We start from the raw sequence: 57,671 nt of genomic DNA on the forward strand, positions 1-57,671 counted from the left end.
GTCATTTGCCATTGAGGATATGGGAATGAAATCGATCATGTATAACTGTAACCCAGAGACCGTTTCAACTGACTATGATACGTCTGATGTTCTCTACTTTGAACCGATTGATTTTGAACATGTCAGAAGTGTTATCGAACTTGAAAAACCGGATGGCGTGATCGTACACTTTGGTGGACAGACACCGCTCAAACTGGCTAAGAACCTTACAGCAATCGGCGCGAACATTTCAGGAACGACTGCGAAAGTGATCGACCTTGCCGAAGATAGAGAACAGTTCTCTACTTTCATCAATGAACTTGGACTCAAACAGCCTGACAACGGTACTGCATTTGCCAAAGATGAAGCGATGGCTATCGCAAACCGTATTGGTTATCCTGTGCTTGTACGCCCTAGTTTCGTACTTGGTGGACGTGGTATGAAAACCGTATATAACGATGCAGAACTAAGACAATACATGGATGAAGCGGTAAGTGTCTCTAATGATGCGCCAGTCCTTATCGATAAATTCCTGGACAGTGCTGTCGAACTTGATGTAGATGCGATCTGCGACGGAGAAGAGGTGTATATCGGATCGATCATGCAACACATTGAAGAGGCAGGTATCCACTCTGGGGATTCTGCATGTTCACTTCCTCCGGTATCTATCTCAGATGAACTTCAAGAGAAAGTAAAAGAGCAGACTGCACAGATCGCACTTGGTCTTGGTGTCGTGGGTCTGATGAATATACAGTATGCCATCCATAAAGGTGAGATCTACTTGATCGAAGTCAATCCAAGAGCATCAAGAACCGTGCCGTTTGTATCAAAGGCTACAGGTGTACCTTTGGCAAAAGTGGCAACAAGGGTTATGCTACAGGGTGACCTCAGAGAAGCACTCAAGTTCTACGATACATTTAATGTCGTCAACTTCGATAAAAAGATCATGGAACCAAACCTTAAAGGACATGTAGCAGTTAAGGAAGCGGTTTTCTCTTTCAATAAACTCCCAGGATCGGACCTTATCCTCGGACCTGAGATGAAATCTACAGGAGAAGTTATGGGTATTTCTGACAACTTCGCTATGAGTTTTGCTAAGAGTCAGTTTGCCGGCAAAAACAATATCCCTCTCAAAGGAACAATCTTCATATCGTTGATGGATACAGATAAACAGTATGCAGGAGAGATTGGAAAAATATTTGAAAAGCTAGGATTTAGTATTGTCGCAACTTCTGGAACATATCGAGCACTTAAAGATGCAGGAGTCAACTCAACAAAAGTACTCAAGATCTCTGAAGGTCGACCAAATATTGATGACATGATAAATAATGGTGAGATTTCTTTAGCGATCAATACTGGTGATAACGTAGCAACTAAAGCTAATGTCAGAACAATTAGAGAAAAAGTTTTAAATCACCATGTACCTTATTTTACTAGCGTTGAAGCTGCACGATCAACCGCACTGAGAATCAAAAAGCTCAAAACAATGAATGGTAAATATGAAGATAATATACCACTTGAAGGTATACTCTTGCTTTCCTTAACAGAGGTAGATAAGAAGTATGCAGGTGAGATTGGCAAAATGTTTGAAGAACTAGGATTTAGTATTATTGCAACTTCTGGAACATATCGAGCACTTAAAGCTGCAGGTATCAATTCCTCCAAAGTACTGAAATCCTCTGCAGGCCATCCTAATATCAATGATATGATTGATAACGATGAGATTGCTATTGTAGTCATTACAATTGATAAAAAAGTTATCGAAGCAGATGCTAGAAAAATCCGGGAATCAATTATATGCAACAATGTTGCCTATTTGACAACGATTGCAGCTGCAAGAGCTACTGCAATTGCCACTAATGAGCTCATCAAATTGAGTGGTATTTCGGAACCAAAAGCACTGCAAGACTATTTAAGTTAGTGAGTAACTTGTAAGACCTACTAATTGTTTATGCATCTACCTGATATGTACAAAACAATATTTATCATACTAATACTGCTGTAAGATTTGTTCATTTCGCTTAGTGTTAAGTAATAAAGATATCATGTAAAAATGCATGTAGCTCCTTATCTTCAATAATTTTAAGAAATTTGTATTTATTCATTTCATAATAATACAATGCAGATGTTCAAAATTCACTATTTGCTATATTTACAACTTTTAAATAGTCTATGTTATTGATTTTAAAAAATATCTTTTTATTTTCTGAACGTTTTCCTGTAAGAAGAAAAACAAGAGATATTAGATCATCAACATACATTATATTCCTTTCTCAAAATATTACAATCTTATAATCTGAAAGATTTCCCCCGATACTTTCATCGTTTGGGGTCCATTAAATAGTAATTTATCGAGAGTTTTGTCTCGATGATGAATTTAAATCAAATTGTACTCCGTGCTTACAGGAGGTGTAATTATTACCAATTGATGATATCTATGATAATCAAACTAAAATCATCAAAGCTATTTTCGAGTTATACGAAAGCCCTCGATATAAAGTTCATCAATATTACAATCAAGGAAATCCAGGATGGCATCTTTTGCCGTATGTACAATGGTTCGGCCATGCAGATTGAATGAAGTATTTATAACAACTCCAAAACCTGTATATCTTTTTACCTCTTTAAGTAGTTCATAATAAGCTGGATTATCCTGACGTTCTATAAATTGAGGACGTGCAGTGCCATCGACATGAATGGCTGATGGGATTTGGTCGTAAAACTCTTCTTTTGCTCTGAAGGCAATAGCCATATGTTTATGAGGAAAACTGTTCTCAAATAGACGTTCTCTCTCCTCTTCAAGGATTGAAGGACAGAAAGGTTGATATTCCGGTCTCTTTTTTACTTTTAGATTGATAAGTGCTCTTATATCAGGGTTGACAGGATTGGCCAGAATGGAGCGGTTCCCCAAAGCTCTTGGACCAAACTCCATACGCCCGTGCACTACAGCAATTATCTTATCTTCCGATATCGTTTTAGCAGCGTCTTTGTACCATGCCTCACCGATATATTCGGAGGTAATACGATCATCGTAAAAAGTGATCGCCTCCTCTATCTCATCACCCGTTAAAACATTACCAAAATAAGGCATATAATGCTGATTGACCCAGCTGATGTCTTCTCCCATTTCCAAAGCTTTAAGTAGCGCTGATCCTACTGCAATACCTTCATCTCCCATTGGAGGCATGACGAAGATATGCTTAAATTTCGTGCGTTCATATATATTTAAACTCATGATGATATTAGCTGCAGTACCCCCTGAGAGGCAAAGATATTCAATATCTTGATGTTCAGCTAGCATATTGAGGTAATCTACAACCGTATCTTCAAGATAACTTTGAATGACTGCAGCAAAAGATTTTTCTCCTATCTTTTGGATCTGATTTTTAAGATACTCCATATTGTAAAATGGCTTAATTGCCTCAACATCATAACCGATTCCTTCTGCTGAAATTCTGGTAGCCGCCACCAGCTCATCATAAAGTACCTCATCTTTTTCTGCAAAAGCAGCCAATGCTTCAACTTTTCCCTCATCACTAGCGCGACGCAGTCCCAATGCTTCAGTAAAATTACCATAAAGAACGCCAATTGATGAAAGATTATGTGAAAATCCAAGATTAGAAGAGTCTACTTTAGCAATTTTTGATTGACCGATCTGATCAAATTGATTACCGTCAAAAACAAAAACTTTACTGAAAAAACCATCACCCCAACCATCGATAGTAAGACTCAGTGCCTTATGTTGGAAAGCAAAAGGAGAAAAATAATAGGCTCCTACCGCATGCGTTAAGTGATGATCAAAATAATCTATTTTTTTAGGTTTAATATTGGAAGATTCAAGTACACCTAAAATATAGTTATCCATTATTTCACGCTGTGTTAAATGTGCTGATTGTTTTATAAACTTATCAGTATATTTTTTATTTTTCATTTCCATATAATTTTTTACATCTTTTGGGCGAGTAAAGAGAGCAGATAAAAGAATAGAAAGTTTTTTGGTTCTAGAAGGTGATAAATCTTTTACATATGTTGGACGAAGAAGTTTGCGATGAGCTTTTCCTTGATATAGAGCTATAAGTCTTTCTATTCTCAAGTCACCTTTAATAGGTTCATCAAAATCACCATAACCATGACAAACATAGTCAATATCAGAAAATGCATATTTTTCTAATATAGGACTTATATCTAGCCAATCATGTTTTATCCGAGTGACACGTTCTGTACTAATAGCAAAGATTTCCTTCTTGATTGTATCAATATAGAAAATAGCACTGTCATGACCAAAAAAATTAGTGCCTATAATTTTCATTTTATACCCCTTTATAATTTCTAATATTAAGATATTAACTTAACTTTCATAACTTAAAGTTTATCCAAATAATAACAAAATCATCAATGCATCCGGAATACATCTCATAAAAGAGAAAAACATTCCTCAACTCTTTGTCGTAAGTAAGGTCCTTATGCAAGAGATAGTGGGACACAAGATACACCATAATGTTATGATGCATGGTATACATCCGGAACCAGTATCACTAAATGAGCTGAATGACCAGATCATTATGCTGGAGGAGATCAGTTCAACACAAAACATAGGCTCCATCGCACGCTCTGCTGCCATAGGAATGCACTCATACCTGCCTATACATGGATCACACCCTACTCTAGACGGGCACTTAGGGTCTCGATGGGACATATCAGTATGCTTAAAACACACCTCTATGATGATATACATCAGACCATCAGAACGCTTAAAGATAATGGCTACCGTATCTATGCTGCAGAAGTTACGGATGACTCCACCCCCTCTTGCATCTGTCAAAGTCGCAAACAAATGGGTACTGATTATGGGGCATGAAGGTTCAGGCTTATCCAATGAGATATTGGATCTCTGTGATGAAGTGGTCACCATATAGATGACAGAGGGTGTAAAAAGTTTTAATGTAGGTGTGGCAGCTTCCATTATGATGTATCAATTCAAACATAACATAATAATAACTAATAATAATAGTTTTCAATAAAATTAAAAAATGCTATTGCAAGTTCATTCTATTTGTGATATACTCAAAACATATTAAATTTTTAAAAGGGGTATATCATGAAACGTGTAGTATTGTTTATAGTAGCAGCTCTTGCAATGGCAGGGTGTTCGACGAAATCCGATTTAGTCTTATTTCATGACACAAATGTAAGTAGTGAAGAGGCACCGAAAAGTGTAACAGTAATAGGTAGTGAGGGTGTGTACGAATATAGGATCCGTCCACATGACAGGATCTCTATTACAATGTATAATCATCCAGAGCTTGGTACAACAAGTGTTAATAGCCAAAGGGAAGATACTACAGGAGTCTTAGTGGATTCTAAAGGGTATGTGAGACTGCCACTGGTCAAGTCTATCCATATTGCAGGGCTCACACAGCCAGCGGCACAAGCTAAAATAGAGAGAGCATATAAAGCGTATCTTGAAAATGCAGAGCTAAACTTGCAAGTGCTCAACAAAAGAGCCTATGTTCTTGGAGAAGTAAACAAGCCGGGAGAAGTAAATCTCTATAATGAAAGAGCCACTCTCTTACAAGTCCTAGCCGGAGCAGGAGATTTAACAAATTATGCCAATAGACATGCTATTGTGATTATGAAACCGAGAAAGAATACAGTGGAGACACAAACTGTAGACCTTACAGGTGCAAACTCTATTAAAATGGCCAACTTAATGATTTACCCTGGTGATACCATTTATGTGGCGCCGAATGGAGTAAGAGCATTTAACATTGGTGTAAATGAAGTAACGCCAGTCTTTGACTTAGCAGGAAAAATTACTCAGCCTATAGTGAATGTTGAATATTTAAGAGATCGTTAATAGTTCCTGAATACTATTTTGAAATAGAAGTAGTAGTTAATACGATATTACAAGACAGTAAATAACACTGTCTTGTGAGTCACTTTAACTCTTAATGTAGAACTCAAGGCAATTTTTTCTTGCTTTAATTAATACCTTGTACAAGGGAGATTAGCTAGATGGACAAAGAAAAATATATTCAGAAAACCTCTATGAATAAAGATATAGATTTTAAAGAAATTTTTTCCATCCTCAAACGTTACTATAAGTCGTTGATCTCTATAACTATCTTAGTAATGTTCTTGTCCTCTACATATGCCTATTTTGCTACGAATATCTATCAGTCTCAAACACTTGTGCAACTCGGAGGAAATGAGAATAAGACGATGAAGGCTGATTTTATGGCAACGGCTGAAGGAAACGTAAACAGCCGTTTCGAAGATGAGATGGCTTCCTTTAGTACACGGCGTCTGATCGGAAGAGCACTTGAAAACCTAAATCTTAGTATACGATATTTTACGAAAAAAAATCTAAAGAGCTATGAACTTTACAAAGACTCCCCCTTTATCGTTACGTTCGAGTATCTTTCAAAAAATGCTATGAATCTACCGTTCCGTCTTATTCCTACCAAAGATGGTCAGTCTTTTAGACTCGTTACAGAACCGACACTGAAAAAGAAGATCGTAAATACTATACGCTCTTTCATTAAGCCACTTCCAGCTGACGAACAACCTATCGTCTATGATAAAGTTCATAAATTTGGCGAAAAAATTGAGACGCAATGGTTTACGATTACTATTCAAAAGGTATTTGAATTCGAAAATGATGACTACTTCTTCACAATGCTACCAAAGAAATTGATCACTAAATTCATACAAGAAAATATATCGGTATCTCAACATTCAAAAGATAGTGCTATCATTGTCCTAACTTTTCAGGACAATGTCCCACTTCGCGCAAAAGAAGTCCTTGATATGCTCTCAAGCGTCTATATCCAGGAGACTATGGAAAACAGGTCAAAAAGCGCCAATAGAAAGTTGCATTTCATCGATATGCAGCTCGAAGCCATTGATAAGACACTTAAAAGCTCTGCCCAAAATCTTGAGCAATATAAAGCGACCAATATTGTCGTAGATTTAGGTTCAAAAGTACAAATAACGTCCGAAAAGATGAATCAGCTTGAAACTCAGCTTGATGATATCAACATGCGTATTGATGTAATGGAAAATATCCTCAACTACATTGAAACTCACAAGGATATTAAAGGCATCAACATCGACTCTGCTTTTAGAAATGCGACACTAGCAGGTTCTGCAATACAAAATATCATTCTCGAAATTCAAAAAGTAACAGCCCAACGGATTGATCTACTAACTGAGTTTACAACACGTCATCCAAACGTCATCAAAGTTGATCGCCAGCTTATATCTCTACGAAATTCGTTAAAGGAAGCCATACTAAATTCGCTAAATGGATTTAAAAAACATAAACAGTCATTAAGCTATATTATCCAAGAAAGCAAAGCCAAGATGCAGACACTTCCAGTGCAAGAACGAGAATTGACACGGCTTACCCGAAATTTTAGAGTCAATGAAAAGATCTACTCTTTTTTATTAGAAAAAAGAGCTCAAACAGCTATTATCGAATCTTCATCGGTCTCCGAAATAAATATCTTTGAATCTGCAGCTATTGCGGATAAACCGATTTACCCAAAACGTGTACTCATTCTTTTAGGAGGGATTTTACTGGGTTTTATTTTGGGAATTATGCAGGCGAAGTTGCGCAGCTACTTGGATAACACCATTAAGAGTGTAGAAGATATCAAAAACCTTACTACGATACCGATCTATGGTATCCTCCCTGCATTAAAACAAAAAGTACTTAAACTCGAGGTCCTCAAAGATCCAAAATCACCTTTTGCAGAGAGTTATCGAAGTTTACGTACGAATTTACAATTTTCACAAAAAGGTGACAAAGCCAATGTTGTTTTAGTAACTTCAATTGTTTCAGGAGAAGGAAAAAGTACCACTGCAGCTAATTTAGGTGCAATTTTTCAGATGGCAAATTATAAATCTATTGTAATTAACCTGGACTTGAGAAAGCCTACCATTCATCATTATTTTAATGTAAGTAATAAGAGTGGAATGAGTACATATTTAAGCGGGAAAAGCAATATGAATGAGATCATTCAGTCAACCCAATATAATAACTTAGACGTCATTACCTCAGGTCCTATCCCTCCTAATCCTTCAGAACTTATTCTTACAGATAAATTAGATATGCTACTAAATGATTTGAAAGAAATCTATGATTATATCTTTATAGACAGTGCACCACTGGGACTTGTGACGGATACCATGCATCTCATGCAATATGCCGATACAAGTCTTATTGTTTTCCGAGAGAACCATGCCAAGAAATCATTTGTTACGGATCTGAATAATATAGTGGAGAAACATGATCTTAAACACATGGGTATTGTGATTAATTCTGCAGATATATCTTCAGGTTCATATGGTTATGGTTATGGTTATGGTTATGGCTATGAGGGGAAGGACTAAAATGTTGACCACTATACGAATGAATAGTAATATGAGGAATACAGGTAACCCATTAATAAAATTAAAATCGCTAAACAACAATCTACGGGTGATAGCAATGAATACATGTGAAAAATTGTTAGTTTCATCAACAATATTCAAACTGAGTATATTCATTGTAATCAAGAAAGGTAAAAACAATGAGTGCTAATAAAATTTGTGTTATCGGTTTAGGCTATGTTGGACTTCCATTGGCCCATGCCTTTTCAGAACAATATAAAGTAGTTGGTTTTGACATTAATCAATCAAGAGTAGATGAATTAAACAATGGCTATGATCGAACATTGGAGCTCAATGAAAAACAATTGGCTAACATAAAAGACAAGATATTTTATACAACGAAACTCGAAGATATTAAAGATTGCAATATTTATATTGTAACAGTACCTACTCCCATTGATTCACGCAATCGTCCAGATCTAAATCCATTGATTAAATCCTCTGAGAGCGTTGGAAAAGTACTCAAAAAAGGTGACATTGTTATCTATGAATCAACAGTCTATCCCGGTGTTACAGAAGAAGTGTGCGTTCCAGAGCTTGAGAAAGCAAGTGAACTTATCTTTAATGAAGACTTCTTTTGTGGATACAGTCCTGAGAGAATCAATCCAGGCGACAAGGAACATACGGTAACGAAAATTCTAAAAGTCACTTCTGGTTCCACACCTGAGATCGCCAAAAAGGTGGATGATCTTTATAGAAGTATCATCACAGCCGGAACTCACTTAGCATCAAGCATTAAAGTGGCTGAAGCATCCAAAGTCATAGAAAATACCCAAAGAGATGTAAATATTGCCCTCATCAATGAACTTGCACTGATATTTGACACAATGGGAATTGATACGAATGAAGTCATCGAAGCTGCAGCAACGAAATGGAACTTCATAAAACTCGCTCCGGGCCTTGTAGGTGGACACTGTATCGGTGTAGATCCATACTATTTGACTTACAAGGCTGAAGAACTTGGTTATAAGCCAAATCTTATCCTTGGAGCTAGACAGATAAATAATGGTATGGGTAAATATATTGCCCAGCAGACAATAAAAACAATGATTGCCAATGATAAGAAAATCAAAGGTTCAAATGTTCTAGTCTTGGGAGCGACATTCAAAGAGGATTGTCCTGATATGAGAAATACGAAAGTCATAGATATCATTGAAGAACTTAAAACGTATGCATGTAATGTCGATGTATATGATCCTTGGGTTGATCCTGAAGAAGAGAAACAGCATTATAAACATGGGATTATTGATGATCCATTTTTAAATGATAAAAAATATGATGCTATTGTCGTAGCTGTAGCACATAAGCAGTTTAAAGAACTTACACGAGCTGATTATGAAAAGATTTCCAATGTTACACCTGTAATTATGGATATTAAAGGCATTGTCAAAAACCCTAGTTGGAGATTATAAGACAAGTTTGAAATTGATAAAATAGAGAAAAGGATTGGATATGAAAAATTTTGCGCTGATAGGAGCGGCTGGTTATATCGCTCCAAGACACATGAAAGCTATTAAAGAGACTGGAAACACTCTTGTCGCAGCATTGGATCCTTATGATGGTATAGGAATTATGGATAGTAATTTCCCGCAAGCTGACTTTTTTACAGAGTTTGAGAGGTTTGAGAGATTTGTAGATAAGTGGCATAGGGATACCCATAAAAGAATTGACTATGTATCTATCTGTTCTCCAAATTATCTACATGATGCACATATTAGATTTGCTCTTAAAAATGGAGCAGATGCAATCTGTGAAAAACCACTGGTGCTTAACCCTTGGAATATTGATCAGTTAAAGGTTATCGAAGAGGAAACTGGGAAAAAAGTTTACAACATCTTGCAGCTCAGACTTCACCCATCTATAATTGCTTTAAAAGAAAAAATAGAAAAAGATCTAACTGCTAATCCAGATAAGATATATGATATTGACTTAACATACCTGACTTCAAGAGGCAAATGGTATTTCATTTCATGGAAAGGTGATCAATCTAAATCAGGGGGAGTCTCTACGAACATAGGTGTGCACTTTTTCGATATGTTAACCTGGATATTTGGAGAAGCAGAAGAGAATATACTGCATCTAAAGACTCCTGATGCCAATGCAGGATTTTTAAAACTGAAAAATGCCAATGTTCGTTGGTTCTTGTCCGTTAATAGTGACTACATTCCTGAAGAGATTAAAGCACAAGGTCAAACTACATTTAGATCTATTACGGTTAATGATGAAGAGATGGAGTTTAGTGGAGGTTTTACGGATCTTCACACAAGAAGCTATGAAGAGATCTTAAAAGGAAACGGATTTGGCCTAGATGAAGTATACGCCCCTATTAATATTGTTTCAACCATTAGAAATTTAGACCCTATTGGCTTAACAGGAAAATATCATCCATTTTGTAAGAAAGTACTTGACTAATGACTGATTTTTTTGCTCATGAATCTGCATATATCGATGAGAATGTGCATATTGGTAAAAATACAAAAATATGGCATTTCTCTCATATTATGTCACATACTACCATTGGAGATAATTGTTCTTTTGGACAAAATTGTGTTGTTGGTCCAAAAGTTAAAATAGGTAATGGCGTTAAAGTACAAAACAATATCTCGATATACGAAGGTGTTGAAGTTGAAGATGATGTATTTTTGGGTCCATCCATGGTATTTACCAATGTTATCAACCCTAGAGCTTTTATTGTAAGACGAGAAGAGTTTAAAAAAACACTTCTTAAAAGAGGTTGTTCAATTGGTGCGAATGCTACTATAGTCTGTGGGGTTACTATAGGAGAATATGCTCTGATTGGTTCTTCGGCACTAATAAATAAAGATGTCAAACCTTATGCACTTATGGTAGGAGTTCCAGCCAGGCAAATTGGATGGGTAAGTAAAGCTGGAAATACTTTGAAGTTCAATGATAACAACATAGCCATAGATGAATTTGATAACAGTAAATATCAAATTATAGATGAACAGTTAAAGGTAATTAAGGAGTAAGACGTGAAAATCGATTTTGCAAACCTACAAAAACATTATCAATGCTACAAAGATGAGATAGATACAGCAATTCAAGCTGTACTTGACAAATCCAACTACATTATGGGCGAAGAAATATCTGAATTGGAAGAATCCCTTCAGGAATTTACTGGTGTTAAACATGCTATTACATGTAGCAATGGTACAGATGCTTTGCTTCTTGCTATGATGGCTATAAATATACAACCTGGAGATGAGATCATCACGACACCTTTTACATTTATAGCTACGGCTGAGACCATAGCTTTTTTAAAAGCCATACCAGTCTTTGTAGACATTGACGAAGAAACATACAATATCGACCCATCTAAAATAAAAGCTGCTATCACACCCAAAACGAAAGCCATTATCCCAGTTTCTCTATACGGTCAACCATCAGATATGGATGCCATCCAAACCATAGCCGACCGACAACTAAAAACTAACAACCAAAAACTACACATCATCATCGATGGTGCACAAAGCTTTGGATCCACCTATAAAGGAAAAACCGACAGCAACTTAGGGGATATCTCGACCACAAGCTTTTTCCCAGCAAAACCATTGGGATGTTTTGGTGATGGTGGAGCGGTGTTTACCAATGATGATGTACTTGCAGAAAAGATAAAAAGTCTGCGTCTTCATGGCCAGACAAAACGCTATCATCATAAATACATTGGCATGGGTGGCAGACTAGACACTATTCAAGCAGCCGTACTTAATATCAAACTAAAACATTATCCAAAAGATCTAAAGCTTAGACAAGAGGTGGCAGAAAAATATAATAAAATACTATCAACTAAAAACGATCATCTAACACTCCCTGTTGTTAAAAACGATAGGACTTCTACTTTTGCTCAGTATTCTATTAGAGTACAGAATAGAGATAAAATTCAAATGAAATTGAAAGAGGAAGGCATTCCGACAGCTGTTCACTATCCTAAACCTTTGCACCTACAGGAAGCGTTTGTATATCTTGGATACAAAAAAAGTGATTTTCCTATCTCCGAAAAGATTGCAAATGAAATTATGAGTTTGCCTATGAATCCTTTCTTAATGGAAGATGAAATTAAATACATTTGTAAGAACTTGTAAGTAATGATAAAAAAATTTATACCAAAGAGTGAGTTTAGTCGTAATATTGCGACACTTATCAGCGGCACGGCTATCGCACAGGCTATACCTATAGCAATAAGTCCTATTTTAACCAGATTATATTCGCCAGATGACTTCGGAGTATTTGCACTTTATATGAGTATTGCAGCAATTTTATCTATTGTTGCAACTGTAAAATATGAAGCAGCAGTAATGCTGCCAAAAAAAGATTCAGATGCAGCACATATTGTGATTTTATCTATTGGTATTGCCTTTGTATTTAGCCTATTTATTTCGATTGTTATTTTTCTATTCAATAGTCAGATTACTCAGTTGCTACAAAACGAAAAGATATCAATGTGGTTATATTTTGTACCGTTAACAACCTTTTTTTCAGGAGTTTACCAAAGTGTTAACTTTTGGAGTAATAGGAAAAAACAATATAAGAGGTTAGCTGTAAGTAGAGTCATTCAAAATAGTACAGCCGGTGGTAGTAAATTGGGTATGGGGTTCAGTGGACTGACAAAAGGTGGATTGATTATGGGTACAATTGCCGGGCAAGTTATTGCTGCAATTGTATTGTTCGGAATGGTTTGGAAAGAGGATAAAGCTCTTTTTAGTAGGGTTAAAAAATTAAAAGTTATTGCATTATCAAAAAAATATATCAACTTTCCCAAATATTCTACTCCCGGAGTTTTTTTACAAACAGTAGCCACAAGCAGTCTGCCATTACTTATAAATATATTTTTTAATACAACAGTAGTGGGATTATATTATTTTGCTAATACTATAGTCAGGGCTCCTATTAATTTACTTTTTTCTTCTTTGGCTCAAGTATACCATCAAAAGGCAGTTGTCCTTCATGCCAAAAATAATTTAGAATTGCTTGTTTTTACACAAACTATTCAAAAAAAGATGATACTGTTTTTATTGCCTTTTGTAATCTTTATGTTTATATTCTCACCAATTTTTTTTAAAGTTATTTTTGGCGAAGAGTGGGAAAAAGCCGGTGAATATCTAAGGTATTTTTTGCCACTGATCTTTTTCGGCAGTATCTTTATTCCGATAAGCTCACTTGTCCATGTCTTAGGGGAACAAAAATTTGAACTTTATTGGAAAGTTAGTTTTTTTATATCTCAAATAAGTTCTTTATATATCAGTAGCCTCTATTTTGATTTTGAAATTTCCATATTTATTATGTCTATTTTCGGAAGTTTGCATTATATTTATATTAATTATTATTTAAAAAAAATTATAAGATCAACTTTTATGGAGGATAAATATGATATTTAAACAAAAATACAAAGAATTTTGTAAAATAGAAGAAGATATACCAATTTTTAGCAAAGACTGGTGGCTTGACGCTGTATGCGGTGAAGAAAACTGGGATGTGGTGTTAATAGAAAAAAATAAAAATATTATTGCATCTATGCCGTATTATAAAATAAAAAAGGTTGGCTTTGATCTGATTTCTATGCCACAATTAACTCAGACGATGGGACCGTATATCAAATATCCAGAAGGACAAAAATATCATAACAAGCTTTCTTTGGAAAAAAAGATTACGAATGAGCTTATCGAAAAACTACCTAAGTTTGATAAGTTTTCTCAAACCTTTCATTATAATATAACTAATTGGTTGCCTTTTTATTGGAATAATTTTGAACAGACTACTAGGTATACTTATGTAATAGAAGATTTAAGTAATTTAGAGAATGTCTTTAATAATTTTGATCTATCTAAAAAACAAAATATAAAAAAAGCAGAAAAGATTGTTGATATTAAATTTGATTTGTCAGCTAGAGATTTTTATGAAAATCATAAAATGACACTTTTAAAACAGAATGATACTATCACCTACAGCTTTGAGTTGTTTGAATCTATCTACAATAGTGGCTATAAGCATAATTCCGCAAAAACAATATATGCCATTGACAAAGTTGGAAATATACATGCGGCACTTTTTGTTGTTTGGGATCAAAACAGTGCTTATCATTTATTAAATACCGTTGACCCAGATTTTCGAAATAGTGGCACTGCCAGTTTACTGACTAGAGAGATAATCAAATTTGTTTCAACAAAAACAAAAAAATATGATTTTGAAGGAAGTATGATCGAGAATGTAGAGAGTTCATTTAGAAAATTTGGCGCTATTCAAAAACCTTATTTCCAGATAACTAAAAAGAACTCTAAAATTTTAAAAATAAGACAATTAATTAAAGAGATTATTAAATGATACAAATCTTTATACCAAACAATAATATAAATGAAAGAAAATATATAATAGATATTATTTTCAATGAGTTTTTAGGGCTAGAATACAAGGTAAAAAGTAGAAGGAAGAAGGAGGAGGATGACAGTTGGATTATTGAGCTTGAAAATAAAAATAAATTGATCTTTGAAGATCATTTTTTTAATAAATTTCCAGAAGATTTAGAATATCTGAAACTGGAAAATATTCCTAATAAAATAGGATTTACAGAAAATGATTTTATAGTAGAAAATGATGCACCAATCATTTATGGAGGGCATAAACTAAAAACCATAAGCCATAAACAAAAAACCATTATATGTGGTCTAGATATCTTTGCCTCATCTTTTTTTATGCTTACAAGATGGGAAGAATATGTAAATAAAAATAGAGATTCCCATAACAGATTTCCGGCATATGAAAGTCTAGCTTTTAAAAACAACTTTTTAGATAGACCAATCGTCAATGAGTATGTAGAGATGCTTTGGAATATGCTTGCCCATTTAGGCATAAATCAAAAACGGAAAACTAAAGAATACCAACTATATTTAACGCATGATGTGGATGTTCCGTTAAGGTACACTGATTGGAAAAGTTGTTTACCTGAAATCTGTGGAGATATATTAAAAAGGAAAGATCCTATTTTGGCCATAAAAAAAATTATCGAGAAGTTATTGGTACATTTAGGATTGCAAAAAGACCCCTTTGATACTTTTGATTATTTGATGGATATAAGTGAAAAAGTGGGAGTCAAATCTTACTTTTTTTTTATGGGAGAAGGTGTTACTAGTTTTGACAATGCATATCAAAGTTCAAATATTTTTATAAAAAAATTAGTTAAAAATATAAAAAACAGAGGTCATGAGATAGGCATTCATCCTACATTTAATGCCTATAATGACAGTGACCAATTTAAAAAAGAAAAAGAGGAATTGGAGAAAGAGTTCAAAACCAGCATAGCATTTGGAAGGGAACATTTTCTAAGATTTGAAGTGCCTGTTACTTGGCAAATATGGGAGGATAACGATATGAAGTGGGACAGCACACTTGGTTATGCTGATAAAGAAGGCTTTAGATGTGGTGTATGTTTTGAATATAGTGTTTTTAATATTCTTACAAGAAAAAAACTAAGATTAAAGGAGCGACCACTAATTGTGATGGAAGCAAGCTTTTTGAATTATTCTCCAGAATATGAAGCAATTAAAATGGAAGAAAAAATAACTAAATTAATGAAAGTAGTTAAAAAATACAATGGTGAATTTGTTTTTATCTGGCATAATTCAAGTTTTAATGTAAATAGATGGAAAGAACATCAATATATCTATGAGAAGGTACTGACAAAATGAAAATCGCTTATGTTTTAGACGAGGATATCTCAACGAATACCGGTGTTGTACAAAAGATTATGGCAAAAATAAAAGTATGGGAATCTCTTGGACATAAGGTGCATATTTTTTCATTGATATCTAAAAATCAAAATAGTATTATCAAAAATGGAACAGTGATATCTGTTTCCAGGGGAAAAATTAATTTTTTTCAAAAAATAAAAAGAAACTATGCAAATACTTTATTACTAGATTTAGAATTACAAAAGTACTCGCCTGACATAATCTATAGCAGATATATGAGATATTCGCCCAATCTTGTAAGTGTATTGAAAAGTGCTGCACCCTATATCGTAGAGCTTAATTCCAATGATGTCAATGAGTATAAACAAAGGAGCATACTGTACAGTACTTTCAATACAATTGGAAGAACACTTTTTTATGGTAATGCATCCGCTTTTGTTTCCGTAAGCGTTGAATTAAGCAATGATGATAACTTTACAAAATTCAATAAAAAAACGCTGGTTTTGGGAAATAGTATTGATATCGATCAAATTAGATACCACAAAAACAACACTTCTTGTGTGGAAAATGTCGTATTTATAGGTACCCCCAAGCAAATATGGCATGGCATCGATAAGTGTATTTACATGGCGAACAAATTCCCAAACATAACTTTTCATATTATAGGTCCTGATCAGGCAGAATTAGATGCTTTTCCCGATTTCCAGGAATTAAGTAATATGGTCGTTTACGGGTATCTTGAGGCAGATAAAGCTCAGCACATTATTTCAAAATGTGATATTGGTATTTCAAGCTTGGCACTACATAGAAAAGGAATGAATGAGGCATCACCTCTAAAAAGCAGGATGTATTTGGCCCAAGGATTACCAATTATTACCGGTTATCAGGATACAGACTTCGAGATCGACACTTTGCCATTCGTATTGAATATTGGAAACAATGAGAATAATGTCCGAGATAATATTGTACATATAAAACAGTTTTTTGATTCGGCATCCAAATACACATCTGATGATATCATCAAGGAAGCACGTAGGATTTTTGATCTTGAGAAAAAGGAAAACAAACGATTAGATTTTTTCGAAGAGGTTTTATTAGAAAATGACAGATAGTAAAGAATTAAACATTATGGAATGTTTTGCTATAGCACTGTACTCCATAATGTTTCTATATCAGATTTTTGGTGTAATGATTCATAAGCAATATGGATTCGGATTTTTTTATTGGCCCGTTCAGCAAGCATTTCTTTTACTTATTTCATTAGTATTAATCATTTTTTCAAATAAAATAAAATATGTATTTTCTCAAGGATATTTGTATCATTTATTATTTATATCATTGATTTTATTTCAAATTACATATATTATAATTTATGATTATGCAAACTATTTGCCTTTCGATGAAAAGTTGAGTATATTTTTTGACACAATATCATGGTACATTATTTCACTGGCAATGATTATGACATACCCATATCTATTCAAATTTAAAAATATTTTATATTTATATATTATTTATTTTTCACTCATATTTCTTTTTTTTATATATCTAATACATATTTATCCAACTGATTATATTCAAGCACTTATTAGAGGTGCAGGCATTCCATATAGCAAAAGATCATTATATTATGGTTACGAGGTGGGTTTTCATCTTTTTTTCTCCTCTTATTTTGCCATTTTTTCTTTTTTGTTTTATCATATATAAAAAGAAACAGCATGTTCTTATTCGTCTCCCTTTTATCAATTTATATACTTTATTTAGCTTCCGGTAGAGGTACCTTATTGGCTTATTTGACTGTGTTCACTATTTTTTTTCTTAGTAAAAAAGCTAAGATCATTACTTTATTACTATTAGCTATTTTATTTGTTTTGGGAAATTCTCAAGAATTTCAAAATTTATTAATGGAAGCAAACCCAGGTATGTATTTTTTATTTTATGGTATTGAAGATGATCCATCTGGGCAGGGACGTTTGATTCAATTAGAGCAGAATTGGGAATATATAAAAAATAATTTTATAACTGGAGGGTTAAGATCTGACACGTTAGTGTTTGGAGAAAAAGGTTCTTATATACATAATATACTTTCTTTTCTTCAAAACTATGGGATAATAGTATTTTTATTATTAATAGTACTATTAGTACACGGATTGTATGTAATAGTTTCAACAAACAGCGGTGATAAGGCATATTTTATTGCGACTGTAGTTTTTTCATATTTTTTTATTGAAATTCTATTGTTTAAAACAGTTGGTGAAATCAGATCAATTTTGCCGCTAGTTATAACCTATAATTATTTATTGTTTTACAAGTATAAAACTACATCTTCTGGTCGTAAAGCAACTGATATGTTAGGTGAGAAGTAGGTGCAGTGAGATTGAATTGGCGCGGTAATTTTAAGCATAAAATAAAAGGATTAAGCTATTGTTTACATTAGTACTAGTGATTAATGAAAAAACAGTAACAAAAAGTTTTCCTGCTAACAATATTGTAGCTGGAAATTTTGAAAATTTTTTTGAGCAAGGAAAATAATTTATGAATATTCTTATTACAGCACCATCATTAGATACAAAGTATAATGTAAGTGGTATTTCATCAGTTGTAAATAATATTTTAACTGAAACAGATCAAAATTATATACATTTTTTAGTAGGTAAAAAAGATCAACAAAAGCGTAATATGATGTGGTTTTTGGATCAGTTTATATTACCGTTTAAATTTATGTACAGTCTTTCAAAAAATAAAATAGACATTTTCCATCTTAATGCTCCTTTAAATACCTTAGCTATTATGAGAGATTTTATATTCTTGAATATTGCCAAGTTAATGGGGATTAAAGTACTTTTACATTTACATGGCGGAACATATCTTAAAACAACTCCGAAAAACAAATGGCTCTATAAGTATTTGGAACACTATTTCAATAGTGCAGATCATATTGTTGTGTTGAGCCATCTAGAAAAAGATTTGCTATTGCAAAAATACAAACTTAAAGAAGAAGATATTACACCGATAGAAAATTGTGTTACTGTACCTGATATTAAATATAAAAAAAGTCATGAAACAGCACGAATTATTTTTTTAGGAAGGATTGTAGAAAGCAAGGGTGTTTTTAATATTGTTGAAGCTCTATCACAATTAAGCGTAAGAAGATCAGATTTTGAATTTAATTTATATGGCACAGGCCCTGATCAAGATGATGTAATTAAACAACTAACTGCTACAATTGGTGAGAATTTTCAATATAAAGGTATTGTTGCGGGTGAATCAAAATTCGGAGCATACTTAGAAGCAGATATCTTTTTATTGCCGTCTCTTTATGGTGAAGGATTGCCAATGGCGTTATTAGAATCTATGTCTTATGGTGTGATTCCTGTTGTGACTGATGATGGATCTATGGCAACTGTGGTTGAGAATGGAATAAATGGTTTTATAGTAGATAAGAATAATAGTTCACAATTATGTAATCTTATGGATGAATTAATAGAAAAGTTTAATAAAAGTTCTATAGATATCTTGCAAGAAAAAGCTAGAGCAACTATCAAAGAAAAATATAATTGTCAATATTACTCTATTAAATTAAACAAAATCTATGAAAAGATAATTAATGAAGGGGCGGATAGAGTATATTAAACCTGGAAAACCGCAGAAAAATGCCTATATCGAAAGATATCACCTGACTGTCCGATATGACTGGCTTAATCAATATCTCTTTGAATCAATTGAAGAGGTACAAAAATTTGCAACCAAATGGCTTTGGCTGTATAATAACGAACGCCTTAATAATATGGCAATAGGCGGGATCACTCCCGGGCAAAAGTTGGCTCTTGTAGCTTAACCTCTACTTTTGGAGGGGTTTGAAAATGGAAGGATTATCGACACTAAGCCAAACCCAAAGTTTGGACTCAGTCCTATCGGCGAAGAGTTTTAGTATTTGGGTCTAAAATAAAAATATTTTCTTTTGCGGGTTCTTCTGTTGGTGCCGGAGAATACCCATCACCATAAATGTTGTCACTCATATAAACATTGGTCATATCACAAGTAGAACATACCCACATCGCATCTGGGCCATCAACATAGCCGACATACCAGTTATAGTGATAATCAGATCGGTCACGAGGCTCGCCTCTTACGTTATTGGCGCCCCAACCTTCACGATCACGCACACCAACATAGTTGTTTTCAAAAATAACATTACCTGCCGTAGTACCATCACCATCTCCACCATGCATATCAAAGAGGATGTTAGTTCCTGCTCCATAAGTTATGTTGTTCCTGGCAGTATAGCTTGTTCCTGCATCTCCGCTTGAAGCTATATTATGACGATTGTTTCCAAACTTGTTGTAATTTATTTCAGCATGTCCTACGAAAACAGATACACCGTAGCCGTATCCAGGGCGTTTATTATCATAGATGTCGCAGTGGTGTACGTTTAGGTTATTGCCGCTCCTGTCTGACCTGATACCCGCATAAGTCCATCCGTGTATAAGACAGTTATCTACTTCGATATTGTTCTTCTCTGTGGATATCCCTGTTACCATGTTTACTGAGGCTTCGGTACCGGAAGGACCCTGTATGTCAAGTCCGGTGAATCTAACGCCGTCAATGTTTACCACTATTGTTTTATGATAATTGTTGGAAAGACTGTCGTTTTTGATTACACCTCCAGTGGAACCGCCAATTCCCCTGTTGCTTGCAAACGTAAGCTTTTTACTGATATAAAGCGAGGGTTGTCCTGTAAAGTCGATAGTCGCGCTTTCAGGGATATATATCACATCGTCTGTTGAGGCAGAAGAAATAGCGGATACCAATTCAGAGTATGATGTAACTGTGTAATCACCTGATGTTTTAATATCGAAGTAGCCAGCTCCTCCGCCTATTGGACCTCGGTAGTCAGGTTTGGCTCCATACACTTTACCATTCAGTTCTACCCATGAACCTTCTACGGCAGAGGAAGAAGATGGTAGGATAAAAAAGAGTGATATTATGACAATGAGATATTTAACCATACTGTTTTTTATTCCAAAAGGAGTTGGAATCTTTGTTCTATTTTGCATTATTTTTCCTTTTTTAATTTAACAAACTATTTTAGTAATAAAACTTACAATTGTGAAAATTAAAATACAGAAAACTACTTTTTCAATTCTTTCGGTAGAATCTTGAAGTATCACATAAGACTTTATTTTAGTATACAAAACAAAAGTATTAAGGTAACCCGGCTATCTCATCTACATAAAATAAGATCCGTAGCTTTCCGTCCCTGCTTCACAACAAGTTTGGCTTTTTACTGCATCATTGTATCATCAAACTATTACCACTGCATTACCTATATATTTAAGATATTTAGGTGCATACTTAGACTCAATCTTATCTATTGTATCAGTTTTATATTAAAATTTTTTGAAGGGATGAAAGACTTAAGTTTTTGGATTGATTAACATAGGGGCACCTTAAAAAAGATGGCAATAAAGTGTATTCAAAATTTATAAAGTGATACAAATGCCTTTTAGAAAGTCCTATAAATTAGATTAGATATTATATTAAAATTTTTCAATAACTAATATTTTTAATTTTGCTTTCTTGATCATTACTATTTTAAATTCAGTTTGTTTTTAAATATTCTGACATATACTAATTATTACTTTAATAAAGCCAAACTATCTGTAGAGATAGGACGGAAAGCAATGGGGCTCAAGTAGATCGCCAAGCCACTCAGAAATTATTAGTTGAAATGTATATGATGAGAGGGGTATAAATGTCAAATTTTTTAGGTATTAACTTTTTGTTTGAAAAAGAAGAGATCGAAAGAAAAATAGAAGACTTCATTGCTGACAGAAAGGTGACATATGTCTGTGCAGTGAACGCCAATACTGTTACTGTGGCAAACAATAATCCAGAATATAAAAAGATTATAAATAATTCAGGATTTAATTTATGTGATGGTTCTTTGTTGGCGTTGTTTTACAGAAAAATATACAAAGAACCGGTTTCTTCTTATCCTGGTCCAGATTTTTTTATAGATTATCTAAGTAAAGGAAGGTATAAGTCCTTTTTTTTAGGTTCTACTGATGAGTTATTAAAGTCATTGAAACAAAAATTAGTAAAATATGATCCTAAAATTTCAGATATGCTATTTTATTCACCACCCTTTATTCCACTTGATAATTATAATTATGGATCGATTGCGAAAATGATCAATGAAAGCAATGTAGATATTATTTGGGTTTCACTGGGAGCACCTAAGCAGGAAGAATTTATGTATAGGTTAAAACCATACCTCAAACAAGGCATAATGGTTGGTGTCGGAGCAGCATTTACTTTTTATGGTGATGATAATTTTAAACGAGCACCTATAATTATGAGAAAAATGCACATAGAATGGGTATACAGGAATTTAAAAAATCCCTCTAAATCATTTCCACGATTATTAAAACAAATTCGGTCTGTTCCTATATTAATTTATAAGGAATTAAAAAAATGAATCACAAAATCAAAGTCTTATTGCTTGATGGCCATACTATTCAGGTTCTGCCATTGGCAAAAGCACTGCGAAAAAAGAACTATCATGTTACAGCATTTTGTGAAGAGAAATTATCTTTTGGTTGGGCATCAAGATACCCTCATGAAAAAGTACTGTGCCCAAGTGCTATCAATGAGACGGATACCTATCTGAATTTTCTGGAAAAATTTCTCAAAAAAAACAGATATGATGTAACAATACCTCTTTTTAATGATACTGCTGAACTTATGAGTGAAAATAAAAAGAGGTTTAGCGTATATACAAAGGTTGCCATACCTGATTATCATATTTTAATCCAGGGGCATGATAAAAACTTGACTATGAGTATTGCCAGGAAATTGAATATTCCGCATCCAAGAACAATGGATTTGGAAAAAAACTCTCTTGAAGATGCTGTAGCATATTGCGGCCTTCCCTCATTAATTAAGCCAAATATCGCAGCCGGCGCAAGAGGTATCACAAGAGTAGATTCTTTGGATGAATTAAAATCAATTTATCAGGAGATACGAACTGAATTTGGACCATCAACTCTCCAGGAATTTATACCACAAACTGGATTTCAGTTTAAATGCCAGATGTTTAGAGACAATGACGGCAGTTTAAAGGCATCAACTGTACAAAAAAAATATCGTTTTTTTCCTATAACTGGAGGTAGTACAAGTTGCAGTGAGATTGTAGATAGGCTTGAGATTGTTGAATATTCAAAGCAAATACTTGATGAGATTAAGTGGACTGGTTTTGCTGATTTTGACTATATTCAAGATCCGCGTGACAATAAATATAAAATCATGGAAATTAATCCTCGGGTGCCAGCCTGTATTCGGTCCTGTTTTGAGTCGGGAACTGATTTTGCAGAAATGATTGTCCAGCAAGCTTTAGGAAAAAATGTTACATCTTATCAATCAACTCCCGGTATGATCTTGCGTTTTATGTCCTTGGACATCTTATGGTTTTTATTCAGCTCAAACAAAGAAAGGTTTGCAACTAAACCAAGTTGGTTCAAATTCTGGGGAAATAACATCTGCTATGAGGACGGAGCATGGGATGACCCACTGCCTATGTTTGCGGGGTTTATCCTTGGAATAAAAAAATACCTTAATCCAAAATTTCGGAAGTCTAAGCTCTCATTTAAGAGAAAATCTTCAAATAATGATTTACAGGAGTACAGGTCATGTCAGAAAGTATAAATGATAAAAATTTAGAATTAGTACAAAAAACACAGATGAGTAATCACGAAAAATTGGGTATTATAATCAAATCAATATTTTCATTGCATTTTATAAAATCACTTATATCATCATTTGCTTATTATCTATTTGAACATGTTTACTGGAAGTTTGATATTACTACTAGGGGAGTTTATAGGGTTCATGCTACAACTTCTATACGCAATGCAAAAAATATTTCTCTTGGCTTTGATACACGAATTACGACGAATTGCATTATATGGGCAGGTAAAACATCTAAAATTACTATCGGTAACAATGTATTGATCGGACCAGGAGTACAACTTCATGCATCAAATCACGGATATGCACTAGATAAAGGACCTATGACTTACCAGGAGAAAATGGAAAAAGATATCATACTTGGGAATGATGTTTGGATCGGGGGTAATAGTGTGATTACGGCTGGAGTTACATTGGCGGATGGTATTATTGTGGCAGCTGGTTCTACAGTAACGAAAAGTTTTGATGAGAAAAATATTATTATCGGTGGTGTACCAGCAAAGAAAATTACACAAAGGAACTAAAATGAATGTATTGACATTTGATATAGAAGATTGGTTCCATGTTTTGGATAACCCATCAACAAAAACTGAAAAGCAGTGGGTACAACTTGAGTGTAGAATCCACCAGAATTTGGATAGAATTTTAGATATTTTAAAAAAGCACAATCAAAAAGCCACTTTTTTCTGTATTGGATGGGTGGCAAGAAGGTATCCTACCATTGTTAAAAAGATTGACAATTACGGGCATGAAATCGGCAGTCATTCAGACATGCATCAGCTCGCCTATGAGTTCAATAGAGAAGAGTTCAGGCAGGATCTTGAACAATCGATCAAGTCCATTGAAGATGTAGTCGGTAAAAAGGTAAGAGCATATAGAGCTCCTGGTTTTTCTCTCAAACATCAAAATAGTTGGATGCTTGAGGAGCTCAGCAAGCATGGTATTGAAATAGACTGTTCGGTATTTCCTGCACGAAGAGCACATGGTGGTTTTAAAGAATTTGGTCATGCAGAACCGGCATATGTTGAAATAGATGGTGCTAGAATTAAAGAATTTCCAATTAATCTTTACTCGTTATTCGGGAAAAATATTATTTTTTCCGGCGGTGGATATTTTAGATTGATCCCATATCCACTCATTAAATTCTTCATGAAAACATCCGATTATGTCATGGTCTATCTTCACCCAAGAGATTTTGATTATGATCAGCCAATGATAGAAGGGCTTTCAGCATTTAGAAGATTTAAATCTTATGTTGGACTAAAAACTACATCCAATAAACTTGATAGATTACTTAATGATTTTGATTTTGTGGATTTACGTGAAGCAAATAAGAATATAGATTGGTCACAAGTCAAAACAATTAAACTTAATAGAAAAGACAAGTAATGGCTGGAGTTAAAAAAATTATATCGCGTTATAATGTTCTGAATATTCAAAACAACGTGATGTATGTAGCTAAAGGCTATGAAATTTATAAGAGTGATAATGAAGGAAAGAGTTGGGAGCTTGATGGCAGAGTAAGAGATAGTAAATATAGTATATGGGCAAAAAGTAGATTATTGGAGAGATTATTGGTTTTTTCAGAGGGGAAGTTTATAGAAAATTTATAGGAATGGAGCATCAATGAGTCGATAAATTACCTCTGGTTTTATCTAAGTATATTAGAGTTAGATCATCATTAAAGGAAAAAGTTAGGAGTATAATGAACCCCAAAAACCATACCACTTAAAACAACTTTCTTATTCCAAATGATAGAATATCAAATAAGAAAATTGTAGCATCTTAGCCTCATAATTGACTGGAGACATATATCCATTGGACGAATGAAGCCTCTATCTATTATAAAACACCTCTATGTATCAAAGATAGCCCGATTAGCCTCAGCTCTTGCTTTAACGTCTTTTAAGGCGCTGATCAAATAAATTTAAGTAGATAGAGAACAACAATATAAACAGAATCAAAGAAAGAAAATCACCTGCATGACTTACCTGATATCCTATAATAGAAAATATCATTTGCATCATGGTCAAGATGATGACCGTATAACGGATATCCCCTTTCACATTGAATAAGAAATGATGCATGTGATTTTTATCTGCATGAAATGGTGATATATGACGTTGCATGCGCCGTATCATTACGATAAATGTATCCAAGACAGGCAGTGCTACAATAAACAAAATAGATATAGGCGTAATGTACTGAGTCGAGTATATACCTAAAATAGATATTACCATTCCTAACGAGAGTGAACCGCTATCACCCATAAATACTTTTGCAGGGTACCAATTAAACAACAAAAATGCGAAAAGAGTTACAATGAAGAATGACGATAAGGAAATGATAAGTTCATCATGATGTAGTAAACCTATAGCTAAGAAAGTAACAAGTATCACCATAGAGATAGATGCAGCCAACCCATCTAAACCATCCATTAAATTCAAGGCATTAGTGTAGCCTGCTATGGCAAAAAAGCTAAAAGGAAAAACCATCCAAGCTGGCAAGATGATTTCATATTCAAAATAAGTCCCTAAAGAATATATCGCAACATCATTGATATATAATATGATTGAAGAAACAAAAATAAAGATAAATTTTATTATCGGTGAAATATTTTTTAGATCATCCCACACCCCTGCTATAAAGACCATAACAATAGCCAGATAGATATAATAGTATGTTTTCAAATATTCAAGATCAAATAGTAATAAAGTAATAAATATAGCCAGAATAAAAGCAATACCTGCACCTCTTGGTATCGGTTTTTTGTGTACACTTCTTTCATTTGGAATATCTATCAATCCTACTTTCTGAGCAAAAAACATAAATATAGCTATACCTGCTAAAGAAGATAAAAAAATATAAACTAATAACAGTTCATTCATAAACACATCCTTTACAATTAATGCTACTCCTAATAATACTATAAAATAGACATATCAAGCAATATTCATACTAGTGAATTTATTCTTAAGATATTCATACAGTTCTATGAGTAATGTTTAAGTAATGCTCTTACAATATAATTTTCATCAAGTTAGTGAAAAAAGCCAAACCTGTTGTGAAGTAGGGACGGAAAGCCAAGGGTCTCAATTTTAATGAGATAGCCAAGTTGCCTTTGTTCAATACAAAGTAATACTATAGAGTACTGTTTTTATATAAAACTCTTCTATGCCTTCACAATAAATCTTTCTTCACAACAAACACGTCATCAATCGAAGAAGGAAATTCAAACCAATGTTTAGACTTAACAATATCAAACAAAATTTACTTATCGTAGCTTTAGCAACATTTATTTCAGGTTGTGGTGGTGGTTCGACAACTACTTCAGAAGGAATAGCATCTACACCAGCTTTAAGTTCGAAAGCTATACAAGAAGGACAGGTGATAGATAGAGCTACAGGAAGAGGTCTAGCAAATGTCGAAGTAAATATCGAATCACATACGACAACAACTGATGCAAATGGATTCTATAGACTAAATAATATAGCTGTAAATGACAATGCGGTAGTAAACTTTGAAAAAGATGGCTATCTCTTCGGTAGTACTAAGGTCCAGATAAAAGCATTATCTGGAGACAATACACCTTCTACGAATTACCTAGAGTATACGCTTGATACTTATAATACCCAATGGAGTTATGATAGCCAAGATGGATCTACTAGTGCTGCAGTTGAAATACCTGCAGGTACTATCCATACAGATGAATCAGAGAATGTCTATAATGGGGTTGTCTATAGTCGTTGGCTCTTTAAAGATACAATGACAGCTGAAGGACGAGATGCTTTTCCTGGTGCTTTTGAAGGAATGAACAACAATGGTATTGTTGTTCCATTTGTCTCCTATGGACTTATGTCAGTAGAATTAAAAGATGAAAATGGTGCTTCACTAAGCTTATCAGAAAATATAACTTTAGCACTTCCTTCAGTCACAGGAACAACTGAAAATATCCTTTCACTTTGGTACTATGATTATGATCAGGGGTTATGGATTGAAGACGGTTTTGCTGAACGGCAGTCAGACGGAACATATCTTGGGGAAATCTCACACCCTGGAACATGGAGCCTGAGCCAACCCATTGAAGTAGAAGTCGGTATCTATCGTGGTTATATTCTCAATGTAGACGGATCTCCGATGAGTGACGCAAGAGTTTATGCAGTAGGAGATAACTGGATCAGCAGTGACCTCTCTACGGATCAGAATGGACAATTTGAGCTTGAAGTGATACCTGGTAACAATTTTCAGCTTTCAGCTTATAACTATAAAGATCAATATGAAGCTACATACAATGGTATAATGCCAATAATCGCTTCTGGAAATATTGTCGAAGGATAAAATAGTCTTTTCTTTACATACAATAAACATTTAATATGGAGAAGCACACATAGTTTCTCCGTAGTTTAATTCTTCTATATTCACTATCATTTAACATTGATCTCAAAGTCTAAGATGATAATTCATCAATTTAATTGATTATAAACATATATTTTAATTTTATATTATTTTCAGTTTAATTATGTATTATTCCGATACGACTATGATTTAAGGTATTACTTAATCATAAGTTTCAGAAATAAAAGTATTAGGCCAAACCTGTTGTGAAGCAGGGACGGAAAGCTTCAGGTCTTTTGAAAAGAAGATAGCTGGGTTGCATTTATTTAAAATAGTCGTATCTCTTATGATCAATTTAAATAAATTATAACTTTTAACTAAAGTTTATAATCCTAATCTTATATACAGTCCAGTGGGTAATATTGAAGTAATACTCTTTTAATATAATGCCCATCAAGTTAGGGAGAAAAGCCAAACCTGTTGTGAAGCAGGGACGGAAAGCCAAGGGTCTCATAATAATACTGAGATAGCCTAGTTGCCTTTGTAACATACAAAGTAATGCTATATTATAGTGGTTTATACCGTTCTTCAAAGAAAAATATTTTCTATTTACTTCATAACAAATTTTCTTCACAACAACACGTTCATAAAAGAAGGAAAATTTAAACAATGTTTAGACTTAACAATATCAAACAAAACATACTTATAGTAGCTATTGCAGCTTTGCTAACAGGTTGTGGAGGTGGTGGATCAACAGATTCTACAATAGATTCAACTATCAACCTAAAACCCGTGTCTGTTCCTGCTGATACAATAGATGTAACAGAAAATTCTGCAACTATAGATCTCACAAATTGGTTAGAGAAGAGCTATACTGTAACAGAAGTAAAATATGATTATATTACTAACAATAACTATGGTTCATCTATTACCATAAATGATACTGAAAGTACGGTTACCTTAGTTAATTTAGAATCTAGTACAACATATCATTATCAAATAATAGGTGTTGACAACAACGGTAAAAAGATTTCAAATAAAGAAGATATTCTCACTTTTACAACTAAACCAGCACTACAAACAGAACCGGCGCCAATACCGTTAACAATTAATTCTATTTCGGATAGTAGTACAACAGAAAATTCAACACTTATTACCTGGGAACTAAGCAACTATGCAACAGGACAAGTAGAATACGGAATTACTAATAATTATGGTAATTTTTCTACAAAAGAAACGAGTTTCAATTATAATAAACATATCCAACTACTCTCTAATCTTAAACCTGACACTACCTATCATTATAGAGTCATCTCAACAGATGAAAATGGTAATACTGTTATAAGTGACGACCAAACCTTTCAAACACTACCAGCACCAACCGAACCGATTGTAACTGAGCCAGCGCCAAGTGAACCAATCATAACGGAACCGATCGTAACAGAACCAGTACCAAGCGAACCGATCGTAACTGAACCAGCGCCAATACCTTTAACAATTAATTCTATTTCGGATAGTAGTACAACAGAAAATTCAACACTTATTACCTGGGAACTAAGCAACTATGCAACAGGACAAGTAGAATACGGAATTACTAATAATTATGGTAATTTTTCTACAAAAGAAACGAGTTTCAATTATAATAAACATATCCAACTACTCTCTAATCTTAAACCTGACACTACCTATCATTATAGAGTCATCTCAACAGATGAAAATGGTAATACTGTTATAAGTGATGACCAAACTTTTAAAACACTGTCTAGTTGTCAGAGTGGACCAGCTCAACATTTAGGACAAGTTAAAGACACTACTTCCGATACTGGTTTAGTAGATGTTACAGTAACGATCGCTGGTTGTTCTACTAAAACCGATGCAAATGGGTTCTATAGACTAAATAATATAGTTGAAAATCAGAATGCAGTTGTGACTTTTGAAAAAGAGGGATATCTCCTCGGAAGTACTAAAATCCAGATCAAAGAGTTATCTGGAGACAGTACACCTTCTACGAATTATCTAGAGTATGCTCTTGATACTTATGATACTGAATGGAGTTTTGATAGTCAAACTAGTGTTGATGATACTCATATTAACATACCTGCTTCAGTCTATACAACTACAGATGGTAATCCCTACAGTGGTGTAGTTTCAGTTGCGTTAGAAATACAAGATGTTACAACAGATCTAGGAAAAAGAATCTTTTCTGGCTCATTTGAAGGTCAAAACACATATGGTGAGATACAACAGTTTGTTTCTCATGGTCTTATCAGTTTATTATGTAAAGATGCGAATGGTAATCTACTCAATTTTGCTGAAGGCAGCAGTGCAACATTGACATTTGATGCAGTATCTTCTATGGATGGAGCGAATATCATTCCACTTTGGTATTATGATTATGATCAGGGGTTATGGATCGAAGAAGGTTATGCTGAATTGCAGGCAGATGGTACATACCATGGTGAAATATCACACCCGGGAACATGGAGTTTAAGTCAGCCGATTGAGAACACTCCTGGTATCTATCGTGGTTATATTCTCAATGTAGACGGATTACCTATGAGTGACGTAAGAGTCTACGCCATAGGAGATAACTGGGTAAGCAGCGATCTCTCTACGGATGCAAATGGTTTATTTGAACTCGAAGTGATTCCAGATAGTAGTTTTCAACTCAAGGCGTATAATTACAAAGATAATTATGAAGCCGTATATAATGGGACGATAGATCCAATCGCTTCTGGCGTAATAGTTGGAAATTAAAATAATAAAGAATTTATTATGACGATGATGATATGAGTAATTCATCATCGTTATCTATCCCCAACACACAGGATATTATAAAAACAAACTTTTTAAACTCCTATGAAGCTTCTAGTTTTGCTTTTACAGTTCAAGCATTGATAACATTGAATACTTCCTAAATTATTATTTTCTCAAACATTTATATTTCACTCATCTTTTCACTTTTTTTCACTCTACATAACATTGTAAGAAATATTTTTTGCCAATATATTCAATTTGAGAGTTATCTATTAAGATAATATTTAATATATTATATGATATTATTGATTGTAATAAAAAAATATTTGAAGGAGTAAAGATGATAAAAAGTGTTATGTCTTTAAAGCGAATATGGTAATAGCGGAGTTAAATATAGATGCCGACACATAAACTGTTGGCTTACCTTATAATGTAAAAAAGGATCGATAATGAAAACAATGAACCTCAAAATATACTCTCTTTTAATCTCAATTTTTGCCTTGTTAACTTTTAGTGGATGTGACTCTTCTAGCTCTCCAGGACAACCTGCTGGTGAGACAGAGGCAGAATGTCTATTGAATGCAGGAGGATATGTAGCCATTGAGATCAATGGTTGAACCTGGTTGGATAGAAACCTTGGTGCCAGTCAAGCTGCAACTGAAACAAATGATTCTCTAGCATACGGTGATTACTATCAGTGGGGACGGTATGCAGATGGTCATGAGAAAAACGATTCAGAAGTATGCGATGCGTTTTTAGCCACAGACCTAAACGATAGTAATACTTCCGATTGGTATGCACAATTCATTGTACCTCCTTCAGGTCCTCATGATTGGGTAGCTGCTGATGTTGATGATAATGGTAGTTTAAGATCTGCATCTTGGAACACACCTTATGATGATAATCAAGTGTGTCCATGTGGTTATGTTGTAGCTACGGAAAATGATTTTAAAGATCTCAATATTACTGATACCAATGTTTCGAATGACTTTAAATTAGCATATGCAGGATATAGATCGCCCGATAGTTCATTAGGTGGTGTTGATACTATGGCAATTTATTGGACAAGTGATACTAATGATACCAATGGAAGAGGATCAATTCCTTATGATTTAATAGGTGATGGTAGAGCTTCAGATCATAAAAGAGCTTATGGTCTACCAATACGTTGTATTAAACCTCAATAACAGCTTCCAGAAAGAAACTATAATACAGTTTCTTTCTGTCTTTTCTGATGTCAGATATATTTTTCTTTCAAAATAAAATTAGGAAGAAGCTACCTAAAAGGTAATTACCTTCCAATCTTCTTTGAGTGCCCCTGTAAGTAGTTCCCCGGTATGGATCATATCTATCCCTAATGAAGCCAGCTTCTCAGTCACTCCATATTCATCACTGCATACGACACAGCATGAGAGTGCAACACCTGTAGCTTTGACCTGAGCTACTATCTCTTGCAATACTTTATTTTCTGCCAAAAGTTTTGCCGAAGGTCCCCATATCATTAAATGGGCTTGATCCCAGTAGCCTCTTGGAAGGATGACACTTGAGTAGAGTAGTACCATCTTTTTTGCCACTTCTATCTCGGCAGTACTCCATACAATAAGTAGTTTGTCCATAGTTATTCCTAATAAATTAATGATGTATTATAGTATTTTTGGGAAGATTAAAAAAGGAAGAAAATGAATAAAAAAGGCAGTACATCAATCATATACTGCCAAAAGATCTTAGTGTAAAAAGTGTCTTACAGTAGTAAAGTAAAGAGAGATACCATGTTCATTGGCAGCTTCAATGACTTCATCATCTCTGATGCTTCCGCCAGGCTCGATGATCGCTTTTACACCTGCAGCTGCTGCTGCATCGATACTGTCACGGAACGGGAAGAAGGCTTCAGATGCCATCGCTGCACCAGATACATCCAGATCCATCTCTTTGGCTTTTTTAAGGGCACACTGTGCAGCATCCACACGGCTTGTCATCCCCATACCTACAGCGACCATTGCTGAGTCTTTTACATACACTACGCAGTTAGACTTCGTCAGACCGGCGACTTTCCATGCGATCTCCAAGTCTTTCATCTCTTGCGCTGTAGCAGTCAGTTCTGATTTTTGTTGAGCATTATGTACTTCACCATCACAGATACAGTCTGCATTCTGATAGACAAATCCGCCGTCTACATGTTTGAAATCATGGCTATCATTTGACATCACAAGTTTTGTTCCACCCTGGGCAAAGAGTTTAAGACGTTTTTTCTTCTCAAACACTTCTAATGCCTCTGCATCAAAATCCGCTGCCATAACAACTTCAAGGAAGATCTCATTCATTTTCTCTGCAAGCTCTTTTGTTACCACACCATTGACTGCAACCACACCACCGAATGCAGAGACAGGATCACATTTCAGTGCTTCTGTATAGGATTCCAAAAGCGACTCTTTGATGGCAAAACCGCAAGGGTTTCCATGTTTTACGATACATACGGCATTTTCATCACCAAAACTTGAAGCGATCTTCAATGCACCGTTCACATCATTGATGTTGTTGAAACTTGCTTCACCTTTAACTTGCTTGAAGTTGTTCGTGAAGTGATTGTCAAACTCATAGAGTGCACCTTTTTGGTGCGGGTTCTCACCATAACGTGTCTGAAATGATTTTTTACCTGTAATGAACTGATAATCACCGAATCCATCGTTAAAACGACCGTTCATATAGTTTGCGATCATTGAATCATACGCAGCTGTATGCTCAAATGCTTTGATCATCATATCTCTTCTGAACTCAACCGTGTTTGTATTGTTTTTCAGGTTATTGAGTACTGTGTCATAGTCTGCGACATCGGTCACAATGATCACACTGTCAAAGTTCTTCGCTGCACTTCTTACCATTGCTGGTCCACCGATGTCAATGTTCTCAATGATCTCATCAAAATCATCGGTCTTTTCAATCGTTGCTTTAAACGGATAAAGATTCACACATACAAGATCAATCCCTTCAACACCGAGCTCTTTTGCCTGATCTAAGTGAGACTGTTTGTCCCTTCTATGTAAAATACCACCGTGGATATATGGGTTAAGCGTCTTCACTCTTCCCTCAAAACACTCAGGAAATTTTGTCACTTCATTGGCTTCAATCACCGCAATACCTGCATCTTGAAGTTTTTTATAGGTACCACCCGTTGAGATGATCTCATAACCTAATGCTACCAACTCTTTGGCAAAGTTCTCTACACCGCTTTTGTCACTTACTGATATTAGTGCTCTCATTCTTCTCTCTTTCTCAATAATTAATAATAAATGTTACGGCGAACGCCCTTGAAAGCGAAGCGTTTCGAGAGCCGTAACGCTTTTTTGCCTACTTTTTATAAAAAAAGTAGAAATAAAACTCTCATCCCCAAAATAAAACTGGAAATGCATACATCAATTCAAATAATAAACTCAAGTATACATTCCCACTCAGAAGAGTGGGAACAAGAGGAAATTATACTATTACAGGTCCTGCTCAATGGTACGAGCAAACGTATTAAAGTAAATATCTTTTACTTTCTCCAAAGAAAGTGCCACATCATTTACCTTCACGCTCTCTCCACCAACTGTACCAATGTTCGTCACTTTAATACCAAGGTCCATAGCCATACGAACAACTGCTTCTACATACTCTTCAGAAACTTCTAAAAGTGCTCTACTTTGTGATTCATCAAAAATATTTTTACTGTCATCCAACGCGATCTCAGCGCTTACACCTTTGTTAGAGACTGCTGCCATTTTAGAGAGTGCGATGGCTAACCCACCCACATTCACATCTTTTGCAGACTTTAAAAGTCCCTGTTTGTTCGCTTCGATGACAAGTTCCCAAAGTGCGAGTTCTGTTTTATAGTCAAATGTCGGTAAAGACCCAGCTGTTTCACCATGCAATGCTTTAATATAGAGTGATCCACCGAATTCACCTTTGGTTTCACCTACAAGAAGGATTTGACTTCCCTCTTCCTGGAATGATGAAGGGAGTACTTTATTTTGATCATCGTTGAGTCCTACCATAGCTATAGCAGGTGTAGGAAATACAGATACACCGTTGGTTTCATTATAAAGAGATACGTTTCCACTAACCACCGGTGTATTGAGTTCCAAACATGCTTCTTTGATACCTTCACAACCCTGTGCGAACTGCCACATCACTTCCGGGTTTTCCGGGTTACCGTAGTTCAGACAATCCGTGATAGAGAGTGGTCTAGCTCCAGACATTGCCACATTACGTCCAGATTCAACCACTGCAAGTGCCGCACCCTTTTTAGGATCGATGTAACAGTAACGAGGGTTACAGTCAGAACTCATTGCCAATGCTTTTCCGTTCTCTTTGATACGGATCGATGAGGCATCTAGGCTTCCTGGTCCTTTCGTTGTGTTGGTCTGTACCATAGAATCATACTGATTGTAGACCCAAGCTTTGTCTGATACTTCGATATTTGAAAGCAGTGTTTCATAGGCTTCTTGGTCATCCACTGCTGGATAGCTCTCAACAGTTTTTGCATTCACTTCATCCAAATATGCAGGTCTTGCCACTGGTCTGTCCAGTACCGGCGCTTCTTCACTCACCGGAGCGATAGGCATATCTGCACATTTTTCACCATGCCACATCAATTCCATACGTGCTGTATCGGTTACTTCACCGATCACTGCTACATCCAATTCCCATTTTTCAAAAATGTCGATAATAGCCTGTTCACTTCCCTTTTTCGCACAAATAAGCATACGCTCCTGAGACTCAGAAAGCATAAAGTCATACGGTGTCATACCCTCTTCTCTTGCCGGCACTTTATCCAAGTGCATGATAAGGCCTGCACCTGTTTTACCAGCCATTTCAAATGCTGAAGAGGTAAGTCCAGCTGCACCCATATCCTGGATACCTACTACATGATCCGTTTTGAAGAGTTCCAAACATGCTTCAAGAAGCAGTTTCTCTGTAAATGGATCACCTACCTGTACTGTAGGACGAAGTGATTTTGACTCCTCAGTAAAACTATCAGAACTCATCACCGCACCACCAAGACCATCACGGCCTGTTTTTGAACCTACATACATCACAGAGTTACCTATACCTGAGGCAACACCCAAGAAAATCTCATCTGCTTTGACCAGTCCCAAGGAAAAGGCATTCACAAGAATGTTCCCGTTATAACTCTCATCAAAGCTCACTTCCCCACCGATCGTAGGAACACCCATACAGTTACCATAAGATCCGATACCATCTACAACACCACGTACGAGGTGTCTTTGGTATTTTGCAGTGTCACTGTCACCATTTACTGTACCAAAACGCAATGCGTTAAGGTTTGCCACTGGTCTTGCTCCCATGGTAAAGATATCTCTAAGTATCCCACCTACACCTGTCGCTGCACCCTGGAAAGGTTCAATGAATGACGGGTGATTATGACTCTCCATTTTAAAGACAGCTGCCATACCCTCACCTATATCGATAACACCTGCATTTTCACCTGGTCCCTGGATGACCCATGGTGCTTTTGTCGGGAAACCTCTAAGGTATTTTGTACTTGATTTGTATGAACAGTGCTCTGACCACATAGCAGAAAAAATACCAATCTCTACGATATTTGGGTGACGACCGTCTAAGATACGTAAAATATCCTGGTACTCTTCTTTGCTGAGTTTGTGATTCTTTAAAACTTCATCTAGATTCTCTATAGGTTGTGACATAGATAGTGTCCTTTTAGGGGGTGAAATAAGGGTTATATTTTACTCAAAAAGTACTAAATAAGTGATAAAAAGGTAGAATGTTTTACTATAAAAAGTGACTGGTCACTTGAGCTTTCTGATGAAGAAAACTTAGCACTAAGCTCATAAAATGGACTTTGTTCATTTTATGATTCAAATTAAGGATAAAGGTTATAAATGGACAAGATTTTACAGATGCTGATGCTTCAACAACAACTCAATGATGCAACCAATGGTGAAGGTTGGGAAAAAGGTATCACTAAAAATGGGAAACAGATTGACTGGAAACGTTGTACCTATTTGGAATGTGCGGAGCTTATAGAATCTTACCCGTGGAAACACTGGAAAAATATAGATGCCGAACCTGATTATGCGAACATTCAGATAGAAGCGGTTGATATTTGGCACTTCATTATGTCACAAGGGCTCGAAGACTATAAAATTAAAAACCTAGGAAGTATTGATACATTGTCAAGAGCAATTTCCAAGTTACCTAATTTTCAAACGTTTTCTGCAGAGATCACGCCTACTACAAAAGATCATTATGAACAGATAGAAGTCGTTGAGCACTTGATGAGAACTATTTTCTGTGATGAGCCTACAGAAAAATTCATGGAAGCATTTATCGATGTGGCCGTACAGTCTGGACTCAACCTAGATGCCTTGTATACACTTTATGTAGGAAAAAATATCTTAAACCAGTTCAGACAGGACCACGGCTATAAAGAAGGTACCTATATCAAAATATGGAATGGTGAGGAAGATAATGTTGTCATGCAACGTGTGCTTGAAGAAAACAAAGATGTAACGCCAGATGACCTTTACCAAGCATTAAAAGAAGCTTATCCGAAAGGATAAGCGAGAGAAGTATTACTCGACTGCCCTTGTCAAGTCTTGTTCCACGACTTGATTTCCACGTACACTTACTTTCGTAGCTATACGTATATTTTTCATACTCTCATACCCGCACTCTTCTCCACATTTCACAGTACCGATAAGATAATAACTTCCCGAAGGCACACCATAAAATGCAAATTTTCCATTTTGGTCTGATGCTGTGAACTTTAAATAGTTAAAGAGTCTAGGGTCTGCCTCTTGCATCTTGTACCCACCGAGGTAACTCTCTTCATACCACTGCTCAGAATAACTTGTGATCGGATTTAGGTAGAGGCGTGTACTTGCTCCCAACACACGTCTGTCATAATAATCCTTCACATAAATGGTACCCTTAACTGTTCCTTTACCTGTTCTAGGCAAACGATAATATTCTGATTCAGGGAATTCAATACGTGCCATTTTATTCTCTTCACCATCTTCCGTAATCATCATTTCAGATTCTGTAAGATTCTCATCAGAGATATTGACATCATCTACACTACTTGAGTGAGCCCAAAAATTTCTATTTTTATTAAATTGGATATCTCTTTGTACACATCCTGTAAATAAAGACATTGCCATCAGTGACATTATGATCATAGTGCCTAGTTTAAACATTTTATACCTTCATTTATAATTTCGGTATTATACACAATTAACTTTACTATCATCTATGAACAATGTTTCTTCTCACGTATCTTTTCTAGAAGGTTTTTCGCATCATTATCACCGGAGAAGGCGGCTTTTTGGTACCAAAATGCTGCTTTTTGACAACTTTTTTTGACAGCATACCCCTTACGGTATCGGTGTGCTAAAGAGTGTTGTGCATCCATTTCACCCGCTTTGGCAAATCGGTGTAGGTTCTTTACCTTTCTCTTCTCACCCCTATAATACTTGACCGTATTCAAGATGAACCAGATCGTAAAGATACATAAAACCAAGATCATATAAAGCTCTATATTCTCCAAGTCATTCAAATACTCAATACCCAGCATCTTATTTTCCTAAACAGAACTCACCGAACATTTTATCCAGTATCTCTTCACTGTCATAAGGTTTGGAGATCGAGGAGATAGACTTGACTGCTTCTTGCAAATGGTAAGAAAAAAATTCCAATTCGCCATTCATTAAAGGTACTTTCGCTTCTTCTATAGAGATTTTTGCTTTATTGACAGCTTCAATCTGTCTGGAAGAGATCAGCATAAGTTCTTCTCCCTCTCCAATACTATCAAAGAGGCGTTCAAGTCTTTCTGTCAGTTTTACAAAAGCTTTTTTGGCACTGACCTCCAATACCTCATAGGCATCAAGTTTCGTGATATCAAAGACCCTATCAAGATCAGATTTGTTGAGGGCAACCACGATATGTTTATCTTCTACTGCTTCAAGAATAGAAAGTATTTTTGCATCTTCACCGTCAAAGGGTCTTGAACTGTCAAAAAGTGCAACAATGACATCCGCATCCTTCACGGATGAAAGTGAACGTTCTATCCCTATTTTTTCTATTGTATCATCCGATTCACGTATCCCTGCGGTATCTACCAATCGTATAATATGAGAACCGATACGTACCTGCTCCTCGATCGTGTCTCTAGTCGTTCCTGCGATATCACTGACAATGGCCCTGTCATACGAAAGCAAGGCATTCAACAGAGAACTTTTACCCACATTTGGTTTCCCTACGATCGCTACTTTGAAACCTTCTATCAATCCTCTTCGCCTGTGACTTGCTTCAACGATCTGTTCTATCTGCTCTGTGAGTGCATCCAGCTGTGTAGATATACTGTTCATGATGTCATCAGGAATATCCTCTTCCGCATAATCGATCATCACCTCTGAGTACGCCAAAGATCTTAAAAGTGCATCCCTGCTCTCATCCACAAAGGTTTTAAGTTCACCTTTCATCTGCTTCGCCAATATCTTCGCGGCATCGACACTTTTGGCTTCTATCAGTTTTGAAATAGCCTCTGCCTCGGTAAGGTCGATCTTGCCATTGAGAAATGCACGTTTAGAGAATTCACCGGGTTCTGCAAGTCTTACACCATAAGAAGTGATGGTGTCAAGTATCTCCTGCGCGACGATCATCCCTCCATGACACTGAAACTCTACGATCTCTTCACCTGTAAAGCTATGCGGTGCAGCAAAATATATCATGATCGCATGGTCTATCAGTTCATTGTTAAAATTATACAGGGAAGTAAGGTGTGCGTGTCTTGGAATGATGTTTTCTAAATGGGATATCTTATGTGCTATCTCCAATGCAGCATCTCCGCTCACTCTAATAATAGAGATAGAAGAGACACCATGTGCAGTGGCGATAGCGGTTATCGTATTATACATGGCTCTTATTGCTGTTAAATTCGTTTATGACAACAAATTTTTTACCCTCTTTACCTGTCTTGACTGCCACATACTTATCGGGAAATCTTTCACGCAGCTGTTCCAGTGCAATCTGTACCAAAATACCATCGAGGAAACGTGTTTTACCTTTCCCCTGCTTTTCAACATGTTCAATGACCGGTTTAATATAATTACGTATCATCTCCTGTTGTGTCGTCAAGAACTCTGCGATCTCAAGTTTTATGAAGAGTTCATATTTTGTATGTAACCAGTTAAACAGCATATAAGAGAGAGCATTGTAACGATACCCCTCTTTACCTATAAGAAGTGCCGCATCCTCACCATCAATAAAGATCAATGCAGTATTGTCTCTGACATCCACTTCAACGACATCTATATCAAAACAAGAGTGAGAAAGCAGCTCTTTGAGTTGATCTTCTATCATCAAGGCCAACTCATCATAGACAAGCGCTTCATCTTCAAATGTTTCAAGGTCAGCTTCATAATGATCTACTTCAAAAAAGCTATCGACAATGGCATTTTTTTCAATTTCAGGTTCAGTAGGGGTAGTCTGTTCTTCTTTGACGGTTGCAATAATCTCAGAGGCAACACTCTCTTCCGCAGTTTGCACGGTAGGTGCTTCTTTGTTTACTTTATTTTTTTCATACTTGGGAGCAGATGCTTTACATGTTGCTACGATGATCGCATTTTTTTTCAAAAGGCCGAAGATACCTTTGGAAGGATACTGTATCACTTCAGATTGAAGTTCAGAAACAGAGCAGCCCAACATTTGAGAAGCTTTTTCATAAGCTCCTTCCAGTGTTGATGCTTCTACCTTTTTCATCACCTAGTCCTTTGTTTTCTTGTGCGCAGCGACTGCCAACGCTTTTTGTTTTGCATACATATGGTTGATAAAGTATTGTTGCGCGATTGTAAACAAGTTGTTTACTAACCAGTACAATACAAGACCAGATGGGAAATAGATAAAGAATACTGTCATGATCACAGGGAACCACTTAAAGATCTTCTCCTGTAACGGATCGGTAAAGTTACTTGGCGTGATCTTTTGCTGGAACCACATAGATGCACCCATTAAAACAGGCAGAACAAAATAAGGGTCCATCACGGCAAGATTGTCTATCCAGAGTATCCATCCTGCACCTTGCAATTCATCTGCATTTAAAAGCACACGGTAAAGCGCAAAGAAAACAGGGATCTGTAAAAGAAGCGGTAGACATCCACCCATAGGGTTTGCACCATGTTTCTTATACATTTCCATCATCTGCACATTCATTTTTGCAGGGTCACCTTTATACTTCTCTTTGATCTCTTTCATTTTAGGTGCCAGGTCTTTTAGTTTATTCATAGACATCATACCTTTGTATGAAAGTGGGAATAACACAAACTTTACCAGTAATGTAAAGAGGATTATCGCCCAACCCCAGTTACCCACATAATCGTTGATCCAAAGTAATACTTTAAAGAACGGTTTAGCAAGGAATGAGAACCATCCAAATTCTATGGCATCTGTCAGTTCAGGATGGATCGCTCTTAGTATTTTGTCCTCTTTTGGTCCGATATATGCCTTTAAGGCTAATGACTCATCTCCCTGTACAAAGATAAGAGGATCACCATTTGCTTCTTTTAAGATAGAAACGTTCATCCCTTTTTCAAAATCGAAGAACATGGAAGCGACATATCTGTCAAAAGCAGAAGCTATTTTGGCATTTTGGAACTTTTCATACCCTTCAGCATCTCCATCTTCGATCGTATTGATAATATTATCCGCTCCTTTCACCAATGCTCCTCTTACAAGCATATACATAGACTCATCCGCAACCGGTCTGTGTCCCGGTGTGATGAAGTATGGTGTTGGTGCAGAAGTTTCCACTGTCACATGATACTCTCCTGTAGGCTTAAAAGTGATCTTTTTTGTCACTGTCACAGAAGAGAGTGTTTGTGTCAAAGTCACTGCTTGAGGGCCTTTGCTCACATCTACTGTTTTACTTCCACTGGTTACATAAGGCGTTTTAAATGCTTCTTCATTCAACTTTGTATCTGAAAACCTTACTTCCAATGGCTTCACTTCATTCGCACCTAAAATTTTCAGATTGTTACCATCTTCATCATGATACTTTGCTTCTAAAAGTTCAACTTGAGAGATACGTCCATATGCATCCAGGGTAATAATAAAGTGATCAGATTTTACAGTGATCAAGGCTGCTGATACCGTTTGAACCGGTGCACTGGCTGCTGTTGCTGCTGAAGCACTTGGTGTTGCTACGTTTGTTTTATCTACTGTAGGCGTTTGATGCGCTGTATTGGTTGTTTGTGATGTAGTTTGTGTAGGTTTTTCAGGTGGGAAGAAATAGCTATATCCAATAAATACAAAGAAAGAAAGTGCCAGTGCCAGAAGAAGTCGTTTATTTAAATCTTGTTGTTCCAAAATTATGCCTTTAATAATATATCAATGATAGTATAGTGTTAAATGTGTTAAATTATGTTGCAGTACACTTTTTTAGTGCATGTAGATACGCCTTACGGGTCACAGAATAGTTTTCTTCAATAAGCGCAGGTTTTGCAACTAATACGTAACTACCTTGAGATAAGAGGTCTATATTTTCGATGAAATGTGCTCTTAACAAACGTTTTGCTCTGTTTCGATGAACTGCATTTCCAATTTTCTTAGAGGCAACAAAACCTACTTTATACTCATCACTCTTTTTGAAGAAAAGTACAAAATAAGGTGTATGCCATGTTTTTGTCGCGTGTTTATACACGCTGTTAAACTCTTTACTGGTTTTGATCCTAGTAAAATGTTTGATTGAACTGATGGTTGTATACCAGAAGTATTATACTGCTAGTCTTTTTCTACCCTTAGCTCTTCTTGCAGAAATCACTTTTCTACCATTCTTCGTTTTCATTCTTGTTCTGAATCCGTGCGTTCTTTTTCTTGGTGTGCTATGAGGTTGGTATGTTCTTTTCATTCTGAATCATCCTTAATAAATTTTTACCCGCATTCCTGCAGTTGTTATAGTTGGACGGGATTCTACTGTAAAATCCCTTAAAACCTACTAATTATTGCAGACTTCTAAAAACAATTTCATTAGACTTGTTCGACAGTTTACTTTTTGCAAACGTTTCGAGTAGTTTTAGTATCACTTGTTTCGGCGTGTAATGTGTCGCTCTTACTTCCAGTTCCGTACAAAAGATATCCGATCCCTTATCTAACTGGATATTTCTAATCAGTCTCTCTGCAAAGCGATATCCTCCATCCACCTTGGTATCTTGACAAAGCATTACGTAGAGCGGTTCTTCTTTATCAATTTCAAATAATATATCAGTTTCGCGTTTCTCTCTGTCCAATAATGTATTTAGATCTACATCTTTCGCTGTCAATAGCATCAGTACAAAAGCCTGTTGATTCTCATTCTCCATAAGATAATAAATAATATCGATCGTAGCTTCTAATTTATCTAACATCTTCACAGCTAGCTGGATATCCTTACCGTTAAATCTTAAGCCTTCACTACGATTGTCATTTTCCCTTGCACCCATACTAATAGATCTCCTTCTTCTCTAAACAAAATATTTGCTCCATTATAACAAAATATTTTGGATTCTATTGTTATAATTTCTCATGAAGAATATATACGATAATTTACCTTCCCCATGTTGGCTTTTAGAAGAAGCGAAACTGCTTAAAAATCTTAATGTCATCTCAGAGATCAAAAAAGAGAGTGGCGCCAAAGTATTGCTTGCACTCAAAGGGTATGCTTTGTGGAAAAGTTTTCCACTGATCAAACCCTATCTTGAGGGATGCTGTGCCAGTGGTCTACATGAAGCAAAGCTTGCGGATGAAACATTTTCTAAAGAAGTCCATACCTACTCTCCTGCCTTTAAAGAAGAGGAGATCGATGAGATAGCCAGGATATCACATCATCTGGTATTTAACTCCCCTGCCCAGTTCCGCCGGTTCGCCTCACAAGCGAAGAAGATCAATCCGAAACTCTCATTGGGACTGCGTGTGAATCCGGAGTATTCAGAGTCTCCCAAAGAGATATACAATCCTTGTGGACTCTACTCCAGACTCGGGACAACAGTACAAAATATGGATGATGCCATTTTAGAAGAGTGCGATGGCTTGCATTTTCATGCACTGTGTGAGCAAGGGAGTGATGCCCTTGAAAATGTACTCAAAAACTTTGAAGAAAAGTTTGCTGCATATATACCGAAAATGAAATGGATAAACTTTGGCGGAGGGCATCATATTACGCGTGAAGGATATGATACACAGAAGCTCATCGGGCTTATCAGGGAGTTTAAAAAGAGATATGATGTAGAAGTCTATCTTGAACCTGGTGAAGCGATAGGATGGCAGACCGGACCACTGATCACAACGGTACTTGACATCGTGCACAATGGCATGGATATAGCGATCCTTGACTCTTCTGCCGAAGCACACATGCCTGATACCATCATCATGCCTTACCGTGCTGATGTACGTTATTCAGGAGTGGCCGGGGAAAAGGCACACACCTATCGTCTGGCGGGCAATACCTGTCTCGCTGGAGATATTATGGGAGACTATAGTTTTGATGCACCCCTTCAGATAGGGGATAAAATCATCTTTGAAGACCAAATGCACTATACCATGGTCAAAGCTACGACCTTTAATGGAGTGAAGCTTCCTTCTATAGCCATTCAAAGAGTGGATGGTACTGTAGATGTGGTACGTAACTTCGGCTATGAGGATTTTAAACAGAGACTTTCATAGACCAAGAGGTTTAAAAATCTTTTTTATAGAGTATGTCATAGGATTGTGATTCTTCACTCACACCTATCACACTCTCCGTACGTTTTCCATGTTCATATTTGAGTTTTACACTTGAAACCTCATCATTGACATAGATGATCGTGATCTTGTCTGTCAACTTTTTACCTACCTCTACACTCTTCCCCTCTCCAAGTACAAGATGGTCCAACTGTACGCCCAGATCTGAAAGTGCTGACTTTGCCATAGCACCTCCCATCATCTTCATCATCTCTTCACCACTGTTTGTACCCGCACCCGCTTCTGAATCAAATAGGATGATCGATAGTATCTGTTCTTTGGTCAATGAAGGTTTGGAGGTGAAATGGATATTCGGTGCATCCGCTGAACCCGTGATCCTGATAGTGATAAGATGATTCAGGGATTGATAGGTGACACTCGCTTCAAGAAGCGGTTTATTTGGATTACCTGTAAAATGCACATAACTCTTATCCAAAATAAACTTCTTACCCTCGAAAGTATAGCTTCCCCCTTTTAGTATCTCTACAGAACCCAAGAGCATGAGTTCTGACTCTTCTGCCTTATAGACACTCAGATCCACTGCAGCTTGTATATCAACATTGCCTTTTTTATAGATCAATGGTTTTTTTGTCTTTATCTGTACAGAGGCACTGAGTCCATCCATAAATGGATTGGGTTCTTTCTCTTTAATATCTTGCACGATGATAATATCACTGTCAGATGCGTAAGTCTTTTGACCCAGGTCATAGTGTATATCACCACCCAAAAGCGTGATCTCACCATTGACCGATGTTTTATTCCCGTCCAGCACCGTTTTGATATCTATAGCACTCTCCAGGTCAACGATCTCATGTACTATAGGAAAGGTATCAGCTTCTGCCGTTATCGTTCCTTTTCTAGCCTTAAGGTCATAGGTACCCAGAACCTTTAATCCGTCATTCAACCAAATAGGTTCCATGGTCACATTTTGATCGTTCAAAAATATCGTTGAGGATTTTGTAGAAAAAAGTTTTTGCCCTCTATAGGTAAACCTGTAATGGTTCAATACAATTTTTTCATCCTGCAAATGCACTGCCAGATCTATATCATTGACAATATGTTCTGTTTTCCGCTCTGCTTGATAGCTGATCTGCGGTGATCTCAGTGCAATGTCGATATTTTTTAACTCACTGAGTGCTACAGAGAGTTCTGCACTCCCTTTGACTACAGGAACCTCTCCAAGGGTATAGACATCTTTAATACTTTTTATCAAAGCATTCATAGAAGTGATCTGTGTATCTACTGTGAGTTTTTCTTGAGGCACGCCAGATAGATTGGCAGTTAAACCACCTAATGTGACCTTCCCTTTTAATTGGCTACTGTTCATATCATATTGTGCATTTGCATTCAGCCTGCCTGCTGTAACTACAACATCTATACTATTTCCTAGTACGGTTACGTCATTTTTGAGAGGATCCAGATGATCCCACTTTATAGAGGTATTGTAAGTGCGCAAAAGTGACTCTTTAGGTATATGCATCACTGTTTGTACTTGTAATCTCTCTTTCAAACTCATGTTCACATCGATATTCACCACATTAGAATCTATTTTCGCATAGGCCATCAGCGAAGCATTCTTCTCAAAGCTGATAGGTGCATCTATGACCATATTGGCTTTTGTTTGGTTCAGTTCTACAGGAAGTGCTATAAATTCATTAAGCACCAATGGATGCTTGTTCTCTAAATGTAAATCAGCCTTTTTAAAATCAGGGGAGATAAATGTTCCTTGTAGATTATCTGACTCTATCTCTGTTTTCACACTGTGTCCGTCACCTTTGTATGTGACGCGTAAGTGATCAAGAGGTTTTACAAATTTTGGATCAACGCCAATGATCTTTGCAGCATAGATCTCTCCACTGTAACTGATATGCTTATCCATCGTAAAAAGATTGGTCACCAAAACATCTTTTGCATACGGTGTTGTCAGCAGTAGATCACTCTTAGCCTTTAGAGTGCTTTTTTTGATATCATACTCCACATTGATATGTAGATCATCGATATCAAGATTAAAATCATTGACATCAGCCTTCAGGACCTGTTCCATCTTTATTTTCAGATCTGAATTTACCATTGATCGAGAGACATTGAGATCAACAACGATGTCCCCCACGGCTTCTCTTCTTATAGGCAGTTCATAGAGTGTAAAGAGTGCTTTTTTAGGTTTGAAATCCACCTTTCCAATCAGTTTATTGTTCTTCACTTTTGTCTTATAATATATATCACTGAGATTTGTACTGCTGTACACATTCAGATCAGCTTTTTGAAGTAGAAGCTTTTCTACTTCAAAAACGGCGTCCCTTCCACTTACATTAAACGCTTTCGCATCTACAGGACCATAGATAAAAGGAAGTGTATTAATCTTTAATCTGCCTAGATGTACCCATTTTGGCATTAATGGATTCACCGTTTTATCTTTACTTCTATTATCATTTCCTGTAACGACTGCATCACTTTCATTACTCTCATTACTGTCTGGAATAAAAAGTGTTTGCAGTGCAAGTGCATCAAGCTCTTTGATGGTCAATTCTCTTACATTCAGATACCTATCTTTCAACCCTGCCTTCAAAGTGATCTTAGTCACATTAGAATCCACTTTCAGATCCAAGGCACGTACATCCACACTCTCACTTGAATACTGCAAATCCCTTACATCCAACATCAGCTTTGAGATACCTATCCCCTGTTCATCAAAAGGTTCAAGACTGAGTGAAGCATGCTGTACACTTACATCTATCTCCAAAGGCGCATCCGTACTGCTGCTCTCATTGCTTGTATTATTTTCGCTGGAAGAGAAAGACGCCATCAGTGTTTTGACCGTACCCACATTGGCTTTTTCGATCTGCAGGGTATTGATGATAAGTGTTTTTTTGAAAAGTCCGGCAGGGTTCCATTTCAGCGTAATATGTTTAACAAGCGGATCTTCATTATATGCCAAATCTTCTATCATCACTCCCGTCAGTACATTTCCATGGATACGGCTGTAAGAGATGTTATAATCAGGTGCAAAGTGATCAGCCACTTTCCTGACAACATAGGCTGAATTGACGATAAAATAAAGAGCCAGTCCCATGACAATAGCCAGTATGAGTAGGTATACAATGATTTTTCTCATCCATAACAACGGCCTGTAAAGTAATATCTTTTTCAAAACGATTGTCCTATCTGAAATGAAATGCCATACTGTGAGAAATCATTGACATTGAAACCTATATCCAGTTTAAAAGGGCCTATAGGTGTCATATAGCGAGCTCCTACACCCACAGCAGAGATGATCTCTCCTTTAAAATTGTAGCTTTCCTCTGTAAGCATGGTATTGTCCGTAAAGAGTGCCCCATAGATATCACCCCATACAGGATAATTTGCTTCCAAAGAGAGATTGGCCATGGTTGAAGCACCATAGATACTATCTTCTTTAGGAGAAATGATCACCCCCAGTTCTCTAAATCCGTATGCACGGTTAGAGTAGGCACCTCCCCCAAAAAAATACTTTGATTCTGGCAGTCCATTCTCGGTTGAGACATCCACTATACCTACCTTTCCTACAGCTGCAAGCGTAAGATCGGCAAATGTATGGATGAACCTGCCTTCGAACAGTGTTTTCATATAGACACTGGCTTCCTCATCATAGGAGAGGCCAAATTCACCGTAAGCAGAAAGGTAATACCCATATTTTGGATTGAGTTTGGAATCTCTAGCGTCATAGACAAGATCAACATAGGGATATAAGAGTGGAAAAGTACCCTCTGTGAATGCCTGAGACAATTCAGCACTCGAATCAACGTTTTCTAATGCAGTGATAACAATATTTTCCAAAGCAATACCTGCTCTTAATCTTAGTCTTTTATGCTCATGTTCCAAATAGGCTTTTAAAAATGCTTTTTCCTCTTTAAATCCATCAAACTCCAAATTTGAATATCCTGTATTCCCACCTAGATCCGTGTAATACCCAAAAATATCTAAAAATGCCGGTTTAAAATAACCCAACTTGATCAACTGTTCTCTTTGAGACCAAGATGTTTGAAGCTTTAATTCCTGCGCATTGCCCATAAAGTTATGTTTGGTGATTTCTCCAAGCACCCGCATTCCTACATATGTGTCATAGCCTGCACCCGCTTCCAAATGGTAGGGTTTTTCCATCTCTGTAAAGGTGATATCTACCGGTACCACATTGTAAAACTTCCTATCTACATCGATAAGCACACTGTCAAAAGCATTCAATCCGTAAAGTTTGTTGGATGTATCCTGTATCAGATCCGTACTATACCTTTGCCCCTCTTTGGCTTTGACACGTGACCTGATGACATCCTCATCTATGGTTTCCAGTCCTGAAGTTGTTAATTTCCCGAAGCTACATATGCCACCTTTACGCAGGATGTAGCGCAGATCAACAGTGTGCAGATCCAGATCTACATAGGCTTTCGTGTCCAGATCATAACTGCAATATCCCTCTTTGAGTAACCCTGCAATCATTTTACTTTTTATTGCTATAAAGGTTTCAGCTCTAAAAATATCATCTTTTTTCATAGTGACCATGGTAGAGATGTTATAGTCACTGGAGATATTGATATCTCTCACCCTGACAGGTTCATTCTCACTAATGGTTACAAAGACGGTTGTGTTAGTCTCTTGAATAGTAAAATTGGCATCATAAAACCCTTCAGAGTCGTAAAAGCTTTTTAATGAGGCTGCTAGAGAAGGTATGAGTTTATCTTTGATACGAGGGGTATTATCTTTCCAAAATTGGAAAAAACCTGGTGTCGTCACACCTAAGGCATCTTGCAGATCAGATTCTTCAAAATATTTTTGACCACTAAAGTGAATCTCATGGGTCGGTAATTGTATTTCATCAGCAAAAAGAAGTGTAGATATGCATATGATAAGACAAAATGTAAACGTGTGCCGCATATTTTACTCTCCTAAAATACTATAGTTAACTTCTCTTTAATCCAGTAAGTCTTTCACACTCTCCAAAGGATCTTTACCCTCTTCTATCATGGCATATACTTCTTCAGCGATAGGAAGATAGATCTCTTTCTCTTTGGCTATTTTATGCAAGGCTTTGGCTGTAGGTACTCCCTCGGCCACTTCTCCAAGCTCACTGAGTATCTCATCCATATCCTTACCCTTTGCCAGTCCTAACCCTACTCTGTAATTCCTTGAGAGTGTCGAACTTGCTGTAAGAAAAAGGTCGCCTGCCCCGCCCAAGGAAAGAAACGTTTCAGTCTTTGCACCAAACGCTTCTCCAAAACGTGTCATTTCCACTAAGCCTCTGGAGATGAGTGCTGCCCGCGCATTATTTCCAAGCCCCAAACCATCACACACGCCACCGGCAATGGCAATAACATTTTTATAGGCTCCCGAGACTTCTGCACCAACAACATCGCTGCTTACATACCCTTTGATAAATTTTGGTAGTGCATCTGCATAGGTTTGTGCCAATTCATGATTTGTAGAACTAATGATCAATGCGGTTGGAAGCGATTTTTGCACTTCTGCTGCGAAGGACGGACCGGAGATGAAAGCCAGTCTATCCGCAGAGACAAAGTCACCGTACACTTCATTCAAAAAAGCTCCAGTACTTGTCTCTATCCCTTTGGCTGCAACCAGGATCTTCTGTCCATGATCCACAAAATTCTCTTCCATCCATCCGCGAACAAACTGTGCAGGGATAGCTATCACCAGATACTCACACTTTAACGCTTCACTCATAGGCACAAAATTCTCTATCGCTTTCGTATGCCGAGAAGAGATCACCACATCATTCTTTTGACTATAGGCATGATACAAGGCCTGTCCCCATTTCCCTGCGCCAATAATTGCCATTTTCATCTTTCTACCCTTTTTACATTATTATCGATCATTTCAACAAACTGTGAAGCACTCTCATCATACATATCAAATATTTTGCTTACACCTGCCAAAAGCAATTTTCTATTGTCTTCTTTCGTATCAGAGAGTGCCACGATTTCATCTTTAAATCCATTGGCACGCAGTGTAATGCTGTAGTAGACATTCAACGCTTCATCATTCATTGCACACACTGCGATTCCATCCTTGATATCAGGAGTTTCACTGTTTTTTTTATCGATGAGGATCACGTTGGTAAAACCGTCATCTTTAGCTGCTTCATAACTCTCATTTCCGATCTCATAGATCGTCACTTCTATCCCCTCTTCTTTAAGCATTTTACAGATATGGTCACTCTTATGCGTATAACCGAAAAAGGAAATACTTTTCTTCTCCTCTTCACTGTGCTTCTTCAAATAATGAAAAGCTCTTGTATCTATCACATCATAGGGTTCGACCAAGCCATCTACTTTTGTCGCTTCATACTGTGGACGTAACTCCACTTGATTCATACGGGCATACACCACAGAATCGGATTGGATACTTTTTGCATTGAGGATAAAATAGATATTATTGATATCAGAACTGCTTAAAGTCAGCATCGCTCTGATATTCTCTCTTTCATACAATGTTTTTACCATTTTAGCACTGGAACCATCTGCATGTATCACTTGATAGCCATCTTGTTGTGCTTTATTTGCTTTGGATTCATCATCTTCTATGATCACAGGTTCATAGTTTTTCTGTATTTTTAGTTTCTTTGCGATTGTTGTTCCCAAATGCCCATATCCATTAATGATAACCACGTTATGCATTTTATGCACATGATTGATACTGTCCTGGTTACGCAGTTCACTAAATCTTTCAGAAAAAGCAGAAACCATCACAGAAGTCACAAAAGAGATCATCGCGATACCAAATATAATACCGAACATCGATACGATCTTACCCAGTTCAGTCACAGGAGTGATATCACCATACCCTACTGTAGAGATGGTCACTAAGGCCCAATAGATAGCATCCAGATAAGAACCCAACGCTTGATTGATACCGAATTCAAGCAGATAAAATATGGAACCAAAAGTAAAAGTGACGCCCAAAAGCATATAGCCTAAAAAAACAAATTCAAAACGTTTTTTAAGCAATGCGTTAAACAGGCTCGATGCCCCATGCATGTAATGATAGAGTTTTAAGAGCCGCAAGATCCTGAATTTCGGGAAAATAGCTATAAGATCGATCAATGCAGGCAGGGAGATCATATAGCGTAATTTCGATCTTAAAACCGCCCAGTATCTCTCAGAACTACTAGTGTCAGAGGCTGAAGCAACAAGATATTTATGGATATCATGGCTGATCCATAATCTTAGCAGATACTCCACAGCAAAAATAGCTGTGACAAAATAGAGATCGAATTCTACAAGCCACTCAGGGACCTTGCCTGTTTTGCTCAAAATGAGTATCGCGATCGATAGTACGATAAGCATAATCATAAATGCATCAAAGTACTTTTTATAGGGGTAGTTTATATCTTCAAGCAGTGAACGAAAAAAAGATTTTATCTTTTGATAGCGTACAGAACTGTCTATCTTGTGCGAGAGTTTAACGATGAAATCATGCATATATTGCTACCTCCCAAAATGCACATCCCATGGTACTATACCATGGATGAATTTTATTTTATCCCAGTCTTTGTTTCAGTAACTCATTGACCTTACCAGGATTTGCAGTCCCTTTGCTGGCTTTCATCGTCTGTCCGACAAAGAAACCAAAGAGTTTTTCTTTACCACCTTTATACTCTTCTACCTTTTCCGGGTTCGCCGCCAGTATCTCATCGATAATGGCCAAGATAGCGCTATCATCACTGACCTGTGCAAGTCCTAGCTTATCGATCAATCCATCGATATCACGATCTTCATTTTCCATCATATGATCAAGGATCTCTTTAGCACCTTTACCGGAGATAGTATTGTCAGTAATTTTAGATACCAAGGTACCCAGTGTTTTGGCATCTACCGGCGAATCTTCTATAGAGACTCCTGCTTTATTCAGACGGCCAAGAAGTTCAGAGGTCAACCAGGTTACGGCTGTTTTAGCCACAGCACCGTGCTCTAACATCTCTTCAAAGTAGTATGCCAATTCTTTATCTGCTGTGATCACATGGGCATCATAAGGCTTGATCCCAAGCTCTTCCATATACCGTTTTGCTTTTGCATCCGGAAGTTCCGGCATGATCTTTGCTTCTGCTACCATCTCATCCGTCACGATAAGCGGACGCAAGTCCGGGTCAGGGAAGTAGCGGTAATCCGCAGCTTCCTCTTTCCCTCTCATCGATTTTGTTACACTCTCTTCCACATTCCAAAGACGTGTTTCCTGATAGACTTCCTCTTCATACACTCCATCTTCATAGGCTTCAGTCTGTCTTTGCACCTCATAAGCGATCGCAGCAGACACAAATTTAAATGAGTTGATGTTTTTGATCTCTACTCTGGTACCAAACGCTTCTTGACCTTTAGGACGAATAGAAACATTCACATCACATCTGAACGATCCCTCTTGCATGTTTGCATCAGAGATATCAAGATAGCGTACCGTAGAGTGAAGTTTTTTCAAGTATGCTACCGCTTCATCTGCACTTCTCATATCCGGTTGAGATACGATCTCAAGCAGTGGTGTACCCGCACGGTTGAGATCCACCTTCGAGTGGTTTCCCTCATGCATGTTCTTCCCTGCATCCGCTTCAAGATGCGCCTGTGTCATACCTATGCGTTTTTGTGTACCATCTTCCAGGTCTATGAACAACTCACCATTTTGTACGATCGCCTTTGTCAACTGTGTGATCTGGTACGCCGACGGACTGTCCGGATAAAAATAAGATTTTCTATCGAATACAGAATCATGGTTCACATCTGCATTGATCGCATATCCAAATCTCATCGCCTTGATCGCAGCTTCTTTATTGACCACTGGTAAAGCACCCGGAAGTGCTAAACAGGTAGGACAGGTATTGATATTTTGATGCTCTGCAAAAGAGGTAGGACAAGAGCAAAAGAGTTTAGTTTTAGTGTTAAGCTGCACATGCACTTCAAGACCGATAACGGTTTCAAACATAGTAAGTATCCTTATAAATATAACGCGTATTTAATAAGGTAGATTATAGCGTTTTGCTTATTTAAGAGAGTTTATTCTCCACTATTGCTTGATGATACGTACATCCCCGAAGAAGATCAAGTCTTTCAGGACAGCTTTTTCTACCAGCCCCTCTTTACCGATCCTTACATCCAATTCACCCTGTTTGCTATGGTAGAGTTTACGATACATGACCACCCTGCTGTACCAATCACCCTCTTGACCCTCACCTACAAAATCTATGATCTCTTTTAAGACTTTTCCAGAAGGTATCGTTATGTCAACACGCCCATTTTTACGGTCTTCGCCTACGGCTTTAAATTGATACTTTTCAGGTCTGTATTTCTCTTTGATATGTACTGGAAGATTCAAAAAAAAGGTCATGAGATCATCTTTGGCATAATAATCCAGTTTTTCTGTAGCATTGATGATCTGTTGATCATATTTCCACTTCTTATACTGACGTGTGAGTCTCTTTTTTTTATGATCCACCCTGTAGATCGTTGTACTGGTATAGGGACCAAAAGATTTGATCATCTGATACATATCTGTCACCAGAAAACCTTTTGAAATGTGTCCTTTCGAGATATGTCTCTCTTGAAGATCATCAGTGACAGTTTTTGCTATACCCAGTGTAGATACATTTGCATCTATCATATAATATGTGTCATCAGTTCTCAGAATCGCATGTGCCTTACCCACTTGACCAAATATGCCATACTCCACACGGTAATCCGCTGCAATCTCTTCGGCCTGCAGAAGCACTGAAAAAAAGACACCAATGAGAGAAATAAGCAGTAAACTATTTCGTAACATTCCTATGCTCCAAAATAGCGGATAGAGGCAAAACCGCTAGCACCGTATCTTTCACATGCACGTATCTGCTCCTCTGTCAAAATACCTCCCAAGGCCAATACAGGTATATGTACCTGAGACGTCACAGATCTCAACACTTCCAAGCCTACCGGTGCACCTTTATTCGGCGTTTCAAAGATAGGACTGAAGGTTGCCATATCTGCCCCTAAGACTTCTGCTTTTTTAAGCTCTTCTAACGTATGGGTACTGACCACCACAAAGAGACCCATTGCTTTTGCCTCAGCTATTTCATCGAGTTGCAGACTGCTTAAATGTACGCCGTCAGCCCCTGCCGCTTTTGCCAATGAAGGGTTACCGTGAATGACGACTTTTTCAAAATCATACATTTTAGCCGCTTGAACGAACGCAGCTTCGTTCTTAGAGACGTTGGATTTGTCCCGATAGACGATCATAGAAGCTTTTTGAGAAAATCTTTTAAGGTCACGTTCTAAATGGTTGAAATCTAAGGTAGAGGGGTCAGTGATAGCATAGCTGATCATTGGTGGTTTTGTTTCTCTTTTTGTTCGAGAAGTTTTTCAAGGAGAGCTGTCTGTTTTTTCAATTCTAAATATCTCTCTTTGCCTGTGATGATATGCTCAAGTATAAGCACGGATATCATCCCCGGTAGTGCACCGATAAAAGCAGATATGAATGCTAAGAGTAGACTTTCTGGATAAAAAGTAAGAAATGAAGTGATGGCACCTAGCAGGACAGATGCCCATGCTACGCCCAAGAGAAAGTTAACTACAAAACTCAAAGGTCCGTTTTGCAGTCTCATGTTTAGAAGTCCCCGAAATGATCTTAGTGATCATCTTCCATAGCTACGGCACCTGCAAGGTACACATAGATAAGGATCATAAATACAAACGTCTGAAGCAATGCTGAGAACGTAAGTAGTAAGTATGCTGGAAGTGGTGCAATGAAAGGTACCAACATAAGAAGTACCCATAAGAAAAGGTCATCCCCTTTGATGTTACCAAAAAGTCTGAATGAAAGTGAAATGATTCTTGAAATGTGAGAAACGATCTCGATCGGGAACATTAAAGGTGCCAATAGTTTCACAGGCCCTGCAAAGTGCGCAAAATATTTGATCACACCATTCTCTCTGATTCCTTCGTAGTTGTAGTAGAAAAATACCAGAAGCGCTAAAGGCAATGTAATGTTGATGTTTGAAGTTGGTGCTTCAAATCCAGGGATAATACCGATCACGTTTGAAACAAAGATAAATAGACCCACTGCAGCAACAAGTGGAAGGTATTTTCTCGCAAGCTCTTCACCGATCACATCTTTACCCATAGCGATCACACCGCCAAGGTACGCTTCCATAACATTTTGTGTACCTGTCGGTACTGCTCTAAGACTCTTTGTTGCCATTTTTGCAATTGCCAGTACGATAATTGCTACCAATACCAAATGTGAGACAAACAGCATTTGTCCATGACCGAAAATAGCGCCCAGGTAAGTAAATACACCTTCCATAAAACATCCTCTTGTAAGTTTAATATTGCGGGATTATATCCTTTTTCACCTTAGGAAACCTCTAAATTCTATGCCAATTTTTCCTGTCCCAGACGATAAAGTGCAAAATCGTATTTAATAGGATCTTTTGCATCAAATGTACGCAAGGTATCTGTCAATTCAATACTGGCCTTCATATCATACGTTTTACGTTTAAGTAAGCCTAAACGTCTTGAGACCTGGAACGTATGTGTGTCTAGAGGCATAAGTAGATCTTTTTTATCTATCTTAGACCATAAACCCATATCTAAAGCATCTTCTCGTACCATCCAGCGTAAGTACATCATATAACGCTTGTAGGTCCCTGCTGAAAGTACTTTCTTGGGTATGGAACCTACCAAAAAATTGTACCCACGTGTTTGTCTGGGATAGACCGACTGTAATCTCTCTATAAAATGCCAGAGACCATCTAAAATATTTCCTTCATTTTTATATCCGGTATAAAAAATATCTTCAATACTCTCTAACGATCTAAGACGCTTTAACGCGATGAAAAGAGCAGCGACATCTTCACTTTTTTGAAAACGGTAATAATGGGAAGAGAGTGCTTTTTGTATTTTTTCTTCACTGGCGTCCAATAAAGAAAAATCCAGACTTTGTAAAAACTGGACGATAAGCCTAGCATTACCGTAACCGAACAGTGCACAGATCAGTGCTATGGATTCATCCTGGTACTGAGATGCGATAAAAAGAGGATCGGGCTTCTCAAAAGAAAGTTCAGCACTGTTGTTCCTGGCTTTCACTTCTCTGTCTAAAAGGATCTTGATCTCAGATAATTTCAAGTATATACTCCCATATTTACGTCATCTCCGGGCACTTGATACCGTAGATCTACATACCATCATGATCTCATTCATTTATCGTACAAAGTACGCAACTTGTCACGGTGAACGCCTTTGTAAGCATAGCAATTCGAGAACCGTGACGATTTTTTGTTTCGTTTTTTCTAAAAAAATGAAAAGAGAAACATCACCGCAGTCTGAGTTTTATGGAAGCCCGTTAAAACAAAGAATGTTACGGTTTTCCGGGTCCTGATATCTGTATCGAAAATGTAATTGGAAAGGGTGCAAGTCCGAGAATAACAGAAAAATAGTCTCCTATTTAAAATGTAAAGTGTTCACCAAGATAATGTTTACGTACATTCTCGTCATTAGCTACTTCATCACTGGTACCTGTCGCTAACATTTCACCACTTCGCATCACATAGGCCCTGTCACAGATGCCCAGTGTCTCACGTACATTGTGGTCTGTAATGAGAATACCCATATCAAGATCAACCAGCTGTTTGATAATATTTTGTATGTCCAACACAGCTATAGGATCCACACCGGCAAAAGGTTCATCCAGAAGCAGGAACTTTGGTTCCCCTACCAATGCTCTTGCTATTTCCACTCTTCTTCTCTCTCCCCCACTCAGACGAATCCCAAGACGGGCACGGATAGGTTCAATGTTGAAGATCTCCAGCAGTTTTTCAATACGGGGCTGGATCGTCTTTTTATCAAGGTTCAGTGCTTCCGCCGCAATGAGCAGATTTTCTTCTACCGTAAGGTCTTTAAAAATGCTGGACTCCTGAGGAAGATATCCTATACCCATCTGTGC

General features: G+C 36.7%; 50 protein-coding genes, 1 pseudogene and 5 riboswitches (1 of these 56 running past the window's edge). Of the genes and pseudogenes, 26 read left to right on the forward strand and 25 right to left on the reverse strand.

What is annotated here, in order from left to right; translation table 11 throughout:
- On the forward strand, positions 1–1,900 hold a 1,900-nt coding region (gene carB / locus SULAR_RS04645; protein ID WP_008243508.1), incomplete at its 5' end, for a carbamoyl-phosphate synthase large subunit.
- A 543-nt stretch (positions 1,901–2,443) separates the two neighbouring features.
- On the opposite strand, the gene SULAR_RS04650 is transcribed toward carB, so the two are convergent.
- A complete protein-coding gene (locus SULAR_RS04650; protein ID WP_008243510.1) occupies positions 2,444–4,288 on the reverse strand; it encodes a carbamoyltransferase C-terminal domain-containing protein in 1,845 nt (614 codons plus the stop codon).
- A 154-nt stretch (positions 4,289–4,442) separates the two neighbouring features.
- Here SULAR_RS04650 and SULAR_RS10910 point away from each other — a divergent pair, with 154 nt between their 5' ends.
- The 14 genes and pseudogenes from SULAR_RS10910 to SULAR_RS04730 form a co-directional block, all read left to right on the forward strand.
- The gene (locus SULAR_RS10910; protein ID WP_008243513.1) at positions 4,443–4,895 is read left to right on the forward strand and encodes a tRNA/rRNA methyltransferase SpoU; all 453 of its coding nucleotides are present in this window, start codon (positions 4,443–4,445) and stop codon (positions 4,893–4,895) included.
- A gap of 221 nt (positions 4,896–5,116) precedes the next feature.
- Positions 5,117–5,836 carry a polysaccharide biosynthesis/export family protein gene (locus SULAR_RS04660; protein WP_238536360.1) on the forward strand — a complete coding sequence of 240 codons (720 nt, stop codon included), beginning with the start codon at positions 5,117–5,119 and terminating at the stop codon, positions 5,834–5,836.
- A 158-nt stretch (positions 5,837–5,994) separates the two neighbouring features.
- On the forward strand, positions 5,995–8,376 hold the full coding sequence (locus SULAR_RS04665) for a polysaccharide biosynthesis tyrosine autokinase (protein WP_008243516.1): 2,382 nt from the start codon (positions 5,995–5,997) through the stop codon (positions 8,374–8,376).
- 179 nt (positions 8,377–8,555) lie between these two features.
- The gene (locus SULAR_RS04675) at positions 8,556–9,827 is read left to right on the forward strand and encodes a nucleotide sugar dehydrogenase (protein ID WP_008243517.1); all 1,272 of its coding nucleotides are present in this window, start codon (positions 8,556–8,558) and stop codon (positions 9,825–9,827) included.
- A gap of 40 nt (positions 9,828–9,867) precedes the next feature.
- Positions 9,868–10,827, forward strand: coding sequence for a Gfo/Idh/MocA family oxidoreductase (locus tag SULAR_RS04680; protein WP_008243525.1), 960 nt, complete (start codon positions 9,868–9,870; stop codon positions 10,825–10,827).
- Positions 10,827–11,405: an acyltransferase gene (locus SULAR_RS04685; protein WP_008243527.1), complete on the forward strand. Its 579-nt coding sequence runs from the start codon at positions 10,827–10,829 to the stop codon at positions 11,403–11,405. Before SULAR_RS04680 ends, SULAR_RS04685 begins: the two co-directional genes overlap by 1 nt.
- Positions 11,406–11,408: 3 nt before the next feature.
- Positions 11,409–12,518 (forward strand): DegT/DnrJ/EryC1/StrS aminotransferase family protein, encoded by a 1,110-nt coding sequence (locus SULAR_RS04690; protein WP_008243529.1) that lies wholly within the window; start codon positions 11,409–11,411, stop codon positions 12,516–12,518.
- Between the two features lie 3 nt (positions 12,519–12,521).
- The gene (locus tag SULAR_RS04695; protein ID WP_008243530.1) at positions 12,522–13,811 is read left to right on the forward strand and encodes an oligosaccharide flippase family protein; all 1,290 of its coding nucleotides are present in this window, start codon (positions 12,522–12,524) and stop codon (positions 13,809–13,811) included.
- Positions 13,801–14,754, forward strand: a complete 954-nt coding sequence (locus SULAR_RS04700) for a hypothetical protein (RefSeq protein ID WP_008243531.1) — start codon at positions 13,801–13,803, stop codon at positions 14,752–14,754. Before SULAR_RS04695 ends, SULAR_RS04700 begins: the two co-directional genes overlap by 11 nt.
- Positions 14,751–16,115 (forward strand): polysaccharide deacetylase family protein, encoded by a 1,365-nt coding sequence (locus SULAR_RS04705; RefSeq protein ID WP_008243532.1) that lies wholly within the window; start codon positions 14,751–14,753, stop codon positions 16,113–16,115. Before SULAR_RS04700 ends, SULAR_RS04705 begins: the two co-directional genes overlap by 4 nt.
- Complete coding sequence (locus tag SULAR_RS04710; RefSeq protein ID WP_008243533.1) at positions 16,112–17,230, forward strand: anthranilate synthase component I; 1,119 nt, start codon at positions 16,112–16,114, stop codon at positions 17,228–17,230. Before SULAR_RS04705 ends, SULAR_RS04710 begins: the two co-directional genes overlap by 4 nt.
- A gap of 606 nt (positions 17,231–17,836) precedes the next feature.
- Positions 17,837–18,484: a hypothetical protein gene (locus SULAR_RS04720; protein WP_008243535.1), complete on the forward strand. Its 648-nt coding sequence runs from the start codon at positions 17,837–17,839 to the stop codon at positions 18,482–18,484.
- Between the two features lie 316 nt (positions 18,485–18,800).
- Positions 18,801–19,751 (forward strand): glycosyltransferase family 4 protein, encoded by a 951-nt coding sequence (locus SULAR_RS04725; RefSeq protein WP_255344715.1) that lies wholly within the window; start codon positions 18,801–18,803, stop codon positions 19,749–19,751.
- Positions 19,738–19,956: pseudogene (locus SULAR_RS04730) on the forward strand (transposase); the annotation flags it as partial. The gene SULAR_RS04725 and the pseudogene SULAR_RS04730, both read left to right, overlap by 14 nt.
- Positions 19,957–20,029: 73 nt before the next feature.
- Here SULAR_RS04730 and SULAR_RS11245 read toward each other — a convergent pair.
- Complete coding sequence (locus tag SULAR_RS11245) at positions 20,030–21,175, reverse strand: hypothetical protein (protein WP_008243540.1); 1,146 nt, start codon at positions 21,173–21,175, stop codon at positions 20,030–20,032.
- A gap of 149 nt (positions 21,176–21,324) precedes the next feature.
- Positions 21,325–21,409, reverse strand: a riboswitch (cyclic di-GMP riboswitch).
- 350 nt (positions 21,410–21,759) lie between these two features.
- A riboswitch (cyclic di-GMP riboswitch) is annotated at positions 21,760–21,834 on the forward strand.
- 39 nt (positions 21,835–21,873) lie between these two features.
- Here SULAR_RS11245 and SULAR_RS04740 point away from each other — a divergent pair.
- Genes SULAR_RS04740 through SULAR_RS04760 form a run of 5 tightly spaced genes read left to right on the forward strand, consistent with a single transcriptional unit; the run spans position 21,874 to position 25,480 of the window.
- On the forward strand, positions 21,874–22,599 hold the full coding sequence (locus tag SULAR_RS04740; RefSeq protein ID WP_008243542.1) for a WecB/TagA/CpsF family glycosyltransferase: 726 nt from the start codon (positions 21,874–21,876) through the stop codon (positions 22,597–22,599).
- Positions 22,596–23,825: an ATP-grasp domain-containing protein gene (locus SULAR_RS04745; protein WP_008243545.1), complete on the forward strand. Its 1,230-nt coding sequence runs from the start codon at positions 22,596–22,598 to the stop codon at positions 23,823–23,825. Before SULAR_RS04740 ends, SULAR_RS04745 begins: the two co-directional genes overlap by 4 nt.
- Complete coding sequence (locus tag SULAR_RS04750) at positions 23,810–24,391, forward strand: acyltransferase (RefSeq protein ID WP_008243546.1); 582 nt, start codon at positions 23,810–23,812, stop codon at positions 24,389–24,391. The genes SULAR_RS04745 and SULAR_RS04750 overlap by 16 nt, the downstream gene beginning before the upstream one ends.
- A gap of 1 nt (position 24,392) precedes the next feature.
- A complete protein-coding gene (locus tag SULAR_RS04755; RefSeq protein WP_008243547.1) occupies positions 24,393–25,256 on the forward strand; it encodes a polysaccharide deacetylase family protein in 864 nt (287 codons plus the stop codon).
- The gene (locus SULAR_RS04760; RefSeq protein ID WP_008243549.1) at positions 25,256–25,480 is read left to right on the forward strand and encodes a hypothetical protein; all 225 of its coding nucleotides are present in this window, start codon (positions 25,256–25,258) and stop codon (positions 25,478–25,480) included. The genes SULAR_RS04755 and SULAR_RS04760 overlap by 1 nt, the downstream gene beginning before the upstream one ends.
- 282 nt (positions 25,481–25,762) lie before the next feature.
- On the opposite strand, the gene SULAR_RS04765 is transcribed toward SULAR_RS04760, so the two are convergent.
- A complete protein-coding gene (locus tag SULAR_RS04765) occupies positions 25,763–26,755 on the reverse strand; it encodes a glycosyltransferase family 4 protein (protein ID WP_008243551.1) in 993 nt (330 codons plus the stop codon).
- A 154-nt stretch (positions 26,756–26,909) separates the two neighbouring features.
- Positions 26,910–26,990, forward strand: a riboswitch (cyclic di-GMP riboswitch).
- Positions 26,991–27,107: 117 nt separating this feature from the next.
- Here SULAR_RS04765 and SULAR_RS04770 point away from each other — a divergent pair.
- From SULAR_RS04770 to SULAR_RS04780, 4 genes are all read left to right on the forward strand, one after another.
- Complete coding sequence (locus tag SULAR_RS04770) at positions 27,108–28,205, forward strand: carboxypeptidase-like regulatory domain-containing protein (protein ID WP_008243553.1); 1,098 nt, start codon at positions 27,108–27,110, stop codon at positions 28,203–28,205.
- 241 nt (positions 28,206–28,446) lie between these two features.
- Positions 28,447–28,526: riboswitch (cyclic di-GMP riboswitch) on the forward strand.
- A 136-nt stretch (positions 28,527–28,662) separates the two neighbouring features.
- Positions 28,663–28,745, forward strand: a riboswitch (cyclic di-GMP riboswitch).
- Positions 28,746–28,871: 126 nt separating this feature from the next.
- Positions 28,872–30,959: a fibronectin type III domain-containing protein gene (locus SULAR_RS04775; RefSeq protein WP_008243559.1), complete on the forward strand. Its 2,088-nt coding sequence runs from the start codon at positions 28,872–28,874 to the stop codon at positions 30,957–30,959.
- A 449-nt stretch (positions 30,960–31,408) separates the two neighbouring features.
- The gene (locus tag SULAR_RS11140) at positions 31,409–31,576 is read left to right on the forward strand and encodes a hypothetical protein (protein WP_155993783.1); all 168 of its coding nucleotides are present in this window, start codon (positions 31,409–31,411) and stop codon (positions 31,574–31,576) included.
- 6 nt (positions 31,577–31,582) lie between these two features.
- Positions 31,583–32,146 (forward strand): FISUMP domain-containing protein, encoded by a 564-nt coding sequence (locus tag SULAR_RS04780; protein ID WP_008243560.1) that lies wholly within the window; start codon positions 31,583–31,585, stop codon positions 32,144–32,146.
- A 93-nt stretch (positions 32,147–32,239) separates the two neighbouring features.
- Here the strand turns inward: SULAR_RS04780 and SULAR_RS04785 are convergent, their stop codons facing one another.
- The 3 genes from SULAR_RS04785 to purL form a co-directional block, all read right to left on the reverse strand.
- The gene (locus SULAR_RS04785; RefSeq protein WP_008243561.1) at positions 32,240–32,575 is read right to left on the reverse strand and encodes a DsrE family protein; all 336 of its coding nucleotides are present in this window, start codon (positions 32,573–32,575) and stop codon (positions 32,240–32,242) included.
- Positions 32,576–32,683: 108 nt separating this feature from the next.
- On the reverse strand, positions 32,684–34,216 hold the full coding sequence (gene purH, locus SULAR_RS04790) for a bifunctional phosphoribosylaminoimidazolecarboxamide formyltransferase/IMP cyclohydrolase (protein ID WP_008243562.1): 1,533 nt from the start codon (positions 34,214–34,216) through the stop codon (positions 32,684–32,686).
- A 222-nt stretch (positions 34,217–34,438) separates the two neighbouring features.
- On the reverse strand, positions 34,439–36,661 hold the full coding sequence (gene purL / locus SULAR_RS04795; protein ID WP_008243563.1) for a phosphoribosylformylglycinamidine synthase subunit PurL: 2,223 nt from the start codon (positions 36,659–36,661) through the stop codon (positions 34,439–34,441).
- A 195-nt stretch (positions 36,662–36,856) separates the two neighbouring features.
- Here purL and SULAR_RS04800 point away from each other — a divergent pair, with 195 nt between their 5' ends.
- Complete coding sequence (locus SULAR_RS04800; RefSeq protein ID WP_008243564.1) at positions 36,857–37,537, forward strand: dUTP diphosphatase; 681 nt, start codon at positions 36,857–36,859, stop codon at positions 37,535–37,537.
- A gap of 12 nt (positions 37,538–37,549) precedes the next feature.
- On the opposite strand, the gene SULAR_RS04805 is transcribed toward SULAR_RS04800, so the two are convergent.
- The 8 genes from SULAR_RS04805 to SULAR_RS04840 form a co-directional block, all read right to left on the reverse strand.
- Positions 37,550–38,173, reverse strand: a complete 624-nt coding sequence (locus SULAR_RS04805) for a carboxypeptidase-like regulatory domain-containing protein (RefSeq protein WP_008243565.1) — start codon at positions 38,171–38,173, stop codon at positions 37,550–37,552.
- Between the two features lie 53 nt (positions 38,174–38,226).
- Positions 38,227–38,550 (reverse strand): sel1 repeat family protein, encoded by a 324-nt coding sequence (locus tag SULAR_RS04810; RefSeq protein ID WP_008243566.1) that lies wholly within the window; start codon positions 38,548–38,550, stop codon positions 38,227–38,229.
- A gap of 1 nt (position 38,551) precedes the next feature.
- A complete protein-coding gene (gene mnmE / locus SULAR_RS04815; RefSeq protein WP_008243568.1) occupies positions 38,552–39,892 on the reverse strand; it encodes a tRNA uridine-5-carboxymethylaminomethyl(34) synthesis GTPase MnmE in 1,341 nt (446 codons plus the stop codon).
- Entirely contained in the window at positions 39,885–40,736 is an 852-nt protein-coding gene (locus SULAR_RS04820) for a Jag N-terminal domain-containing protein (RefSeq protein WP_008243570.1), read from the reverse strand. The genes mnmE and SULAR_RS04820 overlap by 8 nt, the downstream gene beginning before the upstream one ends.
- Positions 40,737–40,739: 3 nt before the next feature.
- Positions 40,740–42,338: a membrane protein insertase YidC gene (yidC, locus tag SULAR_RS04825; protein ID WP_008243573.1), complete on the reverse strand. Its 1,599-nt coding sequence runs from the start codon at positions 42,336–42,338 to the stop codon at positions 40,740–40,742.
- Between the two features lie 52 nt (positions 42,339–42,390).
- Positions 42,391–42,726, reverse strand: a complete 336-nt coding sequence (rnpA, locus tag SULAR_RS04830) for a ribonuclease P protein component (RefSeq protein WP_308443046.1) — start codon at positions 42,724–42,726, stop codon at positions 42,391–42,393.
- Positions 42,727–42,744: 18 nt separating this feature from the next.
- Complete coding sequence (rpmH, locus tag SULAR_RS04835) at positions 42,745–42,879, reverse strand: 50S ribosomal protein L34 (protein WP_008243576.1); 135 nt, start codon at positions 42,877–42,879, stop codon at positions 42,745–42,747.
- Between the two features lie 91 nt (positions 42,880–42,970).
- Positions 42,971–43,450, reverse strand: a complete 480-nt coding sequence (locus tag SULAR_RS04840; protein ID WP_008243578.1) for a hypothetical protein — start codon at positions 43,448–43,450, stop codon at positions 42,971–42,973.
- A gap of 82 nt (positions 43,451–43,532) precedes the next feature.
- On the opposite strand from SULAR_RS04840, the gene nspC reads away from it, so the two are divergent.
- Entirely contained in the window at positions 43,533–44,669 is a 1,137-nt protein-coding gene (gene nspC / locus SULAR_RS04845; protein ID WP_008243580.1) for a carboxynorspermidine decarboxylase, read from the forward strand.
- Positions 44,670–44,679: 10 nt separating this feature from the next.
- Here the strand turns inward: nspC and SULAR_RS04850 are convergent, their stop codons facing one another.
- The 11 genes from SULAR_RS04850 to lptB all read right to left on the reverse strand — a co-directional run.
- Complete coding sequence (locus SULAR_RS04850) at positions 44,680–47,874, reverse strand: translocation/assembly module TamB domain-containing protein (RefSeq protein ID WP_008243582.1); 3,195 nt, start codon at positions 47,872–47,874, stop codon at positions 44,680–44,682.
- On the reverse strand, positions 47,871–49,631 hold the full coding sequence (locus SULAR_RS04855; protein ID WP_008243585.1) for an autotransporter assembly complex family protein: 1,761 nt from the start codon (positions 49,629–49,631) through the stop codon (positions 47,871–47,873). Before SULAR_RS04855 ends, SULAR_RS04850 begins: the two co-directional genes overlap by 4 nt.
- A gap of 36 nt (positions 49,632–49,667) precedes the next feature.
- Positions 49,668–50,555 carry an NAD(P)H-dependent glycerol-3-phosphate dehydrogenase gene (locus SULAR_RS04860; RefSeq protein WP_008243586.1) on the reverse strand — a complete coding sequence of 296 codons (888 nt, stop codon included), beginning with the start codon at positions 50,553–50,555 and terminating at the stop codon, positions 49,668–49,670.
- Positions 50,552–52,192, reverse strand: coding sequence for a potassium channel protein (locus tag SULAR_RS04865; RefSeq protein WP_008243588.1), 1,641 nt, complete (start codon positions 52,190–52,192; stop codon positions 50,552–50,554). The genes SULAR_RS04860 and SULAR_RS04865 overlap by 4 nt, the downstream gene beginning before the upstream one ends.
- 58 nt (positions 52,193–52,250) lie before the next feature.
- Positions 52,251–53,681: an Asp-tRNA(Asn)/Glu-tRNA(Gln) amidotransferase subunit GatB gene (gatB, locus tag SULAR_RS04870; protein WP_008243590.1), complete on the reverse strand. Its 1,431-nt coding sequence runs from the start codon at positions 53,679–53,681 to the stop codon at positions 52,251–52,253.
- Between the two features lie 81 nt (positions 53,682–53,762).
- Positions 53,763–54,515, reverse strand: a complete 753-nt coding sequence (locus tag SULAR_RS04875) for a hypothetical protein (RefSeq protein ID WP_008243592.1) — start codon at positions 54,513–54,515, stop codon at positions 53,763–53,765.
- 2 nt (positions 54,516–54,517) lie between these two features.
- Positions 54,518–55,054 (reverse strand): thiamine phosphate synthase, encoded by a 537-nt coding sequence (locus SULAR_RS04880; RefSeq protein WP_008243595.1) that lies wholly within the window; start codon positions 55,052–55,054, stop codon positions 54,518–54,520.
- Entirely contained in the window at positions 55,051–55,332 is a 282-nt protein-coding gene (locus tag SULAR_RS04885; protein ID WP_008243597.1) for a hypothetical protein, read from the reverse strand. Before SULAR_RS04885 ends, SULAR_RS04880 begins: the two co-directional genes overlap by 4 nt.
- A 23-nt stretch (positions 55,333–55,355) precedes the next feature.
- Positions 55,356–56,033 carry a F0F1 ATP synthase subunit A gene (locus tag SULAR_RS04890; protein WP_008243598.1) on the reverse strand — a complete coding sequence of 226 codons (678 nt, stop codon included), beginning with the start codon at positions 56,031–56,033 and terminating at the stop codon, positions 55,356–55,358.
- A 68-nt stretch (positions 56,034–56,101) separates the two neighbouring features.
- On the reverse strand, positions 56,102–56,854 hold the full coding sequence (locus SULAR_RS04895; protein ID WP_008243600.1) for a TIGR02757 family protein: 753 nt from the start codon (positions 56,852–56,854) through the stop codon (positions 56,102–56,104).
- Between the two features lie 319 nt (positions 56,855–57,173).
- Positions 57,174–57,671: the 3' portion of an LPS export ABC transporter ATP-binding protein gene (gene lptB / locus SULAR_RS04900; protein WP_008243603.1), read on the reverse strand. Its footprint extends 225 nt past the window's final position; 498 of the gene's 723 nt are visible here — the last part of the coding sequence; the start codon falls outside the window, past its right edge; it ends in the stop codon at positions 57,174–57,176.

Origin of the sequence: Sulfurovum sp. AR (assembly GCF_000296775.1) — a bacterium.
In the GTDB taxonomy this organism is placed as follows: Bacteria; Campylobacterota; Campylobacteria; order Campylobacterales; family Sulfurovaceae; genus Sulfurovum; species Sulfurovum xiamenensis.

What these genes read in the sequence shown, in the direction of transcription:
- SULAR_RS04650 (WP_008243510.1), bottom strand. Translation starts at nt 4,288, where the DNA reads ATGAAAATTATAGGCACTAATTTTTTTGGTCATGACAGTGCTATTTTC.
- SULAR_RS10910 (WP_008243513.1), top strand. Translation starts at nt 4,443, where the DNA reads ATGCAAGAGATAGTGGGACACAAGATACACCATAATGTTATGATGCAT.
- SULAR_RS04660 (WP_238536360.1), top strand. Translation starts at nt 5,117, where the DNA reads ATGGCAGGGTGTTCGACGAAATCCGATTTAGTCTTATTTCATGACACA.
- SULAR_RS04665 (WP_008243516.1), top strand. Translation starts at nt 5,995, where the DNA reads ATGGACAAAGAAAAATATATTCAGAAAACCTCTATGAATAAAGATATA.
- SULAR_RS04675 (WP_008243517.1), top strand. Translation starts at nt 8,556, where the DNA reads ATGAGTGCTAATAAAATTTGTGTTATCGGTTTAGGCTATGTTGGACTT.
- SULAR_RS04680 (WP_008243525.1), top strand. Translation starts at nt 9,868, where the DNA reads ATGAAAAATTTTGCGCTGATAGGAGCGGCTGGTTATATCGCTCCAAGA.
- SULAR_RS04685 (WP_008243527.1), top strand. Translation starts at nt 10,827, where the DNA reads ATGACTGATTTTTTTGCTCATGAATCTGCATATATCGATGAGAATGTG.
- SULAR_RS04695 (WP_008243530.1), top strand. Translation starts at nt 12,522, where the DNA reads ATGATAAAAAAATTTATACCAAAGAGTGAGTTTAGTCGTAATATTGCG.
- SULAR_RS04700 (WP_008243531.1), top strand. Translation starts at nt 13,801, where the DNA reads ATGATATTTAAACAAAAATACAAAGAATTTTGTAAAATAGAAGAAGAT.
- SULAR_RS04705 (WP_008243532.1), top strand. Translation starts at nt 14,751, where the DNA reads ATGATACAAATCTTTATACCAAACAATAATATAAATGAAAGAAAATAT.
- SULAR_RS04710 (WP_008243533.1), top strand. Translation starts at nt 16,112, where the DNA reads ATGAAAATCGCTTATGTTTTAGACGAGGATATCTCAACGAATACCGGT.
- SULAR_RS04720 (WP_008243535.1), top strand. Translation starts at nt 17,837, where the DNA reads ATGTTCTTATTCGTCTCCCTTTTATCAATTTATATACTTTATTTAGCT.
- SULAR_RS04725 (WP_255344715.1), top strand. Translation starts at nt 18,801, where the DNA reads ATGTGGTTTTTGGATCAGTTTATATTACCGTTTAAATTTATGTACAGT.
- SULAR_RS11245 (WP_008243540.1), bottom strand. Translation starts at nt 21,175, where the DNA reads ATGCAAAATAGAACAAAGATTCCAACTCCTTTTGGAATAAAAAACAGT.
- SULAR_RS04740 (WP_008243542.1), top strand. Translation starts at nt 21,874, where the DNA reads ATGTCAAATTTTTTAGGTATTAACTTTTTGTTTGAAAAAGAAGAGATC.
- SULAR_RS04745 (WP_008243545.1), top strand. Translation starts at nt 22,596, where the DNA reads ATGAATCACAAAATCAAAGTCTTATTGCTTGATGGCCATACTATTCAG.
- SULAR_RS04750 (WP_008243546.1), top strand. Translation starts at nt 23,810, where the DNA reads ATGTCAGAAAGTATAAATGATAAAAATTTAGAATTAGTACAAAAAACA.
- SULAR_RS04755 (WP_008243547.1), top strand. Translation starts at nt 24,393, where the DNA reads ATGAATGTATTGACATTTGATATAGAAGATTGGTTCCATGTTTTGGAT.
- SULAR_RS04760 (WP_008243549.1), top strand. Translation starts at nt 25,256, where the DNA reads ATGGCTGGAGTTAAAAAAATTATATCGCGTTATAATGTTCTGAATATT.
- SULAR_RS04765 (WP_008243551.1), bottom strand. Translation starts at nt 26,755, where the DNA reads ATGAATGAACTGTTATTAGTTTATATTTTTTTATCTTCTTTAGCAGGT.
- SULAR_RS04770 (WP_008243553.1), top strand. Translation starts at nt 27,108, where the DNA reads ATGTTTAGACTTAACAATATCAAACAAAATTTACTTATCGTAGCTTTA.
- SULAR_RS04775 (WP_008243559.1), top strand. Translation starts at nt 28,872, where the DNA reads ATGTTTAGACTTAACAATATCAAACAAAACATACTTATAGTAGCTATT.
- SULAR_RS11140 (WP_155993783.1), top strand. Translation starts at nt 31,409, where the DNA reads ATGAAAACAATGAACCTCAAAATATACTCTCTTTTAATCTCAATTTTT.
- SULAR_RS04785 (WP_008243561.1), bottom strand. Translation starts at nt 32,575, where the DNA reads ATGGACAAACTACTTATTGTATGGAGTACTGCCGAGATAGAAGTGGCA.
- purH (WP_008243562.1), bottom strand. Translation starts at nt 34,216, where the DNA reads ATGAGAGCACTAATATCAGTAAGTGACAAAAGCGGTGTAGAGAACTTT.
- purL (WP_008243563.1), bottom strand. Translation starts at nt 36,661, where the DNA reads ATGTCACAACCTATAGAGAATCTAGATGAAGTTTTAAAGAATCACAAA.
- SULAR_RS04800 (WP_008243564.1), top strand. Translation starts at nt 36,857, where the DNA reads ATGGACAAGATTTTACAGATGCTGATGCTTCAACAACAACTCAATGAT.
- SULAR_RS04805 (WP_008243565.1), bottom strand. Translation starts at nt 38,173, where the DNA reads ATGTTTAAACTAGGCACTATGATCATAATGTCACTGATGGCAATGTCT.
- SULAR_RS04810 (WP_008243566.1), bottom strand. Translation starts at nt 38,550, where the DNA reads ATGCTGGGTATTGAGTATTTGAATGACTTGGAGAATATAGAGCTTTAT.
- mnmE (WP_008243568.1), bottom strand. Translation starts at nt 39,892, where the DNA reads ATGTATAATACGATAACCGCTATCGCCACTGCACATGGTGTCTCTTCT.
- SULAR_RS04820 (WP_008243570.1), bottom strand. Translation starts at nt 40,736, where the DNA reads ATGAAAAAGGTAGAAGCATCAACACTGGAAGGAGCTTATGAAAAAGCT.
- rpmH (WP_008243576.1), bottom strand. Translation starts at nt 42,879, where the DNA reads ATGAAAAGAACATACCAACCTCATAGCACACCAAGAAAAAGAACGCAC.
- SULAR_RS04840 (WP_008243578.1), bottom strand. Translation starts at nt 43,450, where the DNA reads ATGGGTGCAAGGGAAAATGACAATCGTAGTGAAGGCTTAAGATTTAAC.
- nspC (WP_008243580.1), top strand. Translation starts at nt 43,533, where the DNA reads ATGAAGAATATATACGATAATTTACCTTCCCCATGTTGGCTTTTAGAA.
- SULAR_RS04855 (WP_008243585.1), bottom strand. Translation starts at nt 49,631, where the DNA reads ATGCGGCACACGTTTACATTTTGTCTTATCATATGCATATCTACACTT.
- SULAR_RS04860 (WP_008243586.1), bottom strand. Translation starts at nt 50,555, where the DNA reads ATGAAAATGGCAATTATTGGCGCAGGGAAATGGGGACAGGCCTTGTAT.
- SULAR_RS04865 (WP_008243588.1), bottom strand. Translation starts at nt 52,192, where the DNA reads ATGCATGATTTCATCGTTAAACTCTCGCACAAGATAGACAGTTCTGTA.
- gatB (WP_008243590.1), bottom strand. Translation starts at nt 53,681, where the DNA reads ATGTTTGAAACCGTTATCGGTCTTGAAGTGCATGTGCAGCTTAACACT.
- SULAR_RS04875 (WP_008243592.1), bottom strand. Translation starts at nt 54,515, where the DNA reads ATGTTACGAAATAGTTTACTGCTTATTTCTCTCATTGGTGTCTTTTTT.
- SULAR_RS04880 (WP_008243595.1), bottom strand. Translation starts at nt 55,054, where the DNA reads ATGATCAGCTATGCTATCACTGACCCCTCTACCTTAGATTTCAACCAT.
- SULAR_RS04885 (WP_008243597.1), bottom strand. Translation starts at nt 55,332, where the DNA reads ATGAGACTGCAAAACGGACCTTTGAGTTTTGTAGTTAACTTTCTCTTG.
- SULAR_RS04890 (WP_008243598.1), bottom strand. Translation starts at nt 56,033, where the DNA reads ATGGAAGGTGTATTTACTTACCTGGGCGCTATTTTCGGTCATGGACAA.